This is a genomic window from uncultured Rummeliibacillus sp. (assembly GCF_934216135.1).
Lineage (GTDB): Bacteria > Bacillota > Bacilli > Bacillales_A > Planococcaceae > Rummeliibacillus.
This window is the reverse complement of sequence record NZ_CAKQBI010000028.1, coordinates 1-45,151: the sequence shown is the minus strand read 5'-3', so window position 1 is coordinate 45,151 and position 45,151 is coordinate 1. Positions and strand designations below refer to the sequence as shown.

At 35.2% G+C, this 45,151-nt stretch carries 45 protein-coding genes and 2 pseudogenes; 38 read left to right on the top strand and 9 right to left on the bottom strand.

Annotation, left to right across the window (positions count from 1 at the left end):
* The 6 genes and pseudogenes from Q0977_RS14760 to Q0977_RS14735 form a co-directional block, all read left to right on the top strand.
* A pseudogene (locus Q0977_RS14760) lies at positions 1 to 481 on the top strand (arginase); the annotation flags it as partial.
* 20 nt (positions 482 to 501) lie between these two features.
* On the top strand, positions 502 to 1,389 hold the full coding sequence (locus Q0977_RS14755; protein ID WP_299515353.1) for an isocitrate lyase/phosphoenolpyruvate mutase family protein: 888 nt from the start codon (positions 502 to 504) through the stop codon (positions 1,387 to 1,389).
* Positions 1,390 to 1,434: 45 nt separating this feature from the next.
* Entirely contained in the window at positions 1,435 to 2,649 is a 1,215-nt protein-coding gene (locus tag Q0977_RS14750) for a pyridoxal phosphate-dependent aminotransferase (RefSeq protein WP_299515350.1), read from the top strand.
* 122 nt (positions 2,650 to 2,771) lie between these two features.
* Entirely contained in the window at positions 2,772 to 3,977 is a 1,206-nt protein-coding gene (locus tag Q0977_RS14745) for an MFS transporter (protein ID WP_119416916.1), read from the top strand.
* A gap of 606 nt (positions 3,978 to 4,583) precedes the next feature.
* Positions 4,584 to 5,783, top strand: a complete 1,200-nt coding sequence (locus tag Q0977_RS14740) for an MFS transporter (RefSeq protein WP_299515348.1) — start codon at positions 4,584 to 4,586, stop codon at positions 5,781 to 5,783.
* Positions 5,784 to 5,856: 73 nt separating this feature from the next.
* Positions 5,857 to 6,216 (top strand): ASCH domain-containing protein, encoded by a 360-nt coding sequence (locus Q0977_RS14735; protein ID WP_119416918.1) that lies wholly within the window; start codon positions 5,857 to 5,859, stop codon positions 6,214 to 6,216.
* A gap of 51 nt (positions 6,217 to 6,267) precedes the next feature.
* Here Q0977_RS14735 and Q0977_RS18285 read toward each other — a convergent pair whose 3' ends face one another.
* A complete protein-coding gene (locus Q0977_RS18285; RefSeq protein WP_367269482.1) occupies positions 6,268 to 6,516 on the bottom strand; it encodes a YesK family protein in 249 nt (82 codons plus the stop codon).
* 202 nt (positions 6,517 to 6,718) lie between these two features.
* On the opposite strand from Q0977_RS18285, the gene Q0977_RS14730 reads away from it, so the two are divergent.
* On the top strand, positions 6,719 to 7,453 hold the full coding sequence (locus Q0977_RS14730; protein WP_119416920.1) for a hypothetical protein: 735 nt from the start codon (positions 6,719 to 6,721) through the stop codon (positions 7,451 to 7,453).
* A 137-nt stretch (positions 7,454 to 7,590) separates the two neighbouring features.
* Positions 7,591 to 9,039 (top strand): DEAD/DEAH box helicase, encoded by a 1,449-nt coding sequence (locus tag Q0977_RS14725; protein WP_299515345.1) that lies wholly within the window; start codon positions 7,591 to 7,593, stop codon positions 9,037 to 9,039.
* A gap of 458 nt (positions 9,040 to 9,497) precedes the next feature.
* Here Q0977_RS14725 and Q0977_RS14720 read toward each other — a convergent pair whose 3' ends face one another.
* On the bottom strand, positions 9,498 to 9,932 hold the full coding sequence (locus Q0977_RS14720; RefSeq protein ID WP_299515343.1) for a C40 family peptidase: 435 nt from the start codon (positions 9,930 to 9,932) through the stop codon (positions 9,498 to 9,500).
* 749 nt (positions 9,933 to 10,681) lie between these two features.
* Between Q0977_RS14720 and Q0977_RS14715 the strand changes: the two genes are divergently transcribed.
* The 9 genes from Q0977_RS14715 (at position 10,682) to Q0977_RS14675 (ending at position 21,733) form a co-directional block, all read left to right on the top strand.
* Entirely contained in the window at positions 10,682 to 12,625 is a 1,944-nt protein-coding gene (locus tag Q0977_RS14715; protein WP_299515341.1) for a helix-turn-helix domain-containing protein, read from the top strand.
* 411 nt (positions 12,626 to 13,036) lie between these two features.
* Complete coding sequence (locus Q0977_RS14710; protein ID WP_299515339.1) at positions 13,037 to 15,202, top strand: acetate--CoA ligase family protein; 2,166 nt, start codon at positions 13,037 to 13,039, stop codon at positions 15,200 to 15,202.
* Positions 15,203 to 15,205: 3 nt separating this feature from the next.
* The gene (locus tag Q0977_RS14705; RefSeq protein ID WP_299515337.1) at positions 15,206 to 15,652 is read left to right on the top strand and encodes a MaoC family dehydratase N-terminal domain-containing protein; all 447 of its coding nucleotides are present in this window, start codon (positions 15,206 to 15,208) and stop codon (positions 15,650 to 15,652) included.
* Between the two features lie 29 nt (positions 15,653 to 15,681).
* Positions 15,682 to 16,125: a MaoC/PaaZ C-terminal domain-containing protein gene (locus Q0977_RS14700; RefSeq protein WP_367269481.1), complete on the top strand. Its 444-nt coding sequence runs from the start codon at positions 15,682 to 15,684 to the stop codon at positions 16,123 to 16,125.
* 17 nt (positions 16,126 to 16,142) lie between these two features.
* Positions 16,143 to 17,306, top strand: a complete 1,164-nt coding sequence (locus tag Q0977_RS14695; RefSeq protein ID WP_299515335.1) for a thiolase C-terminal domain-containing protein — start codon at positions 16,143 to 16,145, stop codon at positions 17,304 to 17,306.
* 13 nt (positions 17,307 to 17,319) lie between these two features.
* Positions 17,320 to 17,754, top strand: a complete 435-nt coding sequence (locus Q0977_RS14690) for a Zn-ribbon domain-containing OB-fold protein (protein WP_299515332.1) — start codon at positions 17,320 to 17,322, stop codon at positions 17,752 to 17,754.
* A 13-nt stretch (positions 17,755 to 17,767) separates the two neighbouring features.
* A complete protein-coding gene (locus Q0977_RS14685) occupies positions 17,768 to 18,964 on the top strand; it encodes an acyl-CoA dehydrogenase family protein (protein WP_299515330.1) in 1,197 nt (398 codons plus the stop codon).
* A gap of 21 nt (positions 18,965 to 18,985) precedes the next feature.
* The gene (locus Q0977_RS14680; RefSeq protein WP_299515328.1) at positions 18,986 to 20,143 is read left to right on the top strand and encodes an acyl-CoA dehydrogenase family protein; all 1,158 of its coding nucleotides are present in this window, start codon (positions 18,986 to 18,988) and stop codon (positions 20,141 to 20,143) included.
* A 264-nt stretch (positions 20,144 to 20,407) separates the two neighbouring features.
* The gene (locus Q0977_RS14675; RefSeq protein WP_299515326.1) at positions 20,408 to 21,733 is read left to right on the top strand and encodes an aldehyde dehydrogenase family protein; all 1,326 of its coding nucleotides are present in this window, start codon (positions 20,408 to 20,410) and stop codon (positions 21,731 to 21,733) included.
* 419 nt (positions 21,734 to 22,152) lie between these two features.
* Here Q0977_RS14675 and Q0977_RS14670 read toward each other — a convergent pair whose 3' ends face one another.
* Positions 22,153 to 23,184, bottom strand: a complete 1,032-nt coding sequence (locus Q0977_RS14670; protein ID WP_299515324.1) for an NAD(P)/FAD-dependent oxidoreductase — start codon at positions 23,182 to 23,184, stop codon at positions 22,153 to 22,155.
* Between the two features lie 221 nt (positions 23,185 to 23,405).
* On the opposite strand from Q0977_RS14670, the gene Q0977_RS14665 reads away from it, so the two are divergent.
* From Q0977_RS14665 to Q0977_RS14650, 4 genes are read left to right on the top strand one after another with little or no spacing between them, the layout of a single operon-like run.
* Positions 23,406 to 24,449, top strand: a complete 1,044-nt coding sequence (locus Q0977_RS14665) for an iron-siderophore ABC transporter substrate-binding protein (protein WP_119417318.1) — start codon at positions 23,406 to 23,408, stop codon at positions 24,447 to 24,449.
* Positions 24,450 to 24,451: 2 nt separating this feature from the next.
* A complete protein-coding gene (locus Q0977_RS14660; protein WP_299515322.1) occupies positions 24,452 to 25,486 on the top strand; it encodes an iron ABC transporter permease in 1,035 nt (344 codons plus the stop codon).
* On the top strand, positions 25,483 to 26,514 hold the full coding sequence (locus Q0977_RS14655) for an iron chelate uptake ABC transporter family permease subunit (protein ID WP_299515320.1): 1,032 nt from the start codon (positions 25,483 to 25,485) through the stop codon (positions 26,512 to 26,514). The genes Q0977_RS14660 and Q0977_RS14655 overlap by 4 nt, the downstream gene beginning before the upstream one ends.
* Complete coding sequence (locus Q0977_RS14650) at positions 26,514 to 27,362, top strand: ABC transporter ATP-binding protein (protein ID WP_299515317.1); 849 nt, start codon at positions 26,514 to 26,516, stop codon at positions 27,360 to 27,362. The genes Q0977_RS14655 and Q0977_RS14650 overlap by 1 nt, the downstream gene beginning before the upstream one ends.
* A 149-nt stretch (positions 27,363 to 27,511) precedes the next feature.
* Here the strand turns inward: Q0977_RS14650 and Q0977_RS14645 are convergent, their stop codons facing one another.
* From Q0977_RS14645 to Q0977_RS14635, 3 genes are all read right to left on the bottom strand, one after another.
* Positions 27,512 to 28,330, bottom strand: coding sequence for an MBL fold metallo-hydrolase (locus Q0977_RS14645; RefSeq protein WP_299515315.1), 819 nt, complete (start codon positions 28,328 to 28,330; stop codon positions 27,512 to 27,514).
* A 148-nt stretch (positions 28,331 to 28,478) separates the two neighbouring features.
* A complete protein-coding gene (locus tag Q0977_RS14640) occupies positions 28,479 to 28,961 on the bottom strand; it encodes a hypothetical protein (protein WP_299515313.1) in 483 nt (160 codons plus the stop codon).
* 503 nt (positions 28,962 to 29,464) lie between these two features.
* Positions 29,465 to 30,073, bottom strand: a complete 609-nt coding sequence (locus Q0977_RS14635; protein WP_299515311.1) for a transglutaminase family protein — start codon at positions 30,071 to 30,073, stop codon at positions 29,465 to 29,467.
* A gap of 126 nt (positions 30,074 to 30,199) precedes the next feature.
* On the opposite strand from Q0977_RS14635, the gene Q0977_RS14630 reads away from it, so the two are divergent.
* From Q0977_RS14630 to Q0977_RS14610, 5 genes are all read left to right on the top strand, one after another.
* Positions 30,200 to 30,481: a hypothetical protein gene (locus Q0977_RS14630; RefSeq protein WP_299515310.1), complete on the top strand. Its 282-nt coding sequence runs from the start codon at positions 30,200 to 30,202 to the stop codon at positions 30,479 to 30,481.
* A 343-nt stretch (positions 30,482 to 30,824) separates the two neighbouring features.
* Positions 30,825 to 31,427 carry a histidine phosphatase family protein gene (locus Q0977_RS14625; RefSeq protein ID WP_299515308.1) on the top strand — a complete coding sequence of 201 codons (603 nt, stop codon included), beginning with the start codon at positions 30,825 to 30,827 and terminating at the stop codon, positions 31,425 to 31,427.
* A gap of 207 nt (positions 31,428 to 31,634) precedes the next feature.
* Positions 31,635 to 32,483: a type II toxin-antitoxin system SpoIISA family toxin gene (locus tag Q0977_RS14620; RefSeq protein WP_299515306.1), complete on the top strand. Its 849-nt coding sequence runs from the start codon at positions 31,635 to 31,637 to the stop codon at positions 32,481 to 32,483.
* Positions 32,484 to 32,535: 52 nt separating this feature from the next.
* Positions 32,536 to 32,721: a hypothetical protein gene (locus Q0977_RS14615; RefSeq protein WP_119417010.1), complete on the top strand. Its 186-nt coding sequence runs from the start codon at positions 32,536 to 32,538 to the stop codon at positions 32,719 to 32,721.
* A 105-nt stretch (positions 32,722 to 32,826) separates the two neighbouring features.
* Entirely contained in the window at positions 32,827 to 32,994 is a 168-nt protein-coding gene (locus Q0977_RS14610) for a hypothetical protein (protein ID WP_158582407.1), read from the top strand.
* 40 nt (positions 32,995 to 33,034) lie between these two features.
* Here the strand turns inward: Q0977_RS14610 and Q0977_RS14605 are convergent, their stop codons facing one another.
* On the bottom strand, positions 33,035 to 34,006 hold the full coding sequence (locus Q0977_RS14605; protein ID WP_119417011.1) for a tRNA-dihydrouridine synthase: 972 nt from the start codon (positions 34,004 to 34,006) through the stop codon (positions 33,035 to 33,037).
* Between the two features lie 318 nt (positions 34,007 to 34,324).
* Between Q0977_RS14605 and Q0977_RS14600 the strand changes: the two genes are divergently transcribed.
* The 3 genes and pseudogenes from Q0977_RS14600 (at position 34,325) to Q0977_RS18280 (ending at position 35,678) form a co-directional block, all read left to right on the top strand.
* Positions 34,325 to 34,474, top strand: a complete 150-nt coding sequence (locus Q0977_RS14600; RefSeq protein WP_164489560.1) for a hypothetical protein — start codon at positions 34,325 to 34,327, stop codon at positions 34,472 to 34,474.
* Between the two features lie 156 nt (positions 34,475 to 34,630).
* Positions 34,631 to 35,411: pseudogene (locus tag Q0977_RS14595) on the top strand (MBL fold metallo-hydrolase).
* Between the two features lie 105 nt (positions 35,412 to 35,516).
* Complete coding sequence (locus Q0977_RS18280; RefSeq protein WP_367269483.1) at positions 35,517 to 35,678, top strand: hypothetical protein; 162 nt, start codon at positions 35,517 to 35,519, stop codon at positions 35,676 to 35,678.
* Here Q0977_RS18280 and Q0977_RS14585 read toward each other — a convergent pair.
* On the bottom strand, positions 35,659 to 35,823 hold the full coding sequence (locus Q0977_RS14585) for a hypothetical protein (protein ID WP_164489559.1): 165 nt from the start codon (positions 35,821 to 35,823) through the stop codon (positions 35,659 to 35,661). The two genes, Q0977_RS18280 and Q0977_RS14585, sit on opposite strands and share 20 nt — an antisense overlap.
* A 165-nt stretch (positions 35,824 to 35,988) precedes the next feature.
* On the opposite strand from Q0977_RS14585, the gene Q0977_RS14580 reads away from it, so the two are divergent.
* The 4 genes from Q0977_RS14580 (at position 35,989) to Q0977_RS14565 (ending at position 37,815) form a co-directional block, all read left to right on the top strand.
* Positions 35,989 to 36,612, top strand: coding sequence for a hypothetical protein (locus tag Q0977_RS14580; protein WP_124217677.1), 624 nt, complete (start codon positions 35,989 to 35,991; stop codon positions 36,610 to 36,612).
* A gap of 386 nt (positions 36,613 to 36,998) precedes the next feature.
* On the top strand, positions 36,999 to 37,130 hold the full coding sequence (locus Q0977_RS14575) for a hypothetical protein (protein WP_256386322.1): 132 nt from the start codon (positions 36,999 to 37,001) through the stop codon (positions 37,128 to 37,130).
* A gap of 44 nt (positions 37,131 to 37,174) precedes the next feature.
* A complete protein-coding gene (locus Q0977_RS14570; protein ID WP_119416777.1) occupies positions 37,175 to 37,432 on the top strand; it encodes a hypothetical protein in 258 nt (85 codons plus the stop codon).
* Positions 37,432 to 37,815 carry a retropepsin-like aspartic protease gene (locus Q0977_RS14565; protein WP_299515301.1) on the top strand — a complete coding sequence of 128 codons (384 nt, stop codon included), beginning with the start codon at positions 37,432 to 37,434 and terminating at the stop codon, positions 37,813 to 37,815. The genes Q0977_RS14570 and Q0977_RS14565 overlap by 1 nt, the downstream gene beginning before the upstream one ends.
* Positions 37,816 to 38,060: 245 nt before the next feature.
* On the opposite strand, the gene Q0977_RS14560 is transcribed toward Q0977_RS14565, so the two are convergent.
* Positions 38,061 to 38,501 carry a PH domain-containing protein gene (locus Q0977_RS14560; protein WP_124217676.1) on the bottom strand — a complete coding sequence of 147 codons (441 nt, stop codon included), beginning with the start codon at positions 38,499 to 38,501 and terminating at the stop codon, positions 38,061 to 38,063.
* A gap of 683 nt (positions 38,502 to 39,184) precedes the next feature.
* Between Q0977_RS14560 and Q0977_RS14555 the strand changes: the two genes are divergently transcribed.
* The 5 genes from Q0977_RS14555 to Q0977_RS14535 all read left to right on the top strand — a co-directional run bounded on the left by Q0977_RS14555 (position 39,185) and on the right by Q0977_RS14535 (position 44,724).
* A complete protein-coding gene (locus tag Q0977_RS14555; protein ID WP_299515295.1) occupies positions 39,185 to 40,834 on the top strand; it encodes a pyridoxal-dependent decarboxylase in 1,650 nt (549 codons plus the stop codon).
* A complete protein-coding gene (locus tag Q0977_RS14550; RefSeq protein ID WP_299515293.1) occupies positions 40,812 to 42,509 on the top strand; it encodes a methyl-accepting chemotaxis protein in 1,698 nt (565 codons plus the stop codon). The genes Q0977_RS14555 and Q0977_RS14550 overlap by 23 nt, the downstream gene beginning before the upstream one ends.
* A gap of 496 nt (positions 42,510 to 43,005) precedes the next feature.
* Positions 43,006 to 43,257 (top strand): hypothetical protein, encoded by a 252-nt coding sequence (locus Q0977_RS14545; protein WP_124217673.1) that lies wholly within the window; start codon positions 43,006 to 43,008, stop codon positions 43,255 to 43,257.
* Positions 43,239 to 43,610 (top strand): hypothetical protein, encoded by a 372-nt coding sequence (locus tag Q0977_RS14540; protein WP_124217672.1) that lies wholly within the window; start codon positions 43,239 to 43,241, stop codon positions 43,608 to 43,610. Before Q0977_RS14545 ends, Q0977_RS14540 begins: the two co-directional genes overlap by 19 nt.
* Positions 43,611 to 43,962: 352 nt before the next feature.
* Complete coding sequence (locus Q0977_RS14535; RefSeq protein WP_299515287.1) at positions 43,963 to 44,724, top strand: GNAT family N-acetyltransferase; 762 nt, start codon at positions 43,963 to 43,965, stop codon at positions 44,722 to 44,724.
* Positions 44,725 to 45,151 lie beyond the last annotated feature (427 nt).

Genomic DNA, 45,151 nt, shown 5'->3' with positions numbered 1-45,151 from the left:
GTATAGACAGGTATTACAAGATGTTGTTAGAGCTTTAGATATTCAATTTGGTCCATTACATCTAGAGGGGTTTCATAGTGCAGATGGATTTATCGTAGGAGAGGTACATACTCGCTACGGTGGGGATAATATCGTTAATATTACGGAAATAGCAAATAATTGTGATATGCATACACCTATTTTTGCAGAATTAGCTGATCTAGAATATGACATCCCCTCTGTTCATGAAAGTTCTGTTTGTGCAATTAAGTTTTTAGATGCCAAACCAGGGTTTGTTAAGACGTTAGAGGGATTAGATACTTTAAAAAAACATCCCAATGTAGTGGATTACAATATAAATTTAGAAGTTGGCGATCAAATAGGAAGCATTGAATCAAGTTACGACAGAAGTGGATGGGTTATGGTTAAAGCGAAAAATTATCAGGAAATTGATAAAGTTATCAAAAGCGTTGAGAAAATAATGAAATTAATAACAATTTGATAAAGAATAGAGGGATAAAAATGAACGAAAAATCAAGAAAATTAAGGAGTGCTTTAAGTAGTAATAACATAATTAAAGTGGCTGGTGCTCATGACGGTTTAAGTGCTAAACTAGCAGAAAAAAATGGTTTTGATGCTATTTGGGCGAGTGGATTAGGTATTTCTGCCGTACAAACTGTTCCCGACGCTAGTATTCTAACAATGACGGAATTTTTAGGAGCAGCAATCATTATGAATGAGTCTTGCGATTTACCTATAATTGCTGATTGTGATTCTGGTTACGGAAATATTCATAATGTATCTCATATGGTTAAAAAGTATGAAGCAGCAGGTATTGCGGGACTATGTATTGAAGATAAAGTATATCCAAAAATTAATTCTTTTGATGATAGAACCCAAACATTAGTAAGCATCGAGGAATTTTCCGCTAAAATTAGAGCAGCTAAATTAGCCCAAAAAAGTGAGAATTTCGTAATAATAGCACGAGTAGAAGCACTTATAGCGGGATTAGGGCAAGAAGAAGCCTATATCCGTGCAAGTGCATATGCAGATGCTGGGGCAGATGCTATCCTTATTCATTCTAAGAAACAAACACCTGATGAAATTATTGAATTTGCTCAAAAATGGGACATAGATTTACCTTTAATCATTGTTCCTACCAAGTATCCTAACATCTCTCTTGAAATGATTGAAAAAATAGGGGTACAGGTTGTTATATATGCTAATCAAGCCTTACGAGCTATGTACAAATCAATTGATGATACTTTTGCTAGTATTATAAGGCATAATTCGACTTTGCAAATTGAAAATAAAATTGGAACAGTGAAAGATATATTTGAGTTACAAGGCGTACCAGAAATGAAACAGTTAGAAGAAAAAATTTATAAACCTATCATTAAAATTCAATAGGATGAAATATTTTGATACTAGATTACTTGACATGGGGGAGTAGTAATGAATCAAATAACATCAGTAAAGAGCTTAAATAGATTATCTAAAAGAGCTAGTAAAATTCGGCCTTCGGCTACAATGGCATTAAATTCAAAAACAAAAAAATTGAAGAATTTAGGGAATGATATCATTAATATGAGTGTCGGAGAACCTGATTTCGAAGCTCCAATACAAGCGCTTTTTGCAGCAATACAGGCAATTACAAATGGTCAAACAGGCTATACCCCACCAGCAGGGATTATGGAATTAAGACAGGCGATAGCAAACTATATTTTAGAAAATAGCGGAATTACTTTTTCACCAGAGCAGATTATTACTTCGGCAGGTGGGAAACAGCCATTATATAATGTGTTTCAAGTAATTTGTGATTACGATGATGAAGTTATATTGCCATCTCCATATTGGGTTTCCTATCCTGAGCAAATAAGGCTATCTGGGGCAAGACCAGTTGTAATCCAGTGTAATGAATCAACCGGATTTAAATTGACTGCGGAGCTTTTAAGAGAAAGTATAACACAAAAAACTAAAGCGGTTGTTCTAACCTCTCCTAATAATCCAACAGGTTCAGTTTACTCTGAAATAGAGCTTAAAGAGATTGGAGAAGTGTTATTAGAATATCCCAATATTTTAATTATTTCTGACGAGATATACGATAAATTTGTATATGAAGGATCACATTTTAGTTTACCGTCTATTTTCCCTGATTTATTAAATCGAACAATAATTACGAATGGTTTTTCGAAAGTATTCTCAATGCCTGGTTGGCGTTTAGGTTATATTGCCGCACCGTTAGATATAGCAGTAGCAATCTCTAATTTCCAAAGTCACGCTACTGGTAGTCCAGCAACGATTTCTCAATATGCTGGTATTGCAGCAATTCAGAATTTTGATAACAAAATGGTAGAAGAGTACAAAAAACGACGTGATTTACTAGTAAATGGGCTTAATGAAATTGGTGGAATTAGGTGCTATATGCCGGAAGGCGCTTTTTATGTATTTCCCAATATCTCAAATTTTATAGGTAAAAAATATAAAAATGTGGAGATAACAAGCTCTGATGTATTTTGTAGCCTTTTACTTGAAGAGCAATTACTTTCAGTTGTTCCTGGGGAAGCTTTTGGAGAACCTAATAATATACGTTTAAATTTTGCAGTTTCAAACGAATTAATACATGAGTCTTTAAATAGATTAAAAAATTTTACAAGTTTGATTGATTAAACAACATAGAAAATGTTATATTTACACCAATAAAAGCAGCCGAAATATTAGGCTGTTTTTATTTACAATACTGTCTAAATTCTTCTGCTCAATTATAAGCTGAAAGAAGTGGAGGGGGTTTATTGAAAACAAGAATTTTGCAAATCCATCCGTTAGGCTGGAATATTATCTTTGGAACTCTAATTAGCAGAATAGCAACTTCTATGACAATTCCATTTCTATCAATTTATCTTATTCAAATCAAAGGTGTTTCTCCAACCATAGTAGGGCTAATTATAGCGACAAGTTCATTAGTAGGAGTTTTCACATCTTTTTTTGGGGGATATATTTCAGATATCATTGATAAAAGAAAAACTATGATAATAAGTTCTGTATTGTGGTCAGTAGTCTTCTTTGCTTTTTTTCGAGCAAATTCAGTAATTGCATTTTTTATTTTAAATTCATTAAATGGATTGTGTTATTCGATCTTTGAACCAGCCTCTAAGGCACTGTTGTCTGATATTACCAAAGAGGAAAATCGTTTGCAAATATTTAATTTCCGATACACAGCGATTAATTTGGGTGTAGTGATTGGTCCGATTCTGGGATTATATCTTGGTTCAGGTGAGACCTCATACCCTTTTTTAATTACGAGCATAATTTACTTATTATATGGAATATCTTTATCTTTTCAGCATTCTATATCTATAACAAGTTCTATAAACGTACATATAGAGGAAGAAAAAAACACTTTAAAGAAAGTATTTTTAGTTATCAGAAAAGATAAAAAATTCTTAATGATACTATTAGGGGTTATTTTCTCAATTTCGGGATACGCTCACTTAAATTCTACATTTCCTCAGTATTTAAGTTTGAGAATGAAAGAAGGGGCAGGTTATTACTCAATCATTCTATCTTTAAATGCAATTACTGCTTTATTAATCCAATACCCAGTAATTAATGTAATGAAAAAATTTTCTCCGATCAACTCTATTATTGGGGGAAATTTTCTAATCAGTGTTAGTTTAATTTTTATGTCTCTTTCATCAAACTTATTTCAATTCATCATAACAATAATAATCTTCACAATAGGAGAAGTCTTAATATTCTCAATGCTAGACATTTTAACCGATCAAATAGCAACATCTAAATTAAAAAGTACATATTTTGGTACTATGGGATTGAGTAGATTAGGTAACGTAATAGCGCCGTCTTTAGGAGGTCTATTATTATCTTTTTTCAGTATTGAAAATTCAATTTATACTTTCTCAATTCTTTCTTTCATTACAATTTTAGGTGTTCCTTTATTAATAGTAGCCACAAAAAAGCAAAAGCATAAAATACCCTAGAACAAATTTAGTTGAAATTCTAGTCTTTAAAGCAAGTCGAAAACTATTGTACGCAAAAAATGGAAAGAATGATAGAGCCAAATTAGTATCGATTGCATATCGCACAGTCTGATTTTTAGAATGGATTGTAGAGCAGTAAGAGAAGATGAAAAATCAAAAGAATATAAACGGTTAGAGCATCCAGAAAGTGAAGCTCAAGTGGATTTTGGTTTTAATAGAAGCCATTCATGAAGGTGAAATTGTCGATGTACATCGTTAATTATGTCATTTAACACAAGTAATAGGGGATTTCATTGTACCTCTTCCTCTGAAAATCAAGAGTGTTTTCTAAGTTAATTAAAGCTATTATTTAAGACTTAATTTGTATCCTATTTCCAGAATTGTTTCAGTGCCTGGCACCTGTAGTCGAACCATAAAATTTTCGATTGGGAATTTTATGGTCTATTTTTATATTACGTAGAAGAAGTAAGATTTTTATTTATAGTGCTAGATCATTAGTTCTAATAGGATTATTTTAGTCAATAATCCATTTTCTAATATATGAAACCAAAAGTGGTTTATAATGAAATATATTATATTTCAATTTTCTGTTATATTGGAGGGCTTATGAATTCAAGTTTCTATTATTTATGGAGCAATATTTCCATTAGCAAATTAGCTTTATCATTATTTACGATGACAATGACCTTAAGTATTTATAAATTATCCAATTCAGCCACCTTATCCGCTTTAGTTATGTTTGTATATGTAATTGGAAAATTTTTTAGTTCTTTTGTTTTCCCATTTATATCCGAAAAGTACCCACTTCAAAAGATTTTGAAGCGCTCCATGTTTTTGCAAATAGTTATCTTATTTGCTGTTTATATTCTACTTAACAAAGCTACAATACATAGTATTTTATTTTTAATCTTTCTTTTGATTTGGATAGCTGGTTTTGTTGATGGATTTTCCTCTCCATCTAGAATGGCTTTAATCCCGACTACTGTTACTGAATATAAGTTAGGAAGGGCAAACAGTTTAATCAGTACAACGGATCAAGTATTTTCTCTGGTTGGATGGTCGGTAGGAGCAGTGTTGCTAAATAGATATGGACAACTTTTGATATTACTTGTATCTATCATTCTTTTATGTATTTCTTTTATTACATCTATTCAAATCAAAGCTAATTCGATAACTTATTCAGCGACAAAACTTAAATGGGCCACTTTTAAATCTGGATGGACAATGTTATTTAATCCTAGGAATAACCTTCGTACAATTACCAACATGGATATATTAGAAGGAGTTGCCTCGGGTATATGGATTGGTGGTATTACACTTGTATTTGTAAAAGAGGTCTTAAACAAAGGAGAGCAATGGTGGGGATTCATCAATACAGGCTATTTCATTGGCAGTATAGCGGGTGGAATGTTAATCATGTTATTCTCCCATAAAGTTCAAAAGAATCCTTTTAGAGCAATTATGATTGGCTCATTCTTTGTAAGCTTTTTGGTTTTTCTATATGCATTGAATAAGATTGCAGTAATAGCCATTTTATTAGTAATACTAATGGGGCCATTCTATCAACTTCGCGATATTGCTCAGCAAGTATTCATTCAAAAACAACTAAGGGAGGAATCCTTAGCAAAACTATACGCTGCAAAAGATAACTTATATTACTTAGTGTTTACTTTTTCTGTATTTATCACGGGTTTAATATCAGACTATTTTGGTGTGATTTTTGTCTATTACTTTGCAGGTCTTTTATATTTAGCATCTTCGTTTTATGCATACGCTCTATTCAAACGAGCAAAAAGCGTGACTTAAACGTAAGTAAAAAAATAGGGAGATTAGATAAAGTTCATGTAAAAATTTTTAATAAACACTGGAAGTGACAAGAATGATACATAAAATGGAACTTTACGGAGAATATTTTCAATCGATTATAGAGGGGAAAAAGAAAGTAGAAGTTCGTTTGAACGATGAAAGGAGAAGGGAAATTAAAGTTGGTGATATGATCGAATTTATTAAAGTTCCTCAACAAGATGAAATATTAAAAGTCCATGTAACAGGAATAAGAAAATATGATACGTTTAAAAAAATGTATGAAGATATCCCTTTCAAAGACTTCGATTGCGAAGGATGGACACTTAATGAAATGATAGATGGGACATATGAGATTTATACGCCGGAACAAGAAAAAGAGTGGGGAACATTAGCGATAACAATTAGCTTCATTGAACGAAACATTCAAAGTTGAATGAAAAGCTTCAGTTAAAATTAACATAACTGAAGCTCTTTAATACAATTCTTATTCTCTAATAACTTTATTGGAATTACTAATATACACAATAAACGAAATGAAAGATACTAGAATGATAGGGGTGCCTAATTGCATAAAAGCAAGTCCTTCCCAACCTCTAACTTCCACATATCCATAGACGATAAATAACACACCTATTAGCAATTGTGCCAACGTAAAAGCATAAAACGTGTTTTTGGAGAACCCTTTATTTTTTAACATACGTACTCCAATTGTTAATACTATTGCAACAATGATACCTATTATTAAAGGAAAAAAGAATATATTCTCACCTCCTTTCTTTTCGATAAAATACCATAAAATAGGATATATTTAAAAATTTATAGATACTGTAAAAAGATTATTTATCCAAAGAGCTTGTCCATATCAATAGGAAAACAGGAGTTTAATAATAGTTATAGAAATAGAATTATAGAGTATTTTCATTGGGGGGAGAATGTTGAGAATCGATCACTTGGTTGTAAATATTGATAAGAAGTATCAAACAGATAAAACTGTAATTCAGTCAGTACGAAATACTGGATTTCCATATGAGCCTAAATGGGGAAAAGGAACAAAAGGCTTTAAAGCATCTAACATTTGGATTGGAAATGAATATCTTGAAATGATTCACCTACTAAAAAATGATGGTGGTGGGTGGAAAGCAGAATGGGTAGAAAAATATAATAGGGGACATAGAGGACTTATCTGTTTGATGCTTGATGTAGATGATTTAGATAAAATTTATGAAGAGATGATTGATACAAATATTACAAAACCTCAGTATCTACAATTTAAATGGGGATTAGGACTGTTTACAAAAGCCATGCCTTGGAGAAACAGTTATTTTCCATTTTTCGAAGGAGTTCCTTTGCAGATTGGACTACAACAGATGAAAGATGAAAAGTCAGTTAAATTCATGCGTCAGTATATGGTGCCTAATTCTAGAGACAATGGAATCAATGGGATAGAAAAAATTAAAATTAAAGGCCCCTTTACCGAATCTGATTTCGAACTTATCAATACAATCTTTAAAATTAAAGAACCTTTCAATAATGGTATAATCATCTATCTGGATAAAAATCAAAAGTTGATTTTCGAAAAAGCTAATGCATATGAAGTCAACGTTACTACATCTTCAAGTAACGCCAAACAGTCAGAAGTAAAGATAGAGAATATTTTAATTTCAACTTAAAGTTACAATGTTATAAATCTTGACTTGCCGTAAAGCAGGTCTTTTTTAATTAAATAGCGTATAATGATAGTTTGTATAAGGGGACAATCTCGAGGAAATAATAAGGATAAATAATCCCCCAAAAAAGAGGTTTAGTTATGTGCAAAGAAAGTTTTAAAGATTATCAATTAAGTAATGAAATAGTAAAGGCGCTGGATAGTTTAGAATATGAAAAACCAACAGCCGTTCAAAGTAAGGTTATACCTCTTGCATTAGAGAAAAAGGACCTTGTCGTAAAATCGCAAACAGGTAGTGGGAAGACTGCTTCATACGGGATTCCAATTTGTGAATTAGTTGATTGGAAGGAAAATAAACCTCAAGCTCTAATCTTGACACCAACGAGAGAATTGGCCGTGCAAGTGAAAGAGGATTTTATAAATATAGGTAGATTTAAACGGATAAAAGCAACAGCGATTTACGGAAAACAACCCTTTGCCATACAAAAAACAGAACTAAAGCAAAAAACACATGTAGTCGTGGGAACTCCAGGCCGTGTGTTCGATCATATTGAAAAAGGTACTCTGTCATTAGATAAGATTAACTACCTTGTGATCGATGAAGCGGACGAAATGTTAAACATGGGATTTATCGAACAGGTAGAAGCTATCATTAAAGAGCTACCTCGAAAAAGAGTGACCATGTTATTTTCAGCTACTTTACCAGAGGAGATCAAAAAACTCTCACTTAACTATATGAAAACACCTATCGATATTGAAATTAAGGCGACGGGACTCACGACTGATAAGATTGATCATTCTGTTGTTGAAGTGGAAGACAACAATAAATTCTCTATGCTCAAAGATGTAACAATTGTTGAAAATCCAGACAGTTGCATAATCTTTTGTCGAACAAAAGATCGAGTAGATACTGTGTATGAACAATTAGCTGATTTAGGTTATAGCTGTGATAAAATTCACGGTGGCATGGTTCAAGATGATCGACTTGCTGTGATGAATGACTTTAGAAGAGGAGAATTCCGCTATTTAGTTGCTACAGATGTGGCAGCTAGAGGAATTGATATTGATAATATAACCCATGTTATCAACTACGACATTCCATTAGAGAAAGAAAGCTATGTCCATCGTACAGGAAGAACAGGACGAGCAGGGCAAAAAGGGAAAGCCATCACTTTTGTTACACCATTTGAAAATCAGTTTTTAAGTGCAATTGAAGAATACATTGGCTTTGAGATTCCGAAAATGGTAGCTCCTTCAAAAGAGGAAGTAGCAAGTAAGAAAACGGCATTTGACTCAAAAATGAATGTAGATCCAACGATTAAACATGCCAAAAGTGAAAAATTAAATGAGCAAATCATGAAGTTATACTTTAATGGTGGTAAAAAGAAGAAGATTAGAGCAGTAGATTTTGTTGGAACTATTGCAAAAATTGACGGAGTATCTGTAGAGGATATTGGTATCATTACAATATTAGATACTTTTTCTTATGTTGAAATACTAAATGATAAAGGTCCGATTGTGTTAAATAAAATGAAGAACACAACAATAAAAGGTAAGTTATTGAAAGTATATGAAGCTAATAAGAAGTAAAATATTAGCGTGGTACACAGATAGTTTTTACTTTATTGTTGTAATCTAGTTTTTTCTTAAAACTGTACACTCAACATAAAGAGGCTGTGGCAGAACAAAATTAGTCCTTTCTAAATCCGAATAATTGAATTTATTAGAATCAATTTCATTAAGCGTCCTTTCTTTGAGAAAATACGATTCTTCGATGATGATTAGTCAAATAAAATGGTGTGTGAAGTGGAGGACGGCGACTCCTGCGGGAATAGCTTGAGCTGAAAGCCCCGTCTGGAACGGAACACAATACCTTAATATTACGAATGTGTATATATTAAAAGTTTGTGTCTTTTAAGAAATGGATTCAATAGATAATAAAAAGAAAATCCGAACAAATGTGAAACTTTAAATAGAATTTCACATTATTGTTCGGATTTTTCATTAGCTAAAACACTTTTGTCCCGGTCTCTAATCTTGTTTGGAGATTATTTAATAATTCGTTTTGCACCAATATAGCGATCTTTCCAATACTTTCCGCTCATTTTAACAACTTTTACACCATCCATCGTAACGCCTGTAAATGTCCCATCACCATTGTAAATGGCAACAAAAGATACTACTCCTTTTTTTCCTGTAGCATAAAAGACTAAATCGCCTTGTTTTAATTGTTTTTGTTTAACCGATTTACCTTCTTTATATTGTAAAGCACTTGTTCTTGGTATCACCTTTTTAGTAGCTGCTTTTTTATAAACATATTGTGTAAATCCACTAGCATCAAAACCTTTTGGCGTCGTTCCTCCCCATTTATAAGGAGTATTTACATAACGTTTTGCTTCTTGTGAAACTTCTTCTCCATAATTGACGGAGGCTTTTGCATTACTTGCATGACCAAAAGTAAATGCCACAAATAATGCTAGCATAGAAAAAACTGTTAATACGAATTTTGAAATACGTGATGATAAAGTAATAATAACCCCTCCAAAGAACATTTTTATTTTTAGAAAAAACTACCAGTAACAGAAATTAGCCCAAAGACCTACCTAATTAGCTCCCTTCCTTAAACTAATAATCACAGAATTTATAATATGCAGGACAAATCTATAAATTGACAAAAAGATTGAAAAAGTTTTAGTGAAATATGTCTAAGGTTGACTGTTACGGAATGACCAGAAAATAAAGTGAAGAGATAGTTTAATAAGTCTAGAATTGGTGATTGTAGGAGACAGAATGGATTTAATAGTGGCCTATATGGAGAAAAATAATAAATTCAAATGCCATGCAGACGCTTCTTTGAAAACAAACTAGAAGATTTGTAAAATGAAACTATTAATTCCTTTATTTGAAGCGGAGTAAGATACAGCAACTAAAAACGAAAAAAACTATCAAAATAAAATTTGATTGAAAAGGTAGTTTTTAAGAAAATTAATATATTTTTATAAAAATGAGCACCGGTTCTACTTTAGTTTGGTTTAACTTTGCTAATAATTGTAACGCTCATTTGCGTGCAATTAAGGTTGTTTTCTCTATTGAGTTGATGTAGACGCGGTTACTATTGAGGCGCGATATTTGGCAGTAGCATCGATCTAGTATTATTGCTAGTGTAAGATAAATTCTATATGTTAAAGTATTATGTATAATGCAACTTTTTCCTTTTTTGGAGGTGCTTGTTTTGAACTTAAATAATTTGTATAGCGAAAATATTCAGAGCTTATTGCAGCGTTCTGTAGAGCAGTTTAAGCCGGCCATCGAGAATTTTCACATTTTGTTTATGGCAACCGAAGATGAGGAAACATTTGATTACTTAAAATTATTTGAGCAGTATTTGGCTACTGATTCAATCATTCAACTTGATATTAAAACAGTACAACAGTCGAAAATATTTGTGCTTAATGAAGTAAGCTACCAGCAAAATGAGGCGTTGTTTTATGAAATTCGTTTAAAAGCACGTCAACATATGATTGAAAGTATTTCTAAATCAGTAATTTTTCACGTGATCGAGCAAATGCCTTCACAAAATAGTGATATATTATCTAATCACCAGCTGCTTGATAGTGGACTGAAAAAAACACAGAAAATTATCCAGCAGGCAATCTTTATCGGTGAGGTGTCGACATGGAATAACTTTTATGACTGGTGTCGCGATTATTTGAAACAGCTAGTCTTAGAGGAACTTATATTTACAATAGGTGTGCAGGGGATGGGTAATTTACAGCCTTCCGAACTCAATACACTATTTTTTAAAATACTATCGACCAACTTGAGTGAAAATCATGATTTTATTATGAAATTTTCAAACGCAACAGAGGCGTATATTCAACAATGGAAGCGCCAAGTTGTTGCAGAGCTAGAAAATGATGTGCAATCATATTTGAAAATTGAGCATGAGATGGGAAAGATGCAGTCGACTAAATCCCCCTTGAGGGTCATTCCAAATTATGTATTTGTACTAAATACAGTTGTTTATCAGGCGATTCGTGAAATCATGTATAAAAAGTGCTTTCAAGTTAGGCGATATCCTTTCGCAACGTTTGTGAAGGGGAGAACGTCAGGCATGGTGGAAATTGTGCCAATCTGTGAATCTGAAGATGAACGAACGTGCCAACAACAGGGTATAATGGTAATGCAGTCGATGTCGACCATTGATGTGGATGTGCTCGATATTTTATGCAGTATTTTCTTACATCAGTCAAAACAATCAGGCGAAATCATTCAGGTTGATTTGTCAGATATATTGGCAATGCGAGGTCTAAAGGCAAAGCTTGGCGGCGGAGGAAGACGTGGTGGCTATGAACCAAAGCAAAAGCAGCAGATTATACAGGCACTTCGTAATATTCAATGTCTATGGATTACGCTAGAAAAGTCAGAGTTTTATCAGAAATACCAAACCGAGCAATCAGAGCTTCAAGGACGAGCTGTAAAGTTTTGTACGGCTGCGGGTGAGGAATATATTGTCAGTGAACAAACGTGTCAAAAGACAGTTTCGTTTACTTTTGATGAAGTGTTTGAGAAGTATATGCGTTCAAAAAAGCGCCAAGTGGCCTTACTACCAACTAAAGCGATTCAATACCATGCTTATCGACATAGTCTTGAAAAACAGCTGTGTCGCTATTTAAGCTGGCGTTGGCGTACGCAAGCATTCCAAGGTAATTTTTTGCAGCCAAACAAGGTTAGCACATTGTTATTTGCGACAGCCGAGAAATTAAATGAACGTTCTCCGCAACGTACACGTGAACGCTTAGAGAAGGCGTTAGATCAGTTAGCGAGCGACCAGATAATTGCTGCCTGGCACTATATAAAGTGGGATGAGAATATTACCGCAAATAAAGGATGGAGCAAATATTGGCTTAATACTAGTATCGTGATTGAGCCATCGCCCATTGTACAGGACCATTATCGTTCAATCGAAAGGAAAAGTAAACAGGAGCGTGTCCCAAAGCAAGATGATTCGAAGCTTGGCGAGCGTTTGTTAAGCCGTAGAAAGGAGCGAAATATTACGCTTCTACAGCTAGCAGAGGAGCTAGATGTTACGGCACCTTATATTAGCAATATCGAGCGCAATAAAGTAAAGCCTTCAGCTAAATTACGTGCCAAAATTTTAAAATGGTTAGATTAAGCCTCCCACATATATGGGGGCTTTTTTTAATGTAACGATACGTGACCTTTCTATGATTTATTGTTTATCGATGCTGCTACATTATTTCTTAAAAAATTATTAACATTGTTCGAATATGTGTTCAACATTTTCATTTGAAAAGAAATGAAATTAAATTAAAATATATGCGTTTACATGACGGGATGTCGCGGTTAGTATGCTTCAATGTCGGGGTTACATTGCACATTAATATTTTTACAAAAATATTAATCCTTACTGACAGTAAGGTAGAAGGTGTTTATATCAATATAGTAACAAGCTTATTAATGTATTAATTTAGCACATAGTTTTTTAATATTATGAAAACGTTTGCAATGTATGATGGACCTACAGATGACGTGTCTGTTCAATCCAATATTTAGGGGGGATTTGATGTCAGAGAAATCTTTAGGTTATGAATCGTTAATACCATTATTAAAGCCAAAAACAATCGCGGTTTTAGGGGCGTCGGAAAACAAGTATAAAATTGGACATTTACAAATTCAAGCATTAATTGATGGAAAGTTCCAAGGAGAAATTATTCCAATTCATCAGCGAGCGACTGAAATTGCAGGTATAAAATGTTACCCATCACTTCAGGCTTATCCAGGTGAAATCGATTTAGTTATTTTTTGTGTAAGCTTTGACCAGATCAGGCCTTGTCTAGAGGATTGTGCAGTAAAAGGTATAAAGTCAGCGATTATTTTTGCTTCAGGCTTTTCGGAGGCGGGCGAATATGGTCAGCAACTGCAGCAGGAGCTTGGCGACTTTGCCCGAGCAAATGGTATTCGAATCGTTGGCCCTAACTGCGTAGGAATCGTAAACACAACGAATGGCTTAATCGGTACATTTTCACCATCTATTTTGACAGTACCAATGACAGGCAAGCGTGGCGTAGGTTATGTTTCACAAAGCGGTGCATTCGGTGTCTTAACGTATATGGCTGCAGCACAAAATGACATAACATTTAACTACTTTGTCAGTACTGGGAACGAGATGGATACGACGATGGAGGATTTCGTGGAGTATATGTTACACGATGATGACACGACAATTATTAGCGGTTATTTAGAGGGGTCAAAAAATCCAGAAAAATTCAAGCAGTTAGCAATACAGGCTGTAAAAAAGAAAAAACCAATCGTGTTAATGAAAACGGGTCGTAGTAACGCGGGTAGTCGTGCAGCTGCTTCACATACGGGCTCATTGGCAGGAATAGATAAAATTTATGATGCATTTTTTAAACAATATGGCATTGTTCGTGCAGAGGATTTTGATGACATCATTACTTTTTCAAAGTTATTTAACCCGGATAAATTACCTAAGGGTGGAAACACGGTTATTATTACGAGCTCTGGTGGCCGTGGCATAAACGAGGCAGATCGTTGTGAAGCATATGGATTAAATGTAATAGAACTAAGTGAAGAAACAAAGGTGAAGATTAAAGAAAAGTTGCCTTCATATGCATCGGTGAGCAATCCGATTGATTTAACAGCAGCAGCATCTGTAACGAATCAAGAACTTTATTTAGCACCACTACAAGCGTTAGTCGATGATCCAAATGTGCATAGCATTATTTATACAGATTTCGCGTATATGTGGGATGAAAATTCTCCGCAACTCCAAGAATTTATAGAGATTGCTAGGAATAGTGATAAGCCCATTGCCGTGTTTTCATTCCCATTAGATGGCATGACGTATCCACGTGCTGCCAAAACATTAGTTGAAAACGGCATTACTGTTATTTCCGGTGCATTAAATCCATTTCGTGGCTTAGCAAAGTTGGTGGAGTATAGCAATTTCATTCAGTCAGCTGATTTGGAACCTCAAGTGGAAGACATTCAATTTGCAGATGTAACAAGCTTGTTAGGTGTCAATGAAACATTAAGTGAGTCTGAAGCAAGCGCGGTGCTTTCTCAATATGGCATTCCAACAACTAGTCGAGAAATTGCAACAACGGCTGATCAGGCAGTACATTTTGCGAAAATAATTGACTATCCAGTCGTGTTAAAAATTGATTCACCAGATATTCCACATAAAACAGAAGCAGATGCGATTCGATTAAACCTCCAAACGGAAGAAGATGTACGCTCAGAATTTGAAACGATTATGGCTAATGCCCGTCGCTATAAACCAGATGCTGTATTGAACGGTGTATCTGTACAGGAAATGTTAGCCCCAGGTGTAGAGATAATTGTCGGTGCGCATAATGATCCGACGTTTGGTCCTGTTGTAATGGTAGGATTAGGAGGCATTTTTGTTGAGGTGTTTAAGGATGTTGCCTTTAAGGTAGCACCATTAACGCGTAAAGACGCGCATGATATATTGGAAGAACTGAAGGGCAATACGATTTTAAATGGTACACGAGGAAAGGCACCAGTTGATAAAGAGGCAATTGTGGATGTATTGCTGAAAGTATCAAAGCTGATGACGGACCATAAAGATCACATTTTAGAGTTAGATATTAATCCATTAGTTGTTTATGAGGAAGGTGCGAAGGCGGCAGATGCAATGCTTGTTGTGAAAGTACCTCAAACAGCAAAGGAAATAATTGGAGGGTAAATGATGGAGCTAGCACATTTAATCGGTAAAACAGGGAAACAATTTACGTTTCAAGTAGATTTACGTCACATACGTCAGTTTGTTCAGGCAATTGGTGATGCAAATCCATTATATACAGATGAGGAATTTGCCAAAAATACGGTGCACGGTAGCATAATCGCACCACTAACGTTCCCAATCGCAATTACTTCAGATTCGGGGGAAGAGCTGGATTTAGGGCTAGATTATCGTCGCATGCTACATGGTGAGCAGCAATTCATCTATACACGTCCAATACGTCCAGGTGATGTGCTTCATTGCCAAAGTATCGTGACGGATGTGTATGAAAAGGATGGCAAAAACGGCAAGATGGAATTCATCATCATGGATACAGAGATGAAGGATACAGAGGGCAATCATGTTGTGACAAGCCGTACGAATATTATCTACCGACCATTGGTAACAGCTTAAATCAAAGGGGTAATTTTAAAAAGGCTGCATTGTGCAGCCTTATATCGAAGGGGGTACAAGTGATGTTGCATTTAAACGAATTACAGGAAGGACAAGAATTACCTATCCATGTGAAGAAGCCTGTTACGAAAGTACAACTTGTCAAATACGCAGGAGCATCAGGGGATTTTAATCCTCTACATACGGATGATGCGTTTGCACAAAAAATAGGCTTACCGGGTGTCATTGCGCACGGCATGCTGGTGATGGGGTTTTTAGGAGAGTATGTTAACAAGCTTGCAGGTGAAGTTGCTCTTGTGAAGGATTTCAAAATGCGCTTTGGGGCAATGACGTTTCCAAAGGATGTCATTACATGCACAGGCACGGTGAAATCTATGACAGTTCAAAATGGTAAGCAAGTGGCGGTTTTAACACTGACAGCCTCAAAGGAAGAGCAGGTCGTGGGTGTAGGTGAAGCAGTTTTACAATTTTAAGCAAAGGGGTGTTCGAGATGTCGGCATTAAAAAATCGTTATGCCATTGTTGGTGTAGGTGAAAGTAAACGTTCAAAAAATTCAGGGGTTACCCCGTTACATTTAGCGCTTGATGCAGCACGCGCGGCAATTGCGGATGCTGGACTAGAAGCGAAGGATATTGATGGCTTTATGAGCTATTCAGAGCACGATTCATGCTCACCACACCAAGTAGCAACTTATTTAGGTGTTCGTCCAGGTGTGGTGAAGGAAATCGTTGGTGGTGGTAGTAGTACAGAGCTTCTAATCGCAGATGCAGTTGGCTTAATCGAAACAGGTCAGGCGAAGACGGTGTTAATATACCGTGCGATGAATGGCCGCTCAGGCGTACGTATGGGCGGTGGTGGCTGGAGCACAGATATACTACAGGCAGCATTTGAAGGCGGCAGCTTTTTAATTCCATATGGTGCCGGTAGCCCTGGTCAATGGTTTGGTTTATTTGCAACGCGTCATATGCAGTTAAACGGCTTAACACAAGAGCATTTAGGTCACGTATGCACGAGCTTTTATGAGCATGCACAGCGTAATCCGAATGCCATGTTCTACGGCAAGCCGTTAACGATGGATGAGTATTTGAAAACACCGCATTTAAGCTCACCATTTACGAAGCATGATTTTTGCTTAGAGTCCGATGAGGCGAATGCCATTATCGTGACATCAGCAGAACGCGCAAAGGATTGCAAATCAAAGCCAGTTTACATTATGGGTATGGCAGCGCGTCAAAGTGTATCACATGCGCACTATTGGAAAAATATAGATGAAGTAGCTTCGGATTATGTAGCACCAGAACTGTATAAAGCTGCAGGTATTACACCAGAAGACATTCAAGTAGCTTCTATTTATGACTGCTTTAGCTGGGTAGTATTGCGTCAGCTAGAAGCATATGGCTTGGCAAAAAAAGGCGAGGTAGGAGATTTCGTAGCAGCAGGTAATTTAAAGATGGGCGGCAAGCTACCAACAAATACAGCAGGCGGTATGCTTTCAGAAGGCTATACGCACGGTATGAATAACGTTTTGGAAATCGTTCGACAAGTTCGTCATGAATATAAAGGTACAGATCGTCAAGTTGAAAACTGTGAAATCGGCATTTGTACAGGCTGGGCAGGTCCAGATATTGCAGGTGCAATGATTTTAAGAAACTAGGGAGGGATTTTAGATGTCTGAGGAAACAAAAGTGAAATATGAAAAGCCGATTCCATTAAAAACAATCGATAATACACCGTACTGGGATGCGGCTGACCGTCATGAATTGGTGCTACAAAAATGTAATTGCTGTAATGCATACAATCACCCACCAGGACCAAGCTGCACAAGCTGTGGTAGCCCGGACATTACATGGGAGAGCCAGGGAAATGACATTCGAGGTAAGGTTTACACATACGTCGTTTCTTATCGACCATTTTTACCCGGCTTCCAAAATGACATTCCTTTAGTAATTGCTGTAGTTGAGCTAGACAACATACCAGAGGTGAAGATTATCGGCAATGTCCTAAACGCTACAGCGCAGGATTTAGCCGTAGGAACAGCGGTGAAGATGGTCTGGGTAGATGTAAACGACAATCGTGCCATTCCACAATGGGAATTAGCATAAAGGAGGGATTAGTATGGATTTCGCATATACAGCTGCAGAAGAGCAATTTCGTTTAGAGTTACGTAAATGGTTAGAGACAAATTTACCAGATGGCTGGCTTGATGGCACATTTAAAATGCCAGAAGAGCAGGTTGAGCTAGGCCGTTTTTTACGCGATTGGCAATACAAGTTAGCTGAGGGTAGATGGGCAGCGATTGCATGGCCAGAAAAGCATGGTGGCCGTGGTGCAACACTGATGGAGGAAATTATTTATCATCAGGAAATGGTCCGCGTGAAGGCTCCACCACTAGTAAACTATGTTGGCTTATACATGGTGGGCCCTACATTAATGCAAATTGGTACGCCAGAGCAGCAGGAAAAATATATTCCGAAAATCTTATCGGGTGAAGAGGTTTGGTGCCAAGGTTATTCAGAACCAAATGCGGGGTCGGATCTGGCTGCAGTAAAAACGACAGCAGTGAAGGATGGTGACAAATGGATCATTAACGGTCAAAAAATTTGGACCAGTTTCGCCCATTTTGCGGATCGCTGCTTCTTAGTGGCACGTACGAGCAAGGGCGAGAAAAAGCATGCCGGCATTACGTGTTTCTTGCTTGATATGAACCAGCCGGGAGTGGAAGTTCGTCCTATCATTCAAATGGATGGCGACCATGATTTCAATGAAGTATACCTAAATGATGCAGTAGCTTATGATACGGACATTATTGGGCAACTAGATGATGGTTGGCGCGTAACGATTGCACTACTAATGCATGAGCGTACAGGTATTGGCGCGCAAGTATTTTCTTTAGAGCAGCAGTTTGAAGGACTAGTAGAGCTTGCTCAAACTGTAACGGAGGACGGCACTCCAATTATTGAAAAGGCAGATGTACGTAAACGTTTACTTGATTTATATATGAAGTCACGTGGTTCTCTATTGAACTATTATCGCAACCTAACAAAGCAACTCAAGGTTGGTCACCCAGGTGTTGAGGGATCAATGGATAAGCTGTTTGTGAGTGAAGTGACAAAGGAGCTATTTGCTGAATCCGTTTCATTACAAGGACATCAAGGTGTCCTTTGGAAGGATGACGCGATTTTTGGTGAATCCTATTGGCAAAAAAATTATTTGTACTCATTTGGCCAAACGATTGGTGGCGGTACAAGTGAGATTCAGAAAAATACAATTGCAGAGCGTCTGCTAGGATTACCAAAGGATGTTGGACGATAAAAACGATAGAGGTGAAGAACGATGGATTTCTCTTTAAATCAAGAGCAGGAGATGTTCCGAGAGTTTTTACAAAAATATATTAACGATATGGAGAATACGCAAATTACGCGTGACTATATTGAAAATAAAATAGACAAGGTACAGCAAGTGCTAGGAGGCATTCATGAACTAGGCTGTGCACAGCTGAACATTCCTGAAATTTACGGTGGAATGGGCTTGGGTAAACTAGATTTAGTACCAATTATGGAGGAGTTTGGACGCTATTTAACACCAGGTGTATTTTTAGAAACGAGCGCCTTCGCTGTGCCGCTAATTGAGCAGTATGGAACGAACGAGCAAAAAGAAATGTACTTAACGAAGATTGCTGACGGTACAACATTTACGATCGCTTGGTTAGAGCCAGGAAACAGCTATCGTGAGGTTGGAATCCAGCTAGCAGCGGAACTAAGTGACGATACACTTGTTCTTAACGGTGTGAAAACACAGGTGCCCGATGTTGAACTCGCACAATTTATCATTGTACCGGTTCGCGTAAATAGTGGAATTACACTTGTCATTGTAGACAAAAATGCAGAGGGTATTGAGCTGCTTCCACAGCAATCAATAGATGCTACACGTAAGCTATCTGAAATGACATTTACAAACGTGAAAGTGGCGACAACGAATATTGTAGGTGCAATTGGCGATGGCTGGGAGATTTTACAGGAGGCACTACTCGCATACAATGCAGCACTTTCTTCAGTAGTCGTTGGTGCAATGGAACGTATTGTTCAGCAGGCAAGTGAATATGCAAATATTCGTGAGCAGTTTGGCAATCCAATTGGTCGCTATCAAGCGATTAAGCACCGTATTGTTGATATGAAGTTAGATTTGGAAACGACACGCTCCCTTTCATATTACGCGAACTGGGCTTTAGAAACGAATGCGGAGGATTGTGTGCAAGCAATTTGTAGCGCACGTATTTTTTCCATCGATGCGTTTATTAAGGCGGCTTCTCATAATATTCAAATTCATGGTGGTATTGGCTTCACTGAGGAAATTGACTGTCACTTATATGTGAAACGAGCACGCTTTTATGAGCATTATCTAGGTAGCACAGAGCAGTATTATGAGCGTGCTATTGATGCATTAAATTGGACTGCGATAGCGGAGAAAAAAGAACAAGTGGTAGCAAACTAGCACTCAAATCGATAGAAAGAACGATTATGTGATAGCAACTATCAACTATCAACAGTGAGAGGAATTGTAACGAACGTATGCAATTCCTTTCGTTTTATACAAATATAAAATGAAAGTATTGTTGCGCCAACTTTAGCGGATTATTCTTGTCGTGGCACTGGGGATTATTATTCGTTGTCGTATTACAACGTCATAACCTACGTGTAGAAAAAATGTTTATGCCTGAGCGAGGACTTGTATAAAATCTTTGAGGGAGTGTCAAATATGGTAGTGAGTGTACAGGAAAGAATAAAGGACGTTTTTAATAAGCAAACAACGCACCAATGGGTAGTGCGTAACACAACAGCTGAGCATCGTAAGGAAAAGCTAAAAAAGCTAAAGGAAGAGCTACTTTCACGAAAAGACCAGATTGTGGAAGCATCTATTAAAGATTATGTAAAGCCTGTATCGTTAGTTGAAAATGAAATTTTTTCAATCGTTTCTGCAATCGATTACATTTTAGAAAATTTATCAGCATGGATGCAGGTCGAGCGTGTAGAGGATCCACAGGATGGCGAGGCTTATATCGTATATGAATCTAGAGGGCGTGTATGTATTTTCGGTACATGGAACTCACCTTTATCCGTAACGATTCACCCGATGATTGAAGCACTTGCAGCAGGTAACTGTGTCATCATCAAGCCGAGCGAGTTCAATCCTGCCTTTAATGCAGTTCTTAAAGAGCTGATTGAGTCAGTGTTTGAAGAACAGGAGGTAGCAGTTGTAGAAGGTGAGGTTGATATTGCAGAGGCTTTAATGAAGCTACCATTTGATCATTTCTTCTTTACAGGAAGTCCACGTGTTGGAAAAATCGTGATGCGAGAGGCTGCCAACCATTTAGCAGCAGTCACATTGGAACTTGGTGGTAAATCGCCAGTCGTTTTACAGCAAGGCTACAATATGTTCCAGGCCGCACAAACACTTGTATTCGGGAAAGTACTTATAAGTGGACAGTTTTGTATTTGCCCGGATTATATATGGGCACATGAGGAAGACATACCATTACTAGCAGAGGCATATAGACAGCTCACAATGGGAATGTTGTACGATAATGGTCAGCTTCGTTCCGAGGAGCGAACACAAATTGTCAACGAGCAGCATTATAATCGGATAAAAGGTTTATATGAGGATGCCATTGCAAAAGGCGCAATCGTCTTAAGTGGTGGTACATTTGATGATACTCGTCGCTTAATTGAGCCGACATTATTGACGAACGTGACGGAAGATATGTTGATTGCTGAAGAGGAAGTATTCGGACCAATTACATTTGTAAAAGGCTATTCAACTATTGACCAAGCATTGTCATATATTCAGCAACGACCAAAGCCATTAGCGCTTTATATTTATAGTAATGACGAGGCATTCCAACTGCATGTGCTTCAAAATACTTCATCAGGTGGAGTAACAATTAATGGCATATGTATGCATAATACTTACTTACAGCTGCCTTTTGGTGGTGTCAACAACTCCGGCTTTGGTAGCTTCCATGGTATACACGGCTTTAAAACATTCTCGCATCAACGAGCAGTTTATCATATTATTCAAAAATGATAAGATCTCGGGCTTTGGAGCCTTAAAAAATTATTATATTACGTTGATTAGATAAAATTTGGGGAATTATTTTACTTTGTAGTCAAAATCAAGTGCCACTGCATCTATTAATGCATCAGCAGATTGAGATGCGGGTTCGACTCCCGCCGTCTCCATAACACAAACCATATAATTAAAAAGAGTGCCAAACTCCTTAATACAAGGATTTTGACACTCTTTCTATTTCAGTAAGTTACATATGGTATTAAATCTGAGGTTAGTCAGTCAAAGTACCAAGCTTAAATATTCTAAAAATCTACCGAGAGCACTTTTTAATCTTTCCAGTAACGTCCATTGTCGTTTTATATATTGTATGTACAAGTTGTTTTGTACTTTTTAAAATTAACTCCACCATGCAACCACAGCTCTTGTTCGTAATATCAACGATACATCTCTGCCAACAATTCCTGATTTTTCTCAAGGAATTTTTCGTTGTGTGAAGAGACCATTGCGTAGCTGTCGGCATCGGGTTCGATGTATTTTTTGACGCTGTTGACGGCTAGTACGGCATCGTTGAATGTGCCGACGAGTAAGTATACTTTATCGTCGTAAGATACGATATCGCCGACGGCAAATATTCCGGGTGTTGTCGTTTTGCATTGGCCGATGCTTTCGAAGAGCTGACTTTCGTTGCGTTTTGGTGCAATGCCTTCCTCAAATTCAAGAGATACTTCACGGTTATAGCCATGGCATATTAAAATATCATCCATTGTGATGGTTTGAATTTCACCATTTTGAACGATGTCTACTGATTCGATAGCTGTTTTTTGTGTATTTGCATGTAGTTTTTGGATTTCAGTATTGAGTAAAATGTCGACGCCATGATCTTTTAATTTGTTGACTTGAGATTCATGCGCTTTTAATTCGTCACTACGATAAATCACGGTTATTTTTTTAGCGATAGGGAGTAATTCAACTGCCCAGTCGATTGCAGCGTTGCCTCCACCAGAGATCAATAATTCTTTATCGCGGAAGCGTTCCATACCATTGATCGTATAGTGTAAGTTGGTCATTTCATATTTTTCGGCACCATCGATTTCTAGTTTAATAGGTTGGAAGATGCCACCGCCAATCGCAATGATGACCGCTTTTGAATAATGTTTTTCTCCAGATTCAGTTGTAATTGTAAAGAAGTTATTTTTCTTTTCAATCCATTTGACTTTTGAATTTAGACATACAGTTGGGTTGAATGTCATTGCTTGTTGAACTAAATTTTTTAAAAAGACTTCACCTTGAATGGGTTGTTGACCACCGACATCCCAAAGCATCTTTTCTAAAAAGATATTCACTTTTCCGCCAAGTTGAGGATGGAATTCAATAATTTTCGTTTTCAAATCCCTCATGCCACTATAAAAGGCGCTATATAAACCTGCAGGACCTCCGCCGACAATTGTTACATCATATAAATCCATATTGTACACTCCTACTCATATACTTCTATTATGATAATGATAATCCTTATCAATTAAAAATGCAAAACAAAGTTACATTAAACGATGATATTTCCTTTAGATGGGTTTTAGTCTAGGATATTACCATTTTTTTATTGACATTTTAAAGATTGAAAGTTATATTTTTATAAGTGATAAAGATTCTCATTATCAATCATTCAATTATTAGAGGAGTGTAACAAATGAAGAAAATGACAAAAGTACTGCTATTTGCAATTATGTCTGTTCTAGTACTTGCATTAGCAGCTTGTTCAGATGATTCTTCAAAAGAAAAATCATCAAGTGATACAAAGTCTGAATCAGCAGATGGTCAATATCCAATCGAGATCAAACACGCATTCGGAACAACAACAATTGAGAAAAAACCTGAACGTGTTGCAACGATAGCATGGGCAAACCATGACGTAGCATTAGCATTAGGTGTCGTACCTGTTGGTTTTTCAGCAGCCAATTACGGCATTAAAGATATCAAAACAGGTATCTTACCTTGGACACAAGAAAAATTAGATGAACTAGACGCTAAAAAACCAAACGTTTATCAAGATACAGATGGTCTAGATTACGAAGCAATTGCTGATTCTAAACCAGATGTTATTTTAGCTGCATACTCAGGAATTACGGAAGAAGAGTACAATAAATTAAGCGAAATTGCTCCAGTAGTTGCATATAAAGATCAACCATGGGTAACTTCATGGCGCGACCAAGTAAAATACGATTCAATGGGTATGGGCATGGCAAAAGAAGGCGAACAGTTGATCAAAGATACTGAAAAGAAAATCGCTGATACTGCTGCAAAATATCCAGATGTTAAAGGTAAAAAAGCCGCTTTCGGTATGTTCAATACAACAGATTTATCTAAATTCTACATTTACACACCATCAGATCCACGTGGTGAAATGTTAGAAGAAGTTGGAATGGAATATCCTGAAGGTATTAAAAAACAAATTAAAGATGATAGTGGTTTCTATCTTGAATTAAGTGCAGAAAATGCAGACGTATTAAATGATACAGAAATGTTAGTTGTATACGGTGACGATACGACATTAAAAACACTTCAAAAAGACCCTATTTTAGGTAAAGTTCCGGCAATTGAAAAAGGTAACGTTGTTGTCATTGAAGACAATACACCTTTAGCAGCTGCTGGTACACCAAGCCCATTATCAATTCAATATACAATTGATGATTATTTATCTAAAATCTCAGACGTTGCAAAAAACGTTAAATAATAATGAAAAATATTCTTGAAAAAGAAAATAAGCAAAGGTTACTACCAAAGCATTTAGCAAGGGTAGTAACCCTTTTGCTCATTTTGCTCATTGTTAGTATTTGTATGTCTCTTGCATTTGGTTCTCGTACAATTGGTCTAGATGGGCTTATAGATGGCTTGTTTCATCCTTCTATAGAAAGTCATGAGGCAAGCGTTGTGCGACAACGTATCGCAAGAACGATATTCGGTTTAATATGTGGAGCAGCTCTCGGTGTATCTGGGGCACTGATGCAATCTGTCACACGAAATCCAATTGCAGATCCAAGTATTTTAGGGGTCAATACGGGCGCATCTTTATTTGTTGTTTGTGGGATTGCTTTTTTAAGCATTCATTCACCAAGTGATTATATTTGGTTAGCAATTGTTGGTGCAATCTTGACAGCGATATTTGTCTTTGGAATTGGCTCGATGGGCGCAAGTGGAGCGACACCGCTAAAACTTGTATTAGCTGGAGCAGCGACGACAGCTATTTTATCTTCACTTGTAACAGCTATTTTAATACCACGTACGAATGTTATGGATCAATTCCGTTTTTGGCAAGTTGGAAGTGTAGGAGCTGCCAATTGGGATTCCGTTCATATTTTTGTTCCGTTTTTGATTGTTGGTGTTGTGATAGCGATTATAGTAGCACCTGCATTGAATGCATTAGCACTTGGTGACGAAGTGGCGACAGGCTTAGGCGTGCGCACAGGAGTTATTCGCATGTTAGCCGCTTTTGCTGGTGTTTTACTTTGTGGAGCAGCGACGGCGCTAGCTGGTCCAATTGGATTTATTGGTTTACTTGCTACCCATTTAATTCGATTGGTTGTCGGACCGGATGTCCGTTTCCTTATTCCTTTAGCGGCATTGTCTGGAGCCATCATTTTGTTGATTTCGGATGTATGCGGTCGTTTCCTTGGTAGTCCTGGCGAATTAGAAGTTGGGATATTAACAGCCTTTATCGGCGCGCCCATTTTAATATTAATTACAATGAAAGCGAAAATGCGTACAATATGATGAATGAAACGATGAATAAAATTATAAAAGCAAGAAAAAAACGCCGAAATCGCTATGTAGGCGTCACGATAATTTTAGCTATGATTGCCATTGGTTTGTGCTGTACGATGATGATGCTCGGGAATACAATTTACCCTGTAGCAGATGTAATAAATGTTTTACTTGGTGAGACAATTCCAGGTGCTTCTTTTGCTATCAACGAAATTCGTTTGCCACGAACAGTAGCCGGTTTGTTTGCTGGTTTTGCTTTTGGGGCAGGGGGGTATATTTTCCAAACGATGCTGCGTAATCCATTAGCGAATCCAAATGTCATTGGGATTACAACCGGCTCTAGTGCAGCAGCAGTTTTTTGTATTATCATTTTGCATACGAGTAGTACGGTTGTTTCACTTGCTGCCGTTGTTGGTGGGCTTGTAACAGTAGCAATCATTTATGGGTTGTCAAAAGGAACCTCTTTTTCTATCGGTCGATTAATATTAATTGGTATTGGTATTCAAGCGATGTTAAATGCATTTATTTCGTATTTAATGCTAATAGGTAAAACGAATGATTTACCGAATGCTTTACGTTGGCTAAGTGGAAGTTTAAATGGGGCAGAAATCGAAATGACGTATCCATTAATCATTGCAATCGTGATCGTAACACCTGTGCTCATTTATTTTGCGAAACAACTTGAAATGCTAGAGCTAGGCGAACAAGCGGCAACCTCTTTAGGGGTCAATACCAATAAGACCCGCGTCATATTAATGATTAGTGCGGTATTAATCATCGCTTTAGCTACAGCAACAACCGGTCCAATTGCGTTCGTAGCCTTTTTAGCAGGACCTATTGCTCAACGTCTTGTTGGAGTTGGGTTTTCGAATATTCTTCCAGCAGGTTTAATCGGGGTTATTTTAGTGTTAGGTGGGGATCTAATTGGTCAGTTTGCCTTTGAAACCCGCTTTCCGGTAGGTGTTATTACAGGGATTATCGGTGCACCATATTTAATTTACTTGCTAATTCGTATTAATCGAAAGGGAGATATTTAATGACAGCTCATACATTTGAAACGAAACATATTCAATCAGGATATGAAAATAAAACGATTTTAAACGACGTCAACTTATCGATTCCGAGTAATCAAATTAGCATTATTATTGGTGCTAACGGTTGCGGTAAGTCGACATTACTAAAAACAATGGCACGTTTAATAAAGCCAACAGGTGGGGAAGTACTTTTAGATGGTAAATCCATTCATAAAATGGCACCAAAACAATTGGCAAAAGTGCTAGGGCTACTTCCTCAATCACCAATCGTTCCAGAAGGTATTACGGTAGCAGATCTTGTTGGTCGCGGTCGTTTTCCTCATCAAAGTGTCATGAAGGGTTGGTCAAAAAAAGATTATGAAGCAGTAGCAGAAGCATTAGAAATGATGAATATTACCGAATTTGCAGACCGTAATATTGATGAACTATCAGGTGGTCAAAGACAGCGTGTTTGGATCGCGATGGCATTAGCACAGCAAACGGACATTTTATTTTTAGATGAGCCAACAACGTATTTAGATATCACGTACCAAGTAGAAATACTAGATTTACTGACGGATTTAAATAAAAAATACGGCACGACCATTGTTATGGTGTTACATGATATTAACTTATCCGCACGCTATGCAGACTATTTGTTTACGGTGAAAAACGGTCATCTCATTGCAGAAGGAAAACCAACTGACATTTTAACTGCAGATTTGATAAAAGAAACCTTCCAGTTAGATTGCCAAGTAATTAATGATCCGGTCTCGCATACACCACTCATCGTACCGATTGGCCGTCATCACGCTAAAGTAAAAGAGTTGGAACAAAGCGTAAATACAAAAGGTGACTTGCTTTTGCGTTAGTAAGCGGGCTGACTAAATATCTGCCAAAACAAAAAACACCTTCAAAGGATATACATTCTTTGGAGGTGTTTGGTGTTTTTTCTATAAATTAATTGAGTTTTAGCCAAATTAAGGACAAAGTTATTCAACAATAGCGTTTGATTGTTGATTTAAGTCTCAAATAATTCACCTTCAAGTGCAGCTATATACCTCTTTGCAGATAATTGAACTCTTGTTTGAGCATCCGTTGATATGACTCGATGAAAGGCATCAAACAATTTATTAAACTGGATTGAGTTTAATTGTTGAGCCATTCGCTTAACGGTATTCGCAGGTAATGGGATGAAATTTGGGTAACTGTACATAAAAGTAACCCATTGTCGATCTGCAACAACTCGAACAATATCACCAACAAGTAGAACGCTATCAGTTGAACTATTCCATTCTAAAATGGTAGCCCCTTTAAAATGTCCACCTATACGATGTAAAACAATTCCATCATGCAATTTTAATGTATCGCCAGTCCAGAAGATAATACGTTTACTTGGTCTAGTAACCCATTCTTTGTCATCCTCATGAATATATATGGGAGCATTAAAGGCTTCTGCCCATTCAACTTGAGTCGAGTAATAATGTGGATGGGATAGGGCAATTGCTTGGATTCCGCCTAATTCTCGAACCATAGAAATGGTTTCTTCATCAATATAAGTAATGCAATCCCAAAGTACATTGAAATCTTTGTTCTGAATTAAATACGAATTTTGGCCAATTCCAAATGAAGGAGTAGTTTTAATACTATGTAAACCTTCCAATTCGCTAGTAAATTCATTAGTATATTTCTTGAATTGAACAAGTTGTTCTAAAGTTGTCCAAGATTGTCCATTAAGACTCACATATTGTCTTTCTTCTGTACAAATTTTGCACTCTTTAGGTTCTGTAGAAGATAGATCATGCTGGACCCCGCACGTCTCGCAAATATAATAGTTCATAAAAATCTCCTTCCAAATATGTTATAAAATATGGTTTTGGATACTTATATTGTATTTTGTGGAGTTTATATTTACTATCATTCTTTGGATTGAATATCTCTTAATTGGTAAAAGATTGTTTATTGTTTTATATTTTTTATTAAAAATTCTATTTATATCTTTTTATCTTTTCTAAATCTTTTCTAAAATCACTTATATAAGTGTAATCTGAAATATAATCAAGAAAATCTGCAAACTCATTTCCTTTTTCATAGAATGTTTCAATAAATTCTTTAGTATCACTAACTAATAGCTGTTCATCTACTGATAAGAGTAAATTACTTTTATTTTTCTTTTCAAACTTAATTTCGATAGGTGTATTAGGAAAATAAATTTCACCTACTCCATTTTCCAAGAAATTTTCTAATGCATTTTTATAAAAATACCATAATGAATCAATTTCATCATATGCTTCAAAATCTTCAATTTTTCCATCAACACCGTTATCAAAAACAATAACACCATCTAAATTTATTAACCCATCTTCAAAAACATCTTTTTTTATTGCGATAATTTCCTTTATTTCTTCTTTTTTTTCAATATTAATAAACTTGTCTTCTTCTGGGAAATAAATAAAAGTCTTAATCTTCATTTAATAAATACTCCTTTATTTTTTACAGGATATAGTTGATGAAAATGTCTCTTTTCTTTGATACTATTAAAAACTCATTCCAACAAATACAAAGATTAATAAACTAATTGCAAATAATAAATACGCAATCTGAATCAGGATATACATTGTGACTTCAAAGGTCGTAAGTTTTCTTTGTTTTTTCGTTTTTGCTAAATATTGAAAATAAAAAGAGGAACTTATCATTAGCACTACAATGGCGATGGCACGTAATATTTCTGCAAGTAAGATCAAGCAAATCAACACCTTCACGATAAACTTTAACTTTTATACGTTTGGAAAAAATTTAAGTTTCAGAGAAAGAAAATTGCCTCGATGTAACAAGGAATCAATAAAGGTTCAATTTCTTCTTTCGTATCGAAGAAAGGGAGAAAGGTATTTCATGATGCCTTTCAAGTTATGATAATATGGAGAAAATTCGTTTATTACTAGATGAATCACTTGATTAATCTAAAATATTCCAGTTATATTTTATCAGGTAAAAAATTCAAATACATTTTTATTGCATTGTTATGCTTTCTTAAAACGTCAATTGTTTTACGATTAGGTTCTACAAAAATGATTGGGTAATCGATCTCATCTAGCTCTGGGTTTACAGAAAACGCAAGCATTTCTTTCCCTGTAGAAAACTGAGCATTTACGCCTTTTTTGTTTCCTCGTGAATCTAATCGTATCCATTTATTTAAGGATTTTATGTACACTGCGTTTAATGAATGTAGAGAATAGCCTTTTTCAGGTGTATCAAATATCATCAAACGTTGATAACAAAAACCTGTTGGAATCCCTTGTGAACGCAGTAGTGCAGCAAGTAGATTTGATTTAGCATAACAAATACCTTTTTGATAACTCAAAACTTCTGAAGCATGACAAGTGACTAATTCATCTTGAATATCCCATGAATGTGACACTTCATCGCGTACAAATTCAAATGCATTTTGTATTTTTTCTACATCTGTTTGATTGGTTTTAAATAGCTCTTCTGCTTTTCTTTGAATGATAGGGTTTGAATAATCTACTTCATTAGATTCTTGTAAATAGTCATTGATATAATCTGATTCTAAAGTAAATTCCATAGATACCTCCATAGATATATCTTGTGCGAATTATTTTTAATATTATCATTATTTTGATAATATTATAATCTAATAGTTGCGAATTCTTTTAAGAAAATGTTTATAACATAAACTCGGAGGTAAATGATGAAACGATTTAGTAAATGGTCTTTCGGATTACTGATTGTAGGACTCATATTGTTTGGCCTCAATTTGGGAATGGAGGGTTATTCTGAACCAATTATGGTTTTAAGTTTGTTTTCCTTTATTATAGGGATTGTATTAAGTTTTATAGCTACTATAAAACATGAAGAAGGAACTTTAAAATTCATGTCACTTATTTTGTCCTTTGTATTGTTGTTTTGGATTACTTGGTTTGAACCACTTCAGCTTGTTCGAATTTTTACTTGGGTGAAAAATATCCTTTAATTAGGTATAAATTTAATTCTAGTCTTTTTCAAGGTACCAATCCGTCTCCAGCATGGATAGCAACATAATCCGTCCCCATTGCATTAGATAGTTTGACACATCTAGATTTCCCACCATTTTTAAAGTTCGTAAAATCTCCAAAATAACTGCTACAGCTAAAAAAAGTTTTTGCATGGACTTAAAATTACTATCTTAATAATCGTTTACAAAAGGAACTAATAATTTCGTCTAGTTCTAACAAGTAAAATAAACACCTCAATATATATTATTCTGAATATTCATTATACTAGGGTGTAAACATAAATATTAACATACTTATATGATAAAAAAGGAGTTGTATACGATGAAAATCTTATTAATTCGGCATGGGGAATCAGAGGCGGATCTTTTGAATGTACATGAGGGAAGAGCCGATTATCCGTTAACTAAAATGGGGAAAGAACAAGCGTTATGTATGGCTAATCGTGTTAAAAAAGAATTCAATGTTGAAAAAATTTGGTCTAGCACATTAAAAAGAGCAGAGGAAACGGCTAAGGTATTAAGAAAGCAAATAGGTTGTGAGATTGAATTCTTGGATGAACTTCAGGAACATAATAATGGAGATTTAGCAGGAAAACCATTTAGCGAAGTTAAGCATCCAGTGAATCTACTTCCTCATGAAAAGGTGGGAACGTTTGGTGAAAGTAAAATTGAATTCCGCATGCGGGCAGAACAAGTTCTCTCTAGGATCTTAGATAAGAGTAAAGGCTTTGAGGAAATAGCGATTGTTTCTCATGGGGGAATGATTTCTCGTATTATTGAAAGTTTCCTGCAACTTCCTGTCATACATAATAGCTATTTTCTAACAGGTGATACAGGTATTCATCTATTAGAGATAAACAAGGAAGGACGTTTAGTTTTATTTACAAACAATACAAATCATCTCTTAACTATGGATAAGCAGTAGATTATTTGAAAGTGAGTAGGGTATTGGTTATAGGTTTTTGCCAATGGAACTGATTAAATAGCTTATAGAACATCTGAAAGGGAAAGGATAATTTAAAAATATTTCACATAGAATATTGGGGAAGATAGTCTATCTCGTTTTTAGTAGCTTTATCCAGTGATATTTTTACAAAATTGATAGGTGATAAAGTAAAAGGGGAGATAATATATGGGGATATTTTTTATCATTTTTTTCTTAACGGTACTAGTATACATATTTTTTAGTATGTACCTTTCTTTCATCAACATAGACAAGTATGTTGAAAACCTTCAAATGTTAAGAAGATTCTTTTATGCTATTTTTGTTGTAGGTATATCAATAGGATTAATGTTAGAGAAAATCAATTTAGATGATTGGAAGCAACTTTTAGAATTGGCTGCTCTATTTGTATTTATCGATTTAGCAGTGTTTCAAACCCCAGATATTTTGAAAATTTGGAATGCAGAATTTAAACATGATCATTATATTCGTAAAATTATCAAGAAAAATGAGGAAATTATTAGCTATAACTCTCAAAAGGTTGAATGTTTTACTGATATTGTTCTGAATAAGAGTACTAATTACTTAAATAATATCCCTTTACATCTTAAATTTGATGATTATAAAGAAGATTTGAAAAAATTCCTAGAATTTTACACCGGTACTTTTCAAATAGATTTGGCTATATTTGAATTTGAAAGCGGATTAAATGCTAATTTAGAAGACCTTCATAGTAACTTGGATATTAAACAAGCATTTACCCGTATTGAACAATGCTACAATAAGACCATAGTAGATGGAGAATGGAAGCTGTTTTTGGTACAAGAATTATTAGATGGGAAAGCGATAGAACTTCACAATAAAAAGGAAGTTAGTTCTTCAGACAATTTTAAAGATAAAAAGGTATTTATCATCCCTTTTTATGGAAGAAAATATGATATTCTCATAGGAATAAGCTCAACATTTATTGAAGTCGATGGAATAGATGCCTCTCATATTTTAAACTTAACACAAATATTTGATTGGTATATGGATTAATATTTTTAGTAGTACTATAATTAGGATATAGAATCCAAAGGAGGGAATGATTATGGAAACATATAAAGAAACAAAAACTCCTATCCCGGTTCAAGAAAAAAGTAAGCCAAATATTCGAAGAAAAAACTATTCTACCGATCAACATAGACCTAAAATGACTGTGAATGTTTCAGAATCATTTAATTCAGTTCATAACCTAAACAAAAAGGCGTTGCGTATACTAGCAAAAAGAGCATAAATAGAAGGAGATGTAAGGAATGACCCTTTACATCTCTTTTTTGTTATAAAGATTACCAACTCTGGACAAAATATAGATAATCATTTGAACAGAGGAGAATGTACAATGCCTTTTGAACGCAATAAAGCAAAGTCAAATAAACATAAACCAAAAATGTCAGTATCTAATGTGATGAAGAATTCGATTCATGAGGAAAATCAAACTGTACTAAATATATTGGATGAAAGAGAAAAGAAAAAGAAGAAAAGTGGATTATTTAAACGATGGGATTAAGCCTACCTTAGAATAGATAGGCTTTTTTGTTTGTATTAATCTATATTTCTTTATTTAAAACCTGATAAACCAATTGACGTGCTTCATCTGCTGACTTGGTATTCATTAATTGGTTTCTTAGTTCAGCTGCGCCACTAAATCCACGAACATAGATTTTGAAGAAGCGATGAAGGTGTGTATATGGACGAGGCACTGATTCTAAATATTTTTCGTAAAGATCCAACTGTAATAGTAATAGATTGAGGAATTCCTCAACACTATGTTCTTTTGGTTCTTTTTCAAAAGCAAATGGATTAGTGAAGACACCACGGCCAATCATAACACCATCAACACCGTATTGTTCGACTAATTTTAATCCAGTTGCACGGTCAGGGATATCCCCATTAATAGTTAACAGTGTGTTAGGAGCGATTTCATCTCGTAATTTTTTTATTTCCGGTATTAGTTCCCAGTGCGCATCTACTTTACTCATTTCTTTTCTTGTACGAAGGTGAATAGTTAGATTTGCAATATCTTGTTTTAACACATGTTCTAACCAATCGTGCCATTCTTCAATATCAGTGAATCCTAATCTTGTTTTTACACTAACAGGTAGGCCACCTGCTTTTGCGGCTTGAATAATTTCAGCTGCTACATCAGGATGGTTGATCAATCCAGATCCTTTTCCGTTACCTGCAACGTTAGGTACTGGGCATCCCATGTTAATATCAATACCACGGTAACCTAGCTTTTTCATCCCGATACTCATTTCTTCAAAAAATGCTGGTTTATTACCCCAAATGTGTGCGACAATCGGTTGTTCATCTTCAGTAAACGTTAAACGACCACGTACACTTTCTTTACCTTCAGGGTGACAATAACTATCGGTATTAGTAAACTCTGTGAAAAATACATCAGGTTTTCCAGCTTTACTAATGACATGGCGAAAGACAACATCTGTGACATCTTCCATTGGTGCTAATATAAAAAACGGCTTCGGTAAATCAAGCCAAAAATTATCTTCGTTGTTCATATGATCTTCTCCTTGTGAAACTTCTATAAATGATTCAAGTAAATTCAAATAGTTTACCATCATAAATAGTATCATTTTATGTCGTTTGATGCACAGAATTTTTCATATTATGTTTGAAGAGTCATACAAGTATCATCGATAGAATCCTTCATTATATTAAGATTTGATACCATTAGGCGGTGAATTATTTTAGTAAGTTTTTAATGTTTTTATTGATTTATTCAAGGTTAACAGTACATTAATGAGGATTACTTCAGTAAAATAAGGTATATTATATGTTGAGTAGATTCTCTTTGACAAGAAAAGTAGGTGAATACAGTGGGAAAATATCAATTAGATAGCAAAGGTAAGGCAGCTGTGACAAAGTATCACGAAAAAAACAAGCCTACCCAATTTGATAAAAAGCAGCAACTTGAAAAAATACGTGCAGAGTATTTGAAAAAGAAGCAAAATCAAACTGATAAATAATATGAATGAAAACATAGGAAGTATATGCTCCCTATGTTTTTTTATTGAATAACTCCGGTATACTTTTCCTTCTATTTATATAGGGATTTCTATAAGGCAAAGGATATTAAATTGTAATGTAGAACAAGTGAGTAAAAGTATTTTGGGAGGTAATGTATGATAGTAGATTCGTGGTTTACGGTGCAACAGATTGATTGTAATACATATGCAATAAGTGAATATGGACATTGGGAGAAAGTACACTCATTTTTATTATTGGGTAATCAAAAGGCGGCATTAATTGATACTGGTCTTGGAATTGATAATATAAAGAGAATAACTGACCAATTGACTACTTTACCGATTGACGTAATCACTACCCATGTACATACGGATCATATTGGAAGTCATGGGGAATTTGAAAGGATATTTGTTCATGAGGAAGATAAAGATTGGTGTGAATGGGATAAAAGGCTTATCAATAGAACAAATAAGAAAGGATATTAGTAGAGATATAACATTGCCTCTTCCAAGTAATTTTAATGCAGATACATATCAACCATTTCAAGGGGAGCCTACGGATTTGTTAGTTGATGGTGATGTAATCGAATTAGGAGATAGAAAATTAATCATCTATCATACGCCTGGACATTCTCCTGGTCATATTTGTATTTTAGATGAAAAAAACGGTTATTTATTTACAGGGGATTTATTATATGATGAAACCCCTATATACGCTTTTTATCCTTCAACAAACCCTATTGATTTAGTTAATTCATTAGAAAAAATTTCAGACATCCCTAACGTTTCGATGATTTACGGTTCACATAATACTTTAGGACTTGAACCAATCATTTTAAAAGAAGTAAAAAGGGCAGTTAAGTTTTTGAGAGAAAATGAACTTACTAAATTCGGTACAGGAATCCACAAATTTAATGGTTTTAGTGTGCAGTTTTAATGGTTCTGATTAATGGTGTAAAGTATATTTTTTAGTTAAGTGGGTAAATAACTTAAAGAGGTAACTTGTTTATGACCAATACTTTATCCAGCAGGGGGGAACCGTTTGAAAGCTGTAACTTATCAAGGTGTAAAAGATGTGAAAGTAAAAGAAGTTCCAGATGCAAAAATAGAGAAGCCTGATGAGCTTGGCGTTTTCGATTTCTCACAAATAGCATTTGTAAAAGGTTTTTATGTATCTAAAAAAATTAAGCCTTTTTATGTTTAAAGAAAAGTTTTAATAGCTCTACTATTAGTATGAAAGCAAAGCTAATACCATAGTAAATTGCATAACCTGGATGGTCATCTTTATATGCAGAAAAGGAAAAAATGATAAGAAAAAGTGCTGTAAATATTGAATAATACTTTGTCATGTTAAAACCTTCTATACATTTTTTGTTAATTATACCATAACTGTATTTTGGAACATGCTAAATAGGTGATGAGTAAGCAATGTTCCAAAATCGATTTCTACTCATAATGAAACCAAATAAAGAATAAGTTTTTAGTATCAAAATTGTTGGATTTGGGGGATGTAGTTGTTCATTCAAGGAGACTTGCTTTCTATTCTACAGTTAGGTACGGGGCTATTTTGGATCATTACATATATTTTAATTATTATACGTGGGTTTCTAGATAAAAGTTATGGTATGCCGATGGCGGCTCTTTGTGCCAATATAGCGTGGGAGTTCATCTATACCTTTGTGTTTCCGCATTCCGGGCCACAAAAAATCATTACGCTCATTTGGTTTTTACTAGATGTTATCATTTTGATGCAATATCTATTGTATGGACCAAAAGAGAAGAAGAAGGGTATTTCAGAAAGATATTTCTATTCCTCATTTTTCATAACACTTGTATTTAGTTTCCTGATCATCATGGCGATGGCATTTGAGTTTAATGATATCGAAGGGAAATACGCTGCATTTGGGCAAAACTTAATGATGTCAGGGTTATTTATTTCTCTATTATTAAGTAGGGAAAATAGAAGCGGCCAATCAATTAGTATTGCAATTTTTAAAATGCTTGGAAGCTTATGTGCAGCCATCGCATTTTATATTTATTTCAGAACCAGTCTCATTACAATACTTTCAATTGCTACGTTAGTATACGACTTGATTTATATTTTACTTTTGCGAAAGTTTTATAGAAGGAAAAGATGATAGAAAGAGAATAGTGCACGTACGTTTTTCGAAGCTTTAAAGTTTGCATTGATTTAGCGGCATTAGTGATTAGTATTCTGTCATTTAACCATAAAAAAAACCCCATCCTTGAGTTAGGGCTCTGATGGGTTAATTCACCTAAAACAACTGCCAATCCCCTTGAGGGAACCGACTATCTGTTTGACCGTTGATGGACTAACATCAGCGGTCTTTTTAATTTATGTTGATAATTTTAGTATACGTGCACATTTTTATTTTTTATGGAGATTTGTATAGTTATATTCTAATTTTCCTCTTTTAAGTTTCTTGAATGCCATAGAAAGAGTTGAAGTTGGGACGTAAATTTCACGGAGCGTGGATACAATTCGAAAACGCGTGGATTGGCAGTGAAAGAACGTGGATTAAATCACGAAATACGTGGATTAACAACGGAAGAACGTGGATTGAATCACGATATGCGTGGATTAAACAATAAAACCAATAAAATCCATTTAAATTTACAACTCAAAAAATACTAATCTAACATGATAAAATAGATAGAAAACAATCGGAGGTGGCTTATATGAAATGGGAAGAAGTGTGCCAGGCATTTCCAAAACAATGGGTATTGATTGAAGCTGTTGAAGCATATACTAATGAAAAAAGTGAACGTATTTTAAAAGAAATTATACCAATCAAGAAATTTTCTAATTCTCCTGATGCAATGAAAGCATACCAGGAACTTCATCAAGAAAATCCATCGCGTGAATTATATGTTCTTCATACAAATCGTAAGAATCCCAATATTATTGAGAAAAAACGGGTAGGTGTTAGAAGGTAGTGAAAAAGTTAATCATTGAGGATGGATTATTGCTTACTGATTTGAAAGTAATATTTAGAGGCAAATCGTTAAGTCTAAACCGAGTTTTGGTTGATACGGGGTCAGGGGGTACAATAATATCTACAGATTTAGCTCAATCAATCGATCTAATTCCAGAAGTAGATGACACAATCTACCGTATTAGTGTTGTCGGTGGTTCAGAATTTGTCTTTTCTAAAATGGTAGATACCATTAAAATCGGAGAAGCAGAGGCAACTGATTTTCCATTAGAAATCGGGGCAATGAATTACGATTTTGATTTGGATGGTATTGTTGGATTAGATCTTCTAAAAGAAATGAAGGCCAATATTAACCTAGAGAAACTAACAATAGAATTCAGTTAAAAGGCGAGTATAGATGATTTATCTGTATTGGCCTTTTCTTTTTGAGAGTAGATTTTGTACAAAGAATGTTGAGCCATGCTTATGTATGCTATGTATTAAATCCGTATTACTGTGAAAAAGAAAAAGGGCCATCAATCCCTCTTGATTACAATGTTACCACGACAATAAACAATGAGGAGGAATTAAAAATGCCCTAAAAATATTTTAGTCAAATCATTGACCTTTTAATCACTTGCAGGACTAAATTATTCCTGTACCTGTATGTTTGAGCAACGTTTTGTTAACTCGGTGATAAACTCCGCCTTTTCCTTTGGTGAAATTTTCACACTTCCAAGTGCTCCGGATTCATAAAATAGTTCAAGTCCTTGTCTGGAAGATAATATTCGATAGCCTGTCAATATATCATTTGTTGGAGATACTTTGGTGATCATTTTGTATGGAATTTTACTACGAAATGGCCCTCCTTTCACTAATAGATAATCCTTATAGAAAACATACTTAATGAAAAAGGCAGTCCACACGATGATTCCTTCTAAAACAATAAATAGAGCGAACATAATAATTCTAATAGTAGTAGATGCTTCTTTATCAAGAATTGCAGGGAGTAGTGTTACAACTCCTATTATTAAAATAGCTATAGAAATCATTGCTACAAAGAAATTGTCTACCTTTGAACGAAAAATCATTAATAGCCACACCTCCTCTATACTATTTATACGGTTATTTCTTCTAATAGTTTCATCCCAGTATTGATTCAATATTGAATGACACCTAAAAGGGTGGTATGGTCTCCATTACATAACAGTGGTGACTGCCATCGAACAACTTCGACTTCTAGTTGTTCCGCGATTTCGAGTGTCTCTCCCGCGATTTCGAGTGCAACTTCCGCGGTTTTAGAAAATTCTCCCGCGTATCAGAAAATTTATATCCTATCATCTCCTATGAGAGCTAATATTTATCTGAAAGATCCTTGATGATCCTAAAAAAATCCCAATCATGACGTAAATTTCACGGAACGTGGATACAATTCATAGTTGCGTGGATTGGCACCTGAAGAACGTGGATTGAATCTCGAAATGCGTGGATTACCCACGAAGAAACGTGGATTGATCCTTGATTTGCGGATTAACTAACAATTAAAATCTGTGGATTACAGCTGAGAAAATGGATTAATGGATTGATCTATAAATTTCATGAATCGTAATGAAGTTAATTGGCATAAAACTCTAATTGGTTCAACTTTTCTGAATATTATTATTTCAACATAACATTGGATTTTGTAGTTTCTTTTACTTATAATATACATGTATATTTTACTAATAATTAATTCGAAATATATGTTTTTAGAACTATGAAAGGTGTTTTTGAAATGGATACTATGAAACAACTATTCCAAAGCGAAGATGGCAATGGAAAACAGAGAGAACAATTAGTCAATTATCTTGAAAAAATTTTAACATCAATGGATTCCTTAAAAGATCCATCTAAAACAACACTTGGACCAATGCAAGAACGTTCGGCAAATTTTTATCAGGAGTTGATGGAAGAGCATGTTGTCCCTACGAATGGTACTGGTTTAGATACTGTCGTGAATGCGTTAACTGACTTAATGAAAGGCCATCCGTTCCATACACATAATTTCGTGACAAATGTACTGCCTATGGCAAGCATTCCAGGTATATTAGGTTTGTTTGTAAACTCCCTTTTGAATGGGAATAATTTATGGGATGTTTATGGGCCTGCAGCTACAGAATCTGAAGTGAAAGTTATTTCGATGATGTCTAAGTTAGTCGGCTATGATTATACAAAGAGTTTTGGTTATACCACTTGGGGAGGACAAGGTGCAGTATTTAGCGGACTTCGCGTAGCTATTGCGAAACAATTCCCTCATGCAAAAGAAGAAGGTGTGCCAAATAACCTATACTGTTTTGCTTCTGAAAACGCACATTATAGTTTATTAAAATCAATTGAAGCTGTTGGTATTGGAAGTAATCATTTAGTCCGTGTAAAAGCAGGAAAAGATCATTCTATGGATATGGATGATTTACAAAAACGTTTAAATGAAGTGATAGAAAAGGGCGGAATCCCAGTATATATTGTTGCAACAACTGGTGCGACAGATAGCTTTGCAATAGATAATATTAAAGAAATTAAAGAAATTACAACTGAATTTGAAAAACGATACAATTTAAAACCAATTCATATTCATGCAGACTCTGCTTTGGGCGGATTTTATGCATTCTTTAACGATTACGATTTCAAACAAAATCCACTGCACTTTGAAGATGAGGTACTTGAAAGCTTAATGGTTATTCGTTCACGTATGCAATATCTTCATTTGGCTGATTCTTTATGTTTTGACTTCCAAAAGCTTGGTCAAACACCTTATCTAACTAGCTTGTTCCTATTAAAAGAAGGTAGTTCACTAGGTCTTTTAGATTTAGAGGATTTTGATACACCGTATGTTGGAAACCGTGGTTATGGTTCATATCATACAGGATATACATTAGAATGCTCTCGAATGGGTAGCTCTATAGCAATCTATGCTGCACTAATGGCATTCGGTAAAACAGGCTACCAAAAAATTCTAGCAAATTATGTTCGTGTTAACTTAGCATTCCGTCAGCAATTACAACAAAAATTACCATCACTGCAAATAGTGAACCCAACTAATATAGGACCAATTACAGCGTTCCGATTATATCCTAACAATGCTAATTGGAAATCAGAACAAGCAGGCAAATATAGCGTTTCAGAAATCGAAAAGATAAATGCATTAAATTCATCATTATTTGAAATATTAGGTAAACATCGAGATGACGTGTTCTTTGGAGACACAACGCGTATTTGTACAGTTGATGCTTCTGACAGTACAGAACGCATCCCAGTTGGAGTAGCAAAATTCTTCTCCATTTCACCTTATACAGAAGTAGAACATATTCCAGCAATCATTGAGTCTCTAAAACACTCAATAGAAGAATTGGAGGATTTAACCGTTGAAGAATCTAGCAAAAAATAGACATACAATGCTATACAAGTATATTCTTTATTTCGTTTCACCAATAGCCATTTTTTCAATCATTTTTGGCTCAATACTTTACTATACTTCAAACAATATTATTCAAAACCGAGTGATGAGTCTCTTTGAGGATAAATTAGAACTTGTATCAGATAAAGTAATGGAAGATGTTGACACTTCTCTCGTTACAGCGGCTGATAATAATGATCAAAAACAATATGAAACACTATTAAAGGCTTTAAATGAGGATAAAAAACGGCTAAAAGTACAAAATGCCTATGTTCTTTCCCGCTCAAATGGAAGAGAGCATATTGTAGCATTGAGTGATACCGATAATCACAATGCAGCTTATAAGTTTGATCCTAAGATGAATGAAGCAATTGATCAAGGTAAAGTCACGTTTAGTGATATTTATGAAGATAAGTATGGTATTCATAAATCTATTTTCGTCCCGTTTAAAGGTACAGATATCATTTTCGGATTAGATATGGACGCTGCCTTTATTTCTCAAGTGCAATCTAAAACACTTTGGACTGCAGTAGGGTTGACATTACTATTTGTTGTTTTAGGTGCAATCCTTGCTTACGTTATTAGTAAACGAATTATTAAGCCAGTACTTGCTATTAACAATTATGTTGACGAAGTAGGTGAAGGAAACTTAGCAGCAGAACGATTTGAAATAAAAGGAAAAGATGAAATCGCACAATTATCACATGGAGTTTATCATATGGTAGACGATTTAAGAGACATTATTTCTAAAATTAGTTCAAATGCTGAAAATGTAGCAGCTACTTCTGAAGAACTGTCTGCAGGAGCTGAACAAACAAGCGCCTCTATAGAACAAGTAACGGTATCTATGCAAGAAGTATCAGCAGGTACTGAAAAACAAACAGATGCTGTCGAAGAGATTGGAAATAATGTAAATACAATATCTAAAAAAATGAATGACGTAACGAACTACGTTGAACAAGTAAGCGCAAATGCAGTTGATACAACTCACACAGCAGAAAAGGGTAAAGAAATTATTATCAATGCGTTAGATAAAATGAACACAACGACTAAGATGATTGATACAACTTCAGAAGTGGTTAATCGTTTAAGCAATTACTCTAAAGAAATTGGTGAAATTGTTTCATTAATTACAGAAATCGCTGATCAAACCAACTTACTTGCACTTAACGCATCAATAGAAGCTGCACGTGCAGGTGAACATGGTAAAGGATTCGCCGTTGTAGCTGAAGAAGTAAGAAAACTGGCAGATCAATCTAGAACAGCAGCAAACGATATTAGCAATCGTATTGATTTGATCAAGTCTGAATCTACAAATGCAGTAGACTCAATGTCTACAAGTTATGAAAATCTAAAAGTAAGTGCCGATGCTTTCCAAGAAGCAGGAGATGCATTTAAAGTAATCTACTCAGCGATATCAGAGTTGAACTCTCAAGTGAATCATGTAAGTACAACAATTGATGCAATGAATGGCGGTATGAATAACATCGCTGGCTCCATGAAGAAAGTTAGCGCAAGCGTAGTTCAAAACTCAAGCAGTATTCAAAATGTTGCAGCCGCATCCGAAGAACAAACAGCAAGTATGGAAGAAATTACTGCCTCTTCTAATAACCTAGCCACTATGGCAGAACAACTTCGCACGACTGTTGGCAGATTCAAGCTATAAAGTTCATTTGAATAGTAGCGTTAATAGAAAACAAGAGATTCGATGATATTATTTGTCAACGAATCTCTTGTTTTTTAGGTTCCATACTATTTCAAATCCCAACTTCGACTCCTGGTTCCGCGATTTCGAGTGTCTCTTCCGTGATTTTCACTCCTAGTTCCGCGATTTCGATTGCCACTTCCGCGGTTTCCAAAAATTCTCCCGCGTTTCAGAAAATTTATATCCTACCATGCCTCTTTTGAAAGGTAATACTTCTAATGAGCAGGGGCCTTTTGTGAAAATAGACGGAGAAATTACTAATAATAATCATGTATAAGCTAGATATTTAGTATGGGTATACTCAGTTTAATAGGAAAAAGATTTTGGACAATAGTCTATAATTTGGTATTATTATACTATTTCAGAAAAGTGAAAAGACATTAAGTTGTGATGTGGTAAAATAACACAGTAATGGAAAAATATCGGATAATTTAGAAGGTGAAAGGATAGGGGATTTATGAAACAATTAAGTAAAAAAGGAATCATTGTATCAATTATTCTAGCCTGTAGCTTAGTAATTGGGACAGCAGAAGTTTCAGCAGAAAGTAACGCAACATCCACAAAAAAAGTAGTTCAAACAGCTAGTGAAAAAAAGGTAGTATCAAAAAAAGGTGTCATCACTTTACCAAAGAAATTTAAAACAAAAACAGTTATGAGCGAATTAAGACCAGAAGCTGCAAAACTAATGAAATGTATGGTGCTTCTTTAGGAGACGGAAAAACAAAAGCATTCAAAACGTATGCGATAAAGCACTTAGCATCCAAAAAAGATGGCAGATATATGCTAGGATATGGTTATTCAGTGGAAAATTACAATGATAAAGTAAAAAGGACAAGAAAAGCGAATACAAAAAAGGATACTGCAAACTATTCTAAGGCTGTAAAAAAAGTCACAACTTCTAAAGTAGAATATAATGATTATTCAGTTAGGAAGGGATTTGCAAATTTCAGTTTTTCTTTCCAGCCAAAAAACTATAGTCCAATGAATGCAGTCACAGTTTATTTACATTTTACACAATTGAAAAATGGAAAGTATGTATTAGAACCTATAAACTATTATTAATGTATGAGATTTTTATAGTATTGCAACCACAGGTTTTTAATCAAATAAGCGGTAGATTGATCCTATAACAAATAATCCATTGAACCCTTTGACAAAATACACATTGTCAAAGGGCTTTTTTGCCTTATATCAGTTAGTTCAAGTAGTTCGCGTTGTTGCTGCTGAGTCGCTACTCAATCCACTCATTTCTATTCTCGAAAATATAGCCCTTCAAAAAAGTAACTTATTTCCTGTATAATTAAAAGATATAAATATAGGAAGTGATCTATAATTTCAATCGAATAACTTCCAATTTTATTCAATTCAGCAGTGATTATTATTTTAAAAATACAAAACAAAAAGAGGGATAAAGATGAACATCACATTTCAAAACATACATAAAATTGGTCATATCATTTACGAAGATGCGCTTTACCGACAATATCATTATCCAGAAATGCTAAGCCGTTATGATAGTAACTTTATCGAGTGGAAGCAAATGCCTACATTAGAAGAATTCAAAAAAATCGAACAAGCCTTACATACATTTCATCAACAACACGGACAGCAACATGTAAAATTTGTGTTCCCAGCAGATGAAAAGATTCCTGCTCCTATCACTAGCTATTTAAAAGAAGAAAACTATAATATTGGCTTTCTCGAATTATATACTATTCAACCAAGCCAATTCACAGTTGCTAAAGATCCAAACATCAACGTGCAACCAGTAACAGAAAAGAACCTAGAAGACTTCTTAAAACTCCAATACAATGAAGATTTAAAATATGGCGAAAACTTTGCAACTCAAAAACAAACGATGTTACGTCGTCAATTCAAAGAGGAAAGTTACAGATACCAAATCCTTGCCTATAACAAGGAAGGCGTCCCAGTTGGCTCAGTTGAAGTCAGCGAAAAAGAACAAACAGCAGAAATCGACAACCTATTTGTTATCGAATCCCACCAACGTAAGGGTATTGGTGGTCAGCTTCAACGTCACGTCATGGACCAATTCCCAGATAAAACAATCATACTCGTAGCCGATGGGGAAGACACCCCAAGAAATATGTATCAGAAGCAGAATTATAAATTCCAAGGGTTTCAGTATGAGGTTTTGAAGGTTGAAACTGGAAGCTAGTAATTTTAAGGAAAATAAAGAAATCACTAGATTTTAACAATCCCTTTATCGGCTGAGTATAGCTAACTGGGATTAATCAAATTTGGGTTACGTAAGAAAGTTTTTGTTGAGAGACTGAGTATCTTATTTTTTCATAAAAGAGTTCGAAATAGGACGTAAATTTCACGGAACGTGGATACAATTTGTAATTGCGTGGATTGACATCGAGAAAGCGTGGATTGATGCCTGAATTGCGTGGATTGGAGCTCAAAAAACGTGGATTAATCTCATCATATAAAATTGAAAAGTGAGGGGTATTTTGATGGAGAAAAAATATACATGCCCAGTTTGTGGTTATAAAGGATTAGAGGAACCTCCCTCTATAAATGTTGATGTATCAATGGCTCACGCCATTTTTAAGTGACGAAAAATATTTTTTCAATACGTA

Coding starts and splice junctions, on each gene's coding strand:
- Q0977_RS14670 (WP_299515324.1), bottom strand. CDS start 23,184: ATGGATTTATATGATGTAACAATTGTCGGCGGAGGTCCTGCAGGTTTA.
- Q0977_RS14560 (WP_124217676.1), bottom strand. CDS start 38,501: ATGATTTTTCGTTCAAAGGTAGACAATTTCTTTGTAGCAATGATTTCT.
- Q0977_RS14740 (WP_299515348.1), top strand. CDS start 4,584: ATGAATTCAAGTTTCTATTATTTATGGAGCAATATTTCCATTAGCAAA.
- Q0977_RS14570 (WP_119416777.1), top strand. CDS start 37,175: ATGAAATGGGAAGAAGTGTGCCAGGCATTTCCAAAACAATGGGTATTG.
- Q0977_RS14615 (WP_119417010.1), top strand. CDS start 32,536: ATGGAAACATATAAAGAAACAAAAACTCCTATCCCGGTTCAAGAAAAA.
- Q0977_RS14585 (WP_164489559.1), bottom strand. CDS start 35,823: ATGACAAAGTATTATTCAATATTTACAGCACTTTTTCTTATCATTTTT.
- Q0977_RS14675 (WP_299515326.1), top strand. CDS start 20,408: ATGGTAGTGAGTGTACAGGAAAGAATAAAGGACGTTTTTAATAAGCAA.
- Q0977_RS14705 (WP_299515337.1), top strand. CDS start 15,206: ATGGAGCTAGCACATTTAATCGGTAAAACAGGGAAACAATTTACGTTT.
- Q0977_RS14660 (WP_299515322.1), top strand. CDS start 24,452: ATGAAAAATATTCTTGAAAAAGAAAATAAGCAAAGGTTACTACCAAAG.
- Q0977_RS14640 (WP_299515313.1), bottom strand. CDS start 28,961: ATGAAGATTAAGACTTTTATTTATTTCCCAGAAGAAGACAAGTTTATT.
- Q0977_RS14630 (WP_299515310.1), top strand. CDS start 30,200: ATGAAACGATTTAGTAAATGGTCTTTCGGATTACTGATTGTAGGACTC.
- Q0977_RS14535 (WP_299515287.1), top strand. CDS start 43,963: ATGAACATCACATTTCAAAACATACATAAAATTGGTCATATCATTTAC.
- Q0977_RS14755 (WP_299515353.1), top strand. CDS start 502: ATGAACGAAAAATCAAGAAAATTAAGGAGTGCTTTAAGTAGTAATAAC.
- Q0977_RS14650 (WP_299515317.1), top strand. CDS start 26,514: ATGACAGCTCATACATTTGAAACGAAACATATTCAATCAGGATATGAA.
- Q0977_RS14555 (WP_299515295.1), top strand. CDS start 39,185: ATGGATACTATGAAACAACTATTCCAAAGCGAAGATGGCAATGGAAAA.
- Q0977_RS14625 (WP_299515308.1), top strand. CDS start 30,825: ATGAAAATCTTATTAATTCGGCATGGGGAATCAGAGGCGGATCTTTTG.
- Q0977_RS14720 (WP_299515343.1), bottom strand. CDS start 9,932: ATGCTAGCATTATTTGTGGCATTTACTTTTGGTCATGCAAGTAATGCA.
- Q0977_RS14750 (WP_299515350.1), top strand. CDS start 1,435: ATGAATCAAATAACATCAGTAAAGAGCTTAAATAGATTATCTAAAAGA.
- Q0977_RS14725 (WP_299515345.1), top strand. CDS start 7,591: ATGTGCAAAGAAAGTTTTAAAGATTATCAATTAAGTAATGAAATAGTA.
- Q0977_RS14645 (WP_299515315.1), bottom strand. CDS start 28,330: ATGAACTATTATATTTGCGAGACGTGCGGGGTCCAGCATGATCTATCT.
- Q0977_RS14695 (WP_299515335.1), top strand. CDS start 16,143: ATGTCGGCATTAAAAAATCGTTATGCCATTGTTGGTGTAGGTGAAAGT.
- Q0977_RS14545 (WP_124217673.1), top strand. CDS start 43,006: ATGAAACAATTAAGTAAAAAAGGAATCATTGTATCAATTATTCTAGCC.
- Q0977_RS14655 (WP_299515320.1), top strand. CDS start 25,483: ATGATGAATGAAACGATGAATAAAATTATAAAAGCAAGAAAAAAACGC.
- Q0977_RS14680 (WP_299515328.1), top strand. CDS start 18,986: ATGGATTTCTCTTTAAATCAAGAGCAGGAGATGTTCCGAGAGTTTTTA.
- Q0977_RS14690 (WP_299515332.1), top strand. CDS start 17,320: ATGTCTGAGGAAACAAAAGTGAAATATGAAAAGCCGATTCCATTAAAA.
- Q0977_RS14665 (WP_119417318.1), top strand. CDS start 23,406: ATGAAGAAAATGACAAAAGTACTGCTATTTGCAATTATGTCTGTTCTA.
- Q0977_RS14710 (WP_299515339.1), top strand. CDS start 13,037: ATGTCAGAGAAATCTTTAGGTTATGAATCGTTAATACCATTATTAAAG.
- Q0977_RS14635 (WP_299515311.1), bottom strand. CDS start 30,073: ATGGAATTTACTTTAGAATCAGATTATATCAATGACTATTTACAAGAA.
- Q0977_RS14610 (WP_158582407.1), top strand. CDS start 32,827: ATGCCTTTTGAACGCAATAAAGCAAAGTCAAATAAACATAAACCAAAA.
- Q0977_RS14735 (WP_119416918.1), top strand. CDS start 5,857: ATGATACATAAAATGGAACTTTACGGAGAATATTTTCAATCGATTATA.
- Q0977_RS14685 (WP_299515330.1), top strand. CDS start 17,768: ATGGATTTCGCATATACAGCTGCAGAAGAGCAATTTCGTTTAGAGTTA.
- Q0977_RS14540 (WP_124217672.1), top strand. CDS start 43,239: ATGTATGGTGCTTCTTTAGGAGACGGAAAAACAAAAGCATTCAAAACG.
- Q0977_RS14620 (WP_299515306.1), top strand. CDS start 31,635: ATGGGGATATTTTTTATCATTTTTTTCTTAACGGTACTAGTATACATA.
- Q0977_RS14605 (WP_119417011.1), bottom strand. CDS start 34,006: ATGAACAACGAAGATAATTTTTGGCTTGATTTACCGAAGCCGTTTTTT.